52 protein-coding genes (2 of these 52 running past the window's edge) are annotated in these 56631 nt (G+C 71.8%); 29 read left to right on the plus strand and 23 right to left on the minus strand.

From position 1 onward, the window contains the following. On the minus strand, positions 1-778 hold the 5' portion of the coding sequence (locus tag P3G67_RS11965) for a GH1 family beta-glucosidase (RefSeq protein WP_276093437.1). 575 nt of this gene lie to the left of the window's left edge; the window shows 778 of its 1353 coding nt (coding positions 1-778); the start codon lies at positions 776-778; the stop codon falls past the left edge of the window. An 85-nt stretch (positions 779-863) separates the two neighbouring features. Between P3G67_RS11965 and P3G67_RS11970 the strand changes: the two genes are divergently transcribed. Then, a complete protein-coding gene (locus P3G67_RS11970; RefSeq protein WP_276093438.1) occupies positions 864-1472 on the plus strand; it encodes a TetR/AcrR family transcriptional regulator in 609 nt (202 codons plus the stop codon). A gap of 27 nt (positions 1473-1499) precedes the next feature. Here the strand turns inward: P3G67_RS11970 and P3G67_RS11975 are convergent, their stop codons facing one another. The 3 genes from P3G67_RS11975 to P3G67_RS11985 form a co-directional block, all read right to left on the minus strand. Then, on the minus strand, positions 1500-2285 hold the full coding sequence (locus tag P3G67_RS11975) for a COG4705 family protein (protein ID WP_276093439.1): 786 nt from the start codon (positions 2283-2285) through the stop codon (positions 1500-1502). A gap of 81 nt (positions 2286-2366) precedes the next feature. Then, entirely contained in the window at positions 2367-3974 is a 1608-nt protein-coding gene (locus P3G67_RS11980) for an AMP-binding protein (protein WP_276093440.1), read from the minus strand. Positions 3975-4043: 69 nt separating this feature from the next. Then, positions 4044-4655 (minus strand): TetR/AcrR family transcriptional regulator, encoded by a 612-nt coding sequence (locus tag P3G67_RS11985; RefSeq protein WP_276093441.1) that lies wholly within the window; start codon positions 4653-4655, stop codon positions 4044-4046. A gap of 119 nt (positions 4656-4774) precedes the next feature. Here P3G67_RS11985 and P3G67_RS11990 point away from each other — a divergent pair, with 119 nt between their 5' ends. From P3G67_RS11990 to P3G67_RS12000, 3 genes are read left to right on the plus strand one after another with little or no spacing between them, the layout of a single operon-like run. Continuing rightward, positions 4775-5896 (plus strand): FAD-dependent oxidoreductase, encoded by a 1122-nt coding sequence (locus tag P3G67_RS11990; RefSeq protein WP_276093442.1) that lies wholly within the window; start codon positions 4775-4777, stop codon positions 5894-5896. A gap of 39 nt (positions 5897-5935) precedes the next feature. Beyond that, positions 5936-6649: a response regulator transcription factor gene (locus tag P3G67_RS11995; RefSeq protein ID WP_276093443.1), complete on the plus strand. Its 714-nt coding sequence runs from the start codon at positions 5936-5938 to the stop codon at positions 6647-6649. Next, a complete protein-coding gene (locus P3G67_RS12000; protein ID WP_276093444.1) occupies positions 6642-7994 on the plus strand; it encodes a sensor histidine kinase in 1353 nt (450 codons plus the stop codon). Before P3G67_RS11995 ends, P3G67_RS12000 begins: the two co-directional genes overlap by 8 nt. Before the next feature lie 63 nt (positions 7995-8057). Here the strand turns inward: P3G67_RS12000 and P3G67_RS12005 are convergent, their stop codons facing one another. From P3G67_RS12005 to P3G67_RS12025, 5 genes are all read right to left on the minus strand, one after another. Further along, positions 8058-9191 carry an XdhC family protein gene (locus P3G67_RS12005; protein WP_276093445.1) on the minus strand — a complete coding sequence of 378 codons (1134 nt, stop codon included), beginning with the start codon at positions 9189-9191 and terminating at the stop codon, positions 8058-8060. A 13-nt stretch (positions 9192-9204) separates the two neighbouring features. Continuing rightward, complete coding sequence (locus P3G67_RS12010) at positions 9205-10665, minus strand: NCS2 family permease (RefSeq protein WP_276093446.1); 1461 nt, start codon at positions 10663-10665, stop codon at positions 9205-9207. A 182-nt stretch (positions 10666-10847) separates the two neighbouring features. After that, on the minus strand, positions 10848-13229 hold the full coding sequence (locus P3G67_RS12015; RefSeq protein WP_276093447.1) for a xanthine dehydrogenase family protein molybdopterin-binding subunit: 2382 nt from the start codon (positions 13227-13229) through the stop codon (positions 10848-10850). A 2-nt stretch (positions 13230-13231) separates the two neighbouring features. Next, positions 13232-13801, minus strand: a complete 570-nt coding sequence (locus P3G67_RS12020; protein ID WP_276093448.1) for a (2Fe-2S)-binding protein — start codon at positions 13799-13801, stop codon at positions 13232-13234. Next, entirely contained in the window at positions 13792-14679 is an 888-nt protein-coding gene (locus P3G67_RS12025) for an FAD binding domain-containing protein (protein ID WP_269856461.1), read from the minus strand. Before P3G67_RS12025 ends, P3G67_RS12020 begins: the two co-directional genes overlap by 10 nt. A 235-nt stretch (positions 14680-14914) precedes the next feature. Between P3G67_RS12025 and P3G67_RS12030 the strand changes: the two genes are divergently transcribed. Together P3G67_RS12030 and P3G67_RS12035 are read left to right on the plus strand one after the other, a co-directional pair. Next, entirely contained in the window at positions 14915-16558 is a 1644-nt protein-coding gene (locus P3G67_RS12030) for a PucR family transcriptional regulator (protein WP_276093449.1), read from the plus strand. A gap of 139 nt (positions 16559-16697) precedes the next feature. Next, positions 16698-17423 carry a hypothetical protein gene (locus tag P3G67_RS12035; protein WP_269856661.1) on the plus strand — a complete coding sequence of 242 codons (726 nt, stop codon included), beginning with the start codon at positions 16698-16700 and terminating at the stop codon, positions 17421-17423. A 168-nt stretch (positions 17424-17591) separates the two neighbouring features. On the opposite strand, the gene P3G67_RS12040 is transcribed toward P3G67_RS12035, so the two are convergent. Further along, a complete protein-coding gene (locus P3G67_RS12040; RefSeq protein WP_391858243.1) occupies positions 17592-18362 on the minus strand; it encodes a GntR family transcriptional regulator in 771 nt (256 codons plus the stop codon). 225 nt (positions 18363-18587) lie between these two features. On the opposite strand from P3G67_RS12040, the gene P3G67_RS12045 reads away from it, so the two are divergent. Then, positions 18588-19415: a (2Fe-2S)-binding protein gene (locus P3G67_RS12045; protein ID WP_276093451.1), complete on the plus strand. Its 828-nt coding sequence runs from the start codon at positions 18588-18590 to the stop codon at positions 19413-19415. A 197-nt stretch (positions 19416-19612) separates the two neighbouring features. Further along, the gene (locus P3G67_RS12050; RefSeq protein ID WP_276093452.1) at positions 19613-20704 is read left to right on the plus strand and encodes a DUF2637 domain-containing protein; all 1092 of its coding nucleotides are present in this window, start codon (positions 19613-19615) and stop codon (positions 20702-20704) included. A gap of 129 nt (positions 20705-20833) precedes the next feature. Here the strand turns inward: P3G67_RS12050 and P3G67_RS12055 are convergent, their stop codons facing one another. Beyond that, positions 20834-21352: an ATP-binding protein gene (locus P3G67_RS12055; RefSeq protein WP_269856466.1), complete on the minus strand. Its 519-nt coding sequence runs from the start codon at positions 21350-21352 to the stop codon at positions 20834-20836. 215 nt (positions 21353-21567) lie between these two features. On the opposite strand from P3G67_RS12055, the gene P3G67_RS12060 reads away from it, so the two are divergent. Next, positions 21568-24639, plus strand: a complete 3072-nt coding sequence (locus tag P3G67_RS12060) for an alpha-mannosidase (protein ID WP_276093453.1) — start codon at positions 21568-21570, stop codon at positions 24637-24639. Positions 24640-24732: 93 nt separating this feature from the next. Here the strand turns inward: P3G67_RS12060 and P3G67_RS12065 are convergent, their stop codons facing one another. The 4 genes from P3G67_RS12065 to P3G67_RS12080 all read right to left on the minus strand — a co-directional run bounded on the left by P3G67_RS12065 (position 24733) and on the right by P3G67_RS12080 (position 28682). Next, positions 24733-25755 carry a protein phosphatase 2C domain-containing protein gene (locus P3G67_RS12065; RefSeq protein ID WP_276093454.1) on the minus strand — a complete coding sequence of 341 codons (1023 nt, stop codon included), beginning with the start codon at positions 25753-25755 and terminating at the stop codon, positions 24733-24735. Between the two features lie 199 nt (positions 25756-25954). Continuing rightward, positions 25955-26494 (minus strand): hypothetical protein, encoded by a 540-nt coding sequence (locus P3G67_RS12070; RefSeq protein ID WP_276093455.1) that lies wholly within the window; start codon positions 26492-26494, stop codon positions 25955-25957. Next, positions 26494-27981 (minus strand): sensor histidine kinase, encoded by a 1488-nt coding sequence (locus tag P3G67_RS12075; protein ID WP_276093456.1) that lies wholly within the window; start codon positions 27979-27981, stop codon positions 26494-26496. Before P3G67_RS12075 ends, P3G67_RS12070 begins: the two co-directional genes overlap by 1 nt. Beyond that, positions 27978-28682, minus strand: coding sequence for a response regulator transcription factor (locus P3G67_RS12080; protein ID WP_276093457.1), 705 nt, complete (start codon positions 28680-28682; stop codon positions 27978-27980). The genes P3G67_RS12075 and P3G67_RS12080 overlap by 4 nt, the downstream gene beginning before the upstream one ends. Positions 28683-28803: 121 nt before the next feature. Between P3G67_RS12080 and P3G67_RS12085 the strand changes: the two genes are divergently transcribed. Continuing rightward, a complete protein-coding gene (locus tag P3G67_RS12085) occupies positions 28804-29619 on the plus strand; it encodes a polysaccharide deacetylase family protein (RefSeq protein WP_276093458.1) in 816 nt (271 codons plus the stop codon). A gap of 4 nt (positions 29620-29623) precedes the next feature. Here P3G67_RS12085 and P3G67_RS12090 read toward each other — a convergent pair whose 3' ends face one another. Together P3G67_RS12090 and P3G67_RS12095 are read right to left on the minus strand one after the other, a co-directional pair. Beyond that, on the minus strand, positions 29624-30112 hold the full coding sequence (locus P3G67_RS12090; protein WP_276093459.1) for a methylated-DNA--[protein]-cysteine S-methyltransferase: 489 nt from the start codon (positions 30110-30112) through the stop codon (positions 29624-29626). After that, positions 30109-31560 carry an AlkA N-terminal domain-containing protein gene (locus tag P3G67_RS12095; protein ID WP_276093460.1) on the minus strand — a complete coding sequence of 484 codons (1452 nt, stop codon included), beginning with the start codon at positions 31558-31560 and terminating at the stop codon, positions 30109-30111. The genes P3G67_RS12090 and P3G67_RS12095 overlap by 4 nt, the downstream gene beginning before the upstream one ends. Before the next feature lie 204 nt (positions 31561-31764). Here P3G67_RS12095 and P3G67_RS12100 point away from each other — a divergent pair, with 204 nt between their 5' ends. Then, positions 31765-31914 (plus strand): hypothetical protein, encoded by a 150-nt coding sequence (locus tag P3G67_RS12100; RefSeq protein ID WP_276093461.1) that lies wholly within the window; start codon positions 31765-31767, stop codon positions 31912-31914. Between the two features lie 80 nt (positions 31915-31994). On the opposite strand, the gene rsgA is transcribed toward P3G67_RS12100, so the two are convergent. Both rsgA and P3G67_RS12110 read right to left on the minus strand, forming a co-directional pair. Next, positions 31995-33071, minus strand: coding sequence for a ribosome small subunit-dependent GTPase A (gene rsgA / locus P3G67_RS12105; RefSeq protein ID WP_276093462.1), 1077 nt, complete (start codon positions 33069-33071; stop codon positions 31995-31997). A gap of 165 nt (positions 33072-33236) precedes the next feature. Next, positions 33237-34460 carry a YihY/virulence factor BrkB family protein gene (locus P3G67_RS12110; protein ID WP_276093463.1) on the minus strand — a complete coding sequence of 408 codons (1224 nt, stop codon included), beginning with the start codon at positions 34458-34460 and terminating at the stop codon, positions 33237-33239. 18 nt (positions 34461-34478) lie between these two features. Between P3G67_RS12110 and P3G67_RS12115 the strand changes: the two genes are divergently transcribed. From P3G67_RS12115 to P3G67_RS12125, 3 genes are all read left to right on the plus strand, one after another. Beyond that, positions 34479-36131 (plus strand): acyl-CoA dehydrogenase family protein, encoded by a 1653-nt coding sequence (locus P3G67_RS12115; protein ID WP_276093464.1) that lies wholly within the window; start codon positions 34479-34481, stop codon positions 36129-36131. Positions 36132-36506: 375 nt separating this feature from the next. Next, positions 36507-37757, plus strand: a complete 1251-nt coding sequence (locus P3G67_RS12120; protein ID WP_391858244.1) for a GAF domain-containing protein — start codon at positions 36507-36509, stop codon at positions 37755-37757. 31 nt (positions 37758-37788) lie between these two features. Beyond that, on the plus strand, positions 37789-38658 hold the full coding sequence (locus P3G67_RS12125; protein ID WP_276093465.1) for an Fpg/Nei family DNA glycosylase: 870 nt from the start codon (positions 37789-37791) through the stop codon (positions 38656-38658). Between the two features lie 15 nt (positions 38659-38673). Here P3G67_RS12125 and P3G67_RS12130 read toward each other — a convergent pair whose 3' ends face one another. Further along, entirely contained in the window at positions 38674-40110 is a 1437-nt protein-coding gene (locus P3G67_RS12130; RefSeq protein ID WP_276093466.1) for an amino acid permease, read from the minus strand. Positions 40111-40279: 169 nt separating this feature from the next. Further along, positions 40280-40978 (minus strand): hypothetical protein, encoded by a 699-nt coding sequence (locus tag P3G67_RS12135; RefSeq protein ID WP_276093467.1) that lies wholly within the window; start codon positions 40976-40978, stop codon positions 40280-40282. A gap of 321 nt (positions 40979-41299) precedes the next feature. On the opposite strand from P3G67_RS12135, the gene P3G67_RS12140 reads away from it, so the two are divergent. From P3G67_RS12140 to P3G67_RS12200, 14 genes are all read left to right on the plus strand, one after another. Continuing rightward, the gene (locus tag P3G67_RS12140; RefSeq protein WP_276093468.1) at positions 41300-41983 is read left to right on the plus strand and encodes a class F sortase; all 684 of its coding nucleotides are present in this window, start codon (positions 41300-41302) and stop codon (positions 41981-41983) included. 135 nt (positions 41984-42118) lie between these two features. Continuing rightward, on the plus strand, positions 42119-42694 hold the full coding sequence (locus P3G67_RS12145; RefSeq protein ID WP_276093469.1) for a GNAT family N-acetyltransferase: 576 nt from the start codon (positions 42119-42121) through the stop codon (positions 42692-42694). A 92-nt stretch (positions 42695-42786) separates the two neighbouring features. Beyond that, positions 42787-42870, plus strand: a complete 84-nt coding sequence (locus tag P3G67_RS35830; protein ID WP_313880174.1) for a putative leader peptide — start codon at positions 42787-42789, stop codon at positions 42868-42870. Between the two features lie 138 nt (positions 42871-43008). Continuing rightward, a complete protein-coding gene (locus P3G67_RS12150; protein WP_276093470.1) occupies positions 43009-44706 on the plus strand; it encodes a nitrite/sulfite reductase in 1698 nt (565 codons plus the stop codon). Positions 44707-44746: 40 nt separating this feature from the next. Beyond that, positions 44747-44929: a hypothetical protein gene (locus tag P3G67_RS12155; RefSeq protein WP_269856485.1), complete on the plus strand. Its 183-nt coding sequence runs from the start codon at positions 44747-44749 to the stop codon at positions 44927-44929. Further along, positions 44926-45636, plus strand: a complete 711-nt coding sequence (locus P3G67_RS12160; protein ID WP_269856486.1) for a phosphoadenylyl-sulfate reductase — start codon at positions 44926-44928, stop codon at positions 45634-45636. The genes P3G67_RS12155 and P3G67_RS12160 overlap by 4 nt, the downstream gene beginning before the upstream one ends. Continuing rightward, on the plus strand, positions 45633-46196 hold the full coding sequence (cysC, locus tag P3G67_RS12165; protein ID WP_269856487.1) for an adenylyl-sulfate kinase: 564 nt from the start codon (positions 45633-45635) through the stop codon (positions 46194-46196). Before P3G67_RS12160 ends, cysC begins: the two co-directional genes overlap by 4 nt. Next, complete coding sequence (cysD, locus tag P3G67_RS12170) at positions 46193-47128, plus strand: sulfate adenylyltransferase subunit CysD (RefSeq protein ID WP_269856488.1); 936 nt, start codon at positions 46193-46195, stop codon at positions 47126-47128. Before cysC ends, cysD begins: the two co-directional genes overlap by 4 nt. A gap of 2 nt (positions 47129-47130) precedes the next feature. Next, positions 47131-48465, plus strand: coding sequence for a sulfate adenylyltransferase subunit 1 (locus P3G67_RS12175; protein ID WP_276093471.1), 1335 nt, complete (start codon positions 47131-47133; stop codon positions 48463-48465). Between the two features lie 203 nt (positions 48466-48668). Beyond that, on the plus strand, positions 48669-49775 hold the full coding sequence (locus P3G67_RS12180) for an aliphatic sulfonate ABC transporter substrate-binding protein (RefSeq protein ID WP_276093472.1): 1107 nt from the start codon (positions 48669-48671) through the stop codon (positions 49773-49775). Between the two features lie 31 nt (positions 49776-49806). Then, positions 49807-50601 carry an ABC transporter ATP-binding protein gene (locus P3G67_RS12185; RefSeq protein WP_276093473.1) on the plus strand — a complete coding sequence of 265 codons (795 nt, stop codon included), beginning with the start codon at positions 49807-49809 and terminating at the stop codon, positions 50599-50601. Continuing rightward, on the plus strand, positions 50588-51490 hold the full coding sequence (locus P3G67_RS12190; protein WP_276093474.1) for an ABC transporter permease: 903 nt from the start codon (positions 50588-50590) through the stop codon (positions 51488-51490). Before P3G67_RS12185 ends, P3G67_RS12190 begins: the two co-directional genes overlap by 14 nt. Beyond that, the gene (locus P3G67_RS12195; protein ID WP_276093475.1) at positions 51487-52224 is read left to right on the plus strand and encodes a sirohydrochlorin chelatase; all 738 of its coding nucleotides are present in this window, start codon (positions 51487-51489) and stop codon (positions 52222-52224) included. Before P3G67_RS12190 ends, P3G67_RS12195 begins: the two co-directional genes overlap by 4 nt. Positions 52225-52513: 289 nt before the next feature. Further along, entirely contained in the window at positions 52514-53404 is an 891-nt protein-coding gene (locus P3G67_RS12200; protein WP_276093476.1) for a phosphotransferase enzyme family protein, read from the plus strand. A gap of 17 nt (positions 53405-53421) precedes the next feature. Here P3G67_RS12200 and P3G67_RS12205 read toward each other — a convergent pair whose 3' ends face one another. Together P3G67_RS12205 and P3G67_RS12210 are read right to left on the minus strand one after the other, a co-directional pair. Then, entirely contained in the window at positions 53422-54111 is a 690-nt protein-coding gene (locus tag P3G67_RS12205; RefSeq protein ID WP_276093477.1) for a 3'-5' exonuclease, read from the minus strand. A gap of 81 nt (positions 54112-54192) precedes the next feature. Next, complete coding sequence (locus P3G67_RS12210) at positions 54193-55455, minus strand: SAV2148 family HEPN domain-containing protein (RefSeq protein ID WP_276093478.1); 1263 nt, start codon at positions 55453-55455, stop codon at positions 54193-54195. Positions 55456-55715: 260 nt separating this feature from the next. Here P3G67_RS12210 and glgX point away from each other — a divergent pair, with 260 nt between their 5' ends. Continuing rightward, positions 55716-56631, plus strand: partial view of a glycogen debranching protein GlgX gene (gene glgX / locus P3G67_RS12215; RefSeq protein ID WP_276093479.1) — the 5' end (the start) only. Its footprint extends 1229 nt past the window's final position; 916 of the gene's 2145 nt are visible here — the first part of the coding sequence; it begins with the start codon at positions 55716-55718; its stop codon lies beyond the right edge, outside the window.

Genomic DNA, 56631 nt, shown 5'->3' on the forward strand with positions numbered 1-56631 from the left:
CGGGGTATCGCCCGGTCAGCAGCGGGTCGTTGAAGAGGTGGTTGTGCAGGGTGTCGTACGCCTCGGCGGCGGCCAGGTCGGCGGGGGTACCGCTCGCCGGGTGCACCGGGGTGCAGTTGTTGGCGATCAGCACCCGGGCGCCGCGCTCCCGCAGGACGCGGGCGGCCAGCGCGTGGCCGAGCAGTTGGTGGTGTGCGGTGGGCAGGGCGTCGAGCAGCAGCGTACGGCCGGGGGCGTGCCGGCCCAGCGCGTAGCCGAACACCGTGTGCACGAACGGCTCGTTGAGCGTGATCCACTCGGGCACCCGGTCGCCGAGCCGGTCGGCGGTGTGTGCCGCGTACTCGGCGAAGCGGTACGCGGTGTCCCGGGTCAGCCAGCCGCCGCCGTCCTCCAGGGCTTGTGGCAGGTCCCAGTGGAACAGTGTGGGCAGCGGGGTGATGCCGTGGGAGAGGAGTTCGTCGGTGAGCCGGTCGTAGAACGCCAGCCCGGACTCGTTGACCGGTCCGCGCCCGGTGGGCTGGACGCGCGGCCAGGCGATGGAGAACCGGTAGGCGTCCACCCCGAGTTCCCGCATCAGCGCGATGTCCTCGGGCCAGCGGTGGTAGTGGTCGCAGGCGGTACGGGCGTGGTGCGCGTTTCTGATGGCTCCCGGCCGGGCGGTGAACGCGTCCCAGACGCTGGGGCCTCGGCCGTCCTCCTCGGTGGCGCCCTCGATCTGGTAGGCGGCGGTGGACACGCCCCAGCGGAACGTCGGCGGCAGTGCGGGGATGTGCGGCATGGACGCGGCCCCTTCCACGCGAACATGAGGACGGCTCATGATAGTTACTCGCCGCTGGAAGAACAGATCCTGCACAGTGGTTGGTATGAAGTCCGCCCCGCTCCGCCGCCGTCCCGTGCAACAGCGCAGCCTGGAACGGTTCGAGCGGATCCTCGACGCCGGCGCGGAGCTGCTGGACGAGGCCGGGTACGGCGGGCTCACCACCCGTGAGGTGGCGCGGCGCGCCGAGGTGCCGATCGGCACGCTCTACCAGTTCTTCGCCGGCAAGGACGGGCTGGTGGCGGCGCTGGCCGCGCGCAATCTGGAGCGGTACCTGGACCGGCTGGCGCGGCGCGTGGAGGCGCAACCGCCTTCGGGTACCGGGGAGTTGGTCGACCTGGCCGTCGATGAGTTCGTCGCCATGAAGCGGACGGTTCCCGGGTTCGCGGTGGTGGACTTCGGGCTGACCGGGCGGCCCGGCACGGATGCGGAGCAGCACGTGCTGGACGACGTGCTGGACAACAACGCCGCGGTGGCGGAGCGGTTGCGGGCCGCCTGCTCGCTGGAGGACGTGGGTTCGGCACTCGCCCTGCGGGTGGCGGTGGAGTGCGCGGACGCGGTGCTGCAACTCGCCTTCCGGGCGGACCCGGAAGGCGATCCGTCGCTCATCGCCGAGTGCAAGCGGGTGGTGCGGCTCTACCTGGGGGCGGTGTAGTCCCCTTCGAGGGGATGCCCCGCACCTTCAGGCGCGGGAGACGTCCTTGCGGCTGACCGCCATGTAGGCGACGAACAGCCCGATGACCACCGCCAGCCCCAGACTCACCGGCCCCGTGCCCAGGTTGAGGCCACCGCGTCTGGTGGGGACGCCCATCCAGTCGGCGAACGAGGCGCCCAGCGGGCGGGTCACGATGTAGGCGAACCAGAAGGCGAAGATCTCGTTGAGCCCCAGCTTCCAGTAGGCCAGCGCCGGGATGGCGATCAGTACCGCGAACATCACGCCCGAGGAGAAGTAGCCCAGCTTCATGGTGACCGCGGTCATGTCGCCCGCGGCGGTGCCCAGCGCGAACGTCGCCATGACCGTGGCCCAGTAGAAGAGCTCGCGGCGGCGGGTGTGGATGCTGTGGATGGACAGCGTCTTCTCGCTGGCGTACCAGGCGGCGAAGATCCCGGCCAGCACCAGCACGTAGAACGCGGTGGACGCGAAGTACGGGATGCCCAGTCCGACGTGCAGCACATCGGCAGCCATGGTGCCGAACACGCTGACCATGGTGACGGCCAGCCAGTAGACCCAGGAGACATAGCGGCGCGCGGAGAACTGCAGGGCGAGCGCGGCCACCAGGGCCAGGCCCGCGATGCCGACCGCGACCATCGGGTTGAGCACCCGGGCCAGGTAGTCCGAGGTGGTCTCGCCCATGCCGGTGGTCAGCACCTTGATGATCCAGAAGTAGGCGGTCACTTCCGGAACCTTGCTCATCGCGTGCCGCACTGGGGCCGCGGGCCGGTCCAGCCGGAGCTGCTCTGTCGTCATGGCGGCACAGAATGGCACACGAACCCATGAGTTCCCTCTGAACGTCCTCATCCACAGGGCGCTACCGGCATACCACGCGTATCACCCCGCGAAGTTCGCCCGCAGTTCGACCTTGCGCACCTTGCCGCTCACCGTCATCGGGAAGCTGTCCACGATCCGCAGATGGCGCGGAACCTTGAAGTGCGCCAGGCGCCCCCGGCAGAAGGCGGCGATCTCCTCCAGGGTGGGCTCGTCGGCCGCGTCGCGCGGGATGACACAGGCGAGGATCTCCTCGCCGTACCGCTCGTCGGGAACACCGACCACCTGGACGTCGGCGATCTTGGGATGGGTGTAGAGGAACTCCTCGATCTCCCGCGGATAGACGTTCTCACCACCACGGATGATCATGTCCTTGATCCGGCCGACGATCGTGACGTAGCCGTCCTCGCGCATCACCGCCAGGTCCCCGGTGTGCATCCAGCGGGCGGAGTCGATCACCTCGGCGGTGCGCTGCGGCTCCTGCCAGTAGCCGAGCATCACCGAGTAGCCGCGGGTGCACAGCTCGCCCGCCTCGCCGCGCGGTACGGTCCGCCCGGTCACCGGGTCGATGACCTTGACCTCCAGGTGCGGCAGCACCCGGCCGACCGTCCCGGTTCGGCGCTCCAGGTCGTCGTCGGCGCGGGTCTGGGTGGAGACCGGCGAGGTCTCCGTCATCCCGTAGCAGATGGCCACCTGCGCCATGTGCATCTCGGCGACCACCCGTTTCATCACCTCCACCGGGCACGGCGATCCGGCCATGATCCCGGTGCGCAGCGACGACAGGTCGTACGAGGCGAACTCCGGCAGGTTCAGCTCCGCGATGAACATCGTCGGCACCCCGTACAGGGAGGTGCAGCGCTCCGCGGCCACCGCGCGCAGCGTGGCCGAGGGGTCGAACGTCGGTGCCGGGATGACCATGCAGGCGCCGTGGCTGGTGGCGGCCAGGTTGCCCATCACCATGCCGAAGCAGTGGTAGAAGGGCACCGGCAGGCAGATCCGGTCCGCTTCGGTGTAGCCGACCAACTCACCCACGAAGTAGCCGTTGTTGAGGATGTTGTGGTGGGAGAGCGTGGCGCCCTTGGGGAAGCCCGTGGTGCCCGAGGTGTACTGGATGTTGACCGGGTCGTCGCAGCTCAGCCCCGCCTGGGCGGCGGCTGGCTGGTCGGCCGGTACCGTCTCGGCGGCGGCGGTCAGTTCGTCCCAGCTCGGATCGCCGATGTGGACCACGTCCCGGAGCGCCGGGCAGTCACGCCGGGTCTGTTCGACCATCTTCCGGTAGTCACTGGTCTTGTAGGCGGTCGAGGCGACCAGCAGCCGCACCCCGGACTGGTTCAGGGCGTACGCCAACTCATGGGCGCGGTAGGCGGGGTTGACGTTCACCATGATCGCGCCGATCCGCGCGGTGGCGTACTGGACCAGTACCCACTCCGGGCAGTTGACCGCCCAGATGCCGACCCGGTCGCCCTTGCCGACCCCCTTCGCCAGCAGACCGCGCGCCACCGTGTCGACCGCGCGTCCGAACTCCCGGTAGGTCCAACGCCGTCCGCTCGCCATGTCGACCAGCGCCTCGCGGTCCGGGAAGGCGGCGACCGCGCGGTCCAGACTGGCGCCGATCGTGTCACCGAGCAGCGGGGTCGTTCCGGTGCCGCTGCTGTACGAGAGTGTGGTCATCCGTCGCCCTCCCTTGAGCCCGGCCGTTCGCCGGACGCCACGGAGCCCATTACCCCACCGCTGGCGGCGCTATCCGCCGAGCCCCAGCGTCTCCCGGATCGCGGGGGCGAGGGTCTCCACGATCTCGTCCTGGGTCAGCTCGGTGACGGCTGGCAGGCGCAGCAGATGGCGGGTCAGAGCCAGGCCCAGGAGTTGGGAGGCGACCAGTCCGGCCCGGCGGCTGGCCGCCTCAGGGCCGATGACGGCGGCCAGCGCTGGGGCGACCTGCTCGGAGAACAGCCTGCGGGTGCGTTGCGCCGCACGGTCGTTGGTGACCGCGGAGCGCAGCACCATCAGCAGGGCGTCGTCGCTGGGATCGCTCTCCCAGCGGTCGAGGAAGTGCCGCACCAGCGTGGCCGGCACCTCGCCGGGAGCCATGGCGGTCAGGTCGGGGAGCCGCAGGTCGACGGTGAGCGCGGCGTCGAAGAGTTGCTCCTTGGTGCCGAAGTAGCGGATCACCATCGACGGGTCGATCTCCGCGTCTGCGGCGACCGCGCGGATGGTGGTGCGCTCGTAGCCCTGCGCGGCGAAGCGCTGGCGCGCGGCGCGCAGGATCGCGGCGCGGGTGCGATCGGAGCGCTTCTCGGTGTTGGGTTCCGCGGTGGCGGGTTCCGCGGTGGCCGGTTCACGGGGGTCGGACATGCCGCCCAAGGTATGCCAACAACTGTAGGCCCACAAGCGTTGACATGACTCATCGATCAGCGCACGATGTCAACAGACGTTGGCCAACAATCGTTGGCACACTGCTGAAGGGGGTTCCCATGAACGCCGCAGCACTCCCCGCCCGTACCGAGGTCGCCATCGTCGGCGCCGGGCCGACCGGGCTCACCCTCGCCGTCACCCTGGCCCGCGCCGGGATCGACTTCGTCCTGCTCGACCGGCAGGAGCAGGCCGCGCACACCTCGCGCGCCGGTGTCGTACACGCCCGCACCCTGGAGGTGCTGGACGAACTGGGCACCGCCCCGGAACTGCTCGCCCGTGGCCGCCGGGCCGACCAGATCACCGTGCGCGACGGCGCACGGCAGGTGCTGCGCGTGCCGTTCGGCGGTCTGCCCACCCGCTTCCCGTTCGCCCTGGTGGTCCCGCAGTACGAGACGGAGGACGTGCTCGCCTCCCGGCTGCGGCAGCTCGGCGGTACGGTCCACCGGCCGTACGAGGTCACCGCCGTCGCCCAGGACGCCGAGGGTGCCACGCTGACCATGGCGTCCGGCGAGACCCTGCGCGCGGCCTACGTGGTAGGCGCTGACGGCATGCACAGCGTGGTGCGCGAGGCGGCCGGTATCGGTTTCGAGGGCGGCTCGTACCGCGAGTCGTTCGTGCTGGCCGACGTCACCTTGGAGCAGGACCGGCCGGACGAGGGGCTGGCACTGCGGTTCGGTGCGGCTGGAGTCTTCTTCGTCGCACCGTTCCCCGGCGGGCACTACCGGGTGATCGCCACCGTTGACGACGCGCCCGACAAGCCGGAACTGGGCTACGTCCAGGGCCTGTTGGACACACACGACCCGTACCGGGGGAAGATCAGGGAGCTGATCTGGTCCTCGCGGTTCCGCATCCATCACCGGGTCGCCGAACGCTTCCGCGCCGGTCGGGTGCTGGTCGCGGGAGACGCCGCGCATGTGCACAGCCCGGCGGGCGGTCAGGGCATGAACATCGGCATCCAGGACGGGTACGCGCTCGGGCAGGCGCTCGCCGAGGGGCGGCTGGAGACGTACGAGCAGCGGCGCCGTCCGGTGGCCCGGCGGGTGGTGGCGTTCACCGACCGGATGACGCGGATCGTGACGGGTCCGTGGGTGGTGCGCCACACACTGCTGCCCTTGGTGAGCCGGGTTCCGGCCCTTCGGCAGCGCCTGGCCATGGAGCTGGCGGAACTGAACTACCGCTGAAGCCGTCCTTTTGGGCTGAAACCAACCGCAGGAGGACCGATGCCGCAGGTGGCCGAGAGCGCGCTCGCGCTCGTCGTCGAGGACGACACGACCCTGGCCCAGGCCCTCACCACCGCGTTGGAAGTGCACGGCTACCAGGTGGTGGCGGTCGGTGACGGCCTGCTCGGCCTGGAGCGGATCCGTACCACCGCCCCCGATGTCGTACTGCTCGACGTGATGCTGCCGGGGCTCGACGGGCTGACCGTCTGCCGTCGGGTCCGCGCGGACGGGGACCGAACGCCGATCCTGATGCTCACCGCCCGCTCGGCGGTGGCCGACCGGATCGACGGGCTGGACGCGGGCGCGGACGACTACCTGCCCAAGCCGTTCGACCTGGACGAACTCATCGCGCGGGTCAGGGCGTTGCTGCGCCGCGCCAGGCCGGAGCCCGCCGCGGAGCTGCCGGACGAACTGGGCTTCGGCGACCTGGTGCTGGACACCCGCACCCGGCGCGCCCGGCGCGGTGGGCGGACCATCGACTTCACGCGCACCGAAGCGGCGCTGCTTGAGCTGCTGATGACCAACGCCGGACAGGTGCTGACCCGGGATGTGATCACCGACCGGGTGTGGGGATACGACTTCGGGCCGTCGTCCAACTCTCTTGAGGTGTACGTGGGATATCTGCGCCGCAAGCTGGAGGAGGGCGGCGAGCCGCGGATCGTCCATACCGTGCGCGGCGTCGGATATCTGCTGAGCGAGCGCCGCAGTGTCTGAGGCCCGGCGCGGGGAGCGGCGACATGCTCCGCTGCGGCTGAGGTTGGCGGTGGCCACCGCGCTGGCCGTCGCCGCGGTCGCGGCGGGGGTCTGCTGGGCGGCGTACATCGCCGTCGGGCAGCAGCTCGGCCGGGAGCTGAACCTCGGCCTGATCCGCGAGTCCAACCGGGTGGTGCCGCAGATACGGGCCGGGGCCGCGCCGCCGGGCGGTGAGTGCGCATGGCTCGGCTCCCCCGACTGCGTCCAGGTGATCCGCTCCGACGGCACGGTGACGCCCGCGCCCGCCTCCGATCCGTACGTACCGCCGGTGGTGCCCGGCGCGGTGGCGGTGGCCAGGGGCGAGCGCGGTGCGTACTTCTCCGACTCGGCCTTCCACGGTCTGCCGTTCCGCAGCTATCTCGCCCCGGCCGGGCCGGGCCGGGCGGTGCAGGTGTCGATGCGGACCGACTCGATCCAGCACAGTGAGCGGCGGATCGCGGTGGCGCTGGTGGTGATCGGCGCGGCGGGCGCGGTTCTCGCCGCGGTGCTCGGCTACGCGGTGGCCCGCACCGGGCTGCGTCCGGTGGCCCGGCTGACCAGGACCGCGGAGACCATCGCGGCCACCCGTGACCCGCGGCACCGCATCGAGGTGCCGGGGCGGGACGAGTTGTCGCGGTTGGCGGGCAGTTTCAACGTGATGCTGGGCGAGTTGGAGCAGGCGCTGGACGCCCGGCGGCAGATCGTCGCGGACGCCTCGCACGAACTGCGCACCCCGCTCACCGGGTTGCGCACCAACATCGCGCTGCTCTCGCACGAGCTGACGGGTGAGCAGCGGCAGCGGGTGAACGGTGCGCTGTCCGCGCAGATCACCGAGATGAGCGGGCTCGTTGACGATGTGATCGAACTGGCCCGGGGCGATGAGACGTCCGGTGAGCCGGAGGACGTACGGCTGGACGAGATCGTCGGGCACTGTGCCGCGGCGGCCCGCCGCCACTGGCCCGCGACGCCGTTCTCGGCGGAGCTGGAGCCGTGCGTGGTACGCGGGGTTCCGGCGCGGCTGGCGCGGGCGGTCACCAATCTGCTGGGCAACGCGGCCAAGTTCTCCCCGCCGGGAGCCGGGGTCGAAGTCCGGCTCGTGGACGGCGAGTTGACTGTCCGGGACCATGGCCCCGGATTTACCGAAGATGACCTTCCGTATGTCTTCGACCGCTTCTACCGGTCCCAGTCGGCACGCGGCCTGCCCGGCTCGGGCCTTGGCCTGGCCATCGTCCAGCAGGTGGCCCACGCGCACGGCACCACCGCCGAGGCGGGCAACGCCCCTGGCGGCGGGGCGGTGCTGCGGGTTCGGTTTCCGGTGTTGCGGTGAGTCCGGCACCACCGGGTCAGCCGAGTGGGGCCGCCACCGGCGCGGCGGGAGCCGTCCGCGGTCTCACGCCACCGAGTGGACGGTGCGGGGCACGTCGTGGTGGATGGGGGTGTGGGCGCCCGTCAGCGGTACGCCCGTGCCGCCCCTGCGGTGGGCGACGATCTCCGCGGCGATGGACAGCGCGGTCTCCTCGGGCGTACGGGCGCCCAGGTCCAGGCCGATGGGCGAGCACAGCCGGGCCAACTCCCGTTCGGTGACGCCCACTTCGCGCAGCCGGTCGAGCCGGTGCAGATGCGTACGGCGCGAGCCCATCGCGCCGACGTAGGCGACCGGCAGCCGCAACGCCCGTTGCAGCAGTGGTACGTCGAACTTGGCGTCGTGCGTCAGCACGCACATCACCGTGCGCTCGTCCAGCTCCTGCGAGTCCAGATAGCGGTGCGGCCAGTCCACCACGACCTCGTCGGCCTCCGGGAACCGTGCCTCGGTGGCGAACACCGGGCGGGCGTCGCAGACGGTCACCCGGTAGCCCAGGAACTTCCCCATCCGCACCACCGCCGCCGCGAAGTCGATCGCGCCGAACACCAGCATGCGCGGCGGCGGAACGCTGGATTCGATCAGCAGCGTCAGCGGCTCCCCGCAGCGGCTGCCGTCCGCCCCGACCTCCACCGTGGCGGTGCGCCCGGCATCCAGCAGCGCGGCGGTCTCGGCGCGCACGGTGCGGTCCAGTTCCGGATCGCCGAAGCCGCCCTGGTACGAGCCGTCCGGCGCCACCGCCATGGTGCCGCCGAGCAGTTCGGCGGGCCCCTTGACGATCCTGGCCACCGCCGCCGCCCGACCGGCGGCGGCGGTGGCCAGCGCCCCGGCCAGCTCGGGGCTGGCCGCCGGGTCCACCCGCTGGACGAAGATGTCGATCACTCCGCCGCAGGTCAGACCGACCGCGAAGGCGTCCTCGTCGGAGTACCCGAAGCGTTCGAGCACGGCCGCGTCGCCGTCCGCCAGCGCCTGCTGGCACAGCTCGTACACCGCTCCTTCGACACACCCGCCGGACACGCTGCCGATCACGGTGCCGTCAGCGTCCACGGCGAGCGCCGCGCCCGGCTGCCGGGGGGCGCTGCCACCGGTGGCGACCACCGTGGCGACCGCGAACGGGCGCCCGCGCTCGCACCAGCCCAGCAACTCCTCAGCTATGTCCAGCATGGTGTGTCACTCCTCAGTGGACGCCCAGCCACCCTTGGATGGGGTGAAGGGCGAAGTAGACGGTGAAGACGACCGACAGGGCCCACATGAAGGCGCCGGGTTCACGCCATTTGCCCTGCGCGGTCTTGATGACCGTGTACGCGATGACGCCCGCGCCGACACCCGCGGTGATCGAGTACGTGAACGGCATCAGCGCCACGGTCAGGAAGACCGGGATCGCCACCGAGCGGTCGCTCCAGTTCACATGCTTGGCATTACCCATCATCATCGACCCGACCACCACCAGCGCGGCGGCGGCCACCTGGCTGGGCACGATCTGGGCGAGCGGGGTGAAGAACAGCCCGGCGGCGAACAGCAGGCCGGTGACCACGCCGGCCAGGCCGGTCCTGGCCCCTTCGCCCACTCCGGTCGCCGACTCGACGAACACCGTCTGTCCCGAGCCGCCGACGAATCCGCCGACCATCCCACCTGCCCCGTCGATGAGCAACGCCTTGCTCAGCCCGGGCATCCGGCCCCTGGCGTCGGCCAGCCCGGCCTCCGTGCCAACCCCGATGATGGTCGCCATGGCGTCGAAGAACCCGGCCAGCACCAAGGTGAACACGATGATGCCGACGGTCATTCCGCCGATGTGGCCCCAGCCGCCGAACTCCACATGGCCGAGCAGGGAGAAGTCCGGCAGTGAGACGACCTTCCTGGGCAGCTCGGGCACCGCGTAGCCCCACGCCTTGGCCCCCAGGCCCGCCACCGCCTGCACGACCACCGCGATCACGGTGCCGGCCATGATGCCGATGAGGATCGCGCCGGGGACCTTCCTGGCCTGGAGGGCGAAGATCAGCAGCAGCGTCACGGCGAAGATCAGCACCGGCCAGCCGGTGAGATGCCCGCCGGCGCCCAGCGTCACCGGGGCGTCCGCGCTGCCGACGCCGACGAAGCCCGCGTGCACCAGGCCGATCAGCGCGATGAACATGCCGATGCCGATGGTGATCGCGTGCTTGAGCGGCAGCGGGATGGCGTTCATGATCATCTCGCGGAGTCCGGAGACCACCAGCAGGACGATCACCGCCCCGTAGATCACGCACATGCCCATCGCCTGCGGCCAGGTCATGTTGGGCACCACCTGGGTGGACATCACGCCCGAGACGCTCAGCCCGGCGGCGAGGGCGAGCGGGACCTTGCCGACGAAGCCCATCACCAGGGTGGTCACCGCGGCGCCCAGCGCGGTCGCGGTGACCAGCGGTGCCTGGCCGAGCCGGTGGCCGCTGATGTCCGCCCCGGACAGGATCAGCGGGTTGAGCAGCAGGATGTAGGCCATCGCCATGAAGGTCGTCAGACCTCCACGGACCTCTCGGGCCACGGTCGAGTTGCGATCGGAGATGTGGAAGTAGCGATCGAGCCACGAGCGGCCGGAGGGGATGCGCGAGCCGGAGCCCGCCTCCTCCGCGACCGTCGTCGGCTCGACTTGCGACTGGGTCATGAGTCCAACTCCCAAGGTTCACAGGGGCACCCGCGCCAGGCGCGGGATTTGGGAAGGTGCTTTGGCCTGCACGACCCGGGGGACGGCCCGAGACGAACGGGATCACTGCGCCGGTCGGCGGACCGGCCGGATCCGGGCGGTGGCGGGAGGGACGAGAACCGGCCACCGCCCGGAAGCTTCGGTCAGGTACCGGTGAGGTGTTCCGGGCGCACCGGCACCCGCTTGAGGGCCAGGCCGGTGGCCGCGCGGATGGCGGCGACCACGGCCGGGGTGGAGGACAGGGTGGGCGCCTCGCCGATGCCGCGCAGCCCGTACGGGGCGTGCTCGTCGGCGAGTTCGAGGACGTCCACCGGAATGGTGGGCGTGTCCAGGATGGTGGGGATCAGGTAGTCGGTGAAGGACGGGTTGCGGACCTTGGCCTCCGGCGAGACGACGATCTCCTCCATCACGGCCAGGCCCAGGCCCTGGGTGGTGCCGCCCTGGATCTGGCCGACCACGGACAGCGGGTTGAGCGCCTTTCCGACGTCCTGGGCGCACGCCAGCTCGACCACCTTGACCAGGCCGAGTTCGGTGTCCACCTCGACTACCGCGCGGTGGGCGGCGAACGAGTACTGGACGTGTCCGTTGCCCTGGCCGGTCCGCAGGTCGAACGGCTCGGTGGGACGGTGCCGCCACTCCAGCTCCAGGTCGATCGCCTCGCCTTCGAGGACGTCCACCAGATCGGCCAGCACCTCGCCGCCGTCGGTGACCACCTTGCCGCTCTCCAGCAGGAGTTCGGCGGTGGCCCAGGCCGGGTGGTACGAGCCGAACCGGGCGCGGCCCAGCTCCAGGACCTTCTCCCGTACCGCCTCGCAGGTGTGCTTGACCGCGCCGCCGGTGACGTAGGTCTGCCGGGACGCCGAGGTGGAGCCCGCCGAGCCGACCTGGGTGTCGGCCGGGTGGATGGTCACCTGGGTCACGCCGAGTTCGGTGCGGGCGATCTGGGCGTGCACCGTGACGCCGCCCTGTCCGACCTCGGCCATGGCGGTGTGCACGATGGCCACCGGCTCACCGTTGATCACCTCAAGCCGCACCCGCGCGGTGGAGTAGTCGTCGAAGCCCTCGGAGAAGCCGACGTTCTTGATGCCGACCGCGTAGCCGATACCGCGTACCACGCCCTCGCCGTGGGTGGTGTTGGACAGTCCGCCGGGCAGCGCCCGTACGTCCGCCGACTCGCCCGCGGTCTCCCACTGCTTCTCCGGCGGCAGCGGCATCGCCTTGACCCTGCGCAGCAGTTCCGCGACCGGGGCCGGGGAGTCCACCACCTGTCCGGTGGGCATCACGGTGCCCTGGGACATCGCGTTGAGCTGGCGGAACTCCACCGGGTCCAGGCCGAGTTCGGCGGCCAGCTTGTCCATCTGCGCCTCGTAGGCGAAGCACGCCTGCACCGCGCCGAAACCGCGCATCGCGCCGCAGGGCGGGTTGTTGGTGTAGAGCGCGACCGCCTCGATCTCCACGTCGTCGATCACGTAGGGGCCGACGGAGAGCGAGGAGGCGTTGCCGACCACCGCCGGGGAGGCCGAGGCGTAGGCGCCGCCGTCCAGCACGATCCGGCACTTCATGTGGGTGAGCTTGCCGTCCCTGGTGGCGCCGTGTTCGTACCAGAGCTTGGCCGGGTGCCGGTGGACATGCCCGAAGAAGGACTCGAAGCGGTTGTAGACGATCTTGACGGGCTTGTTCGTGCGCAGCGCCAGCAGGCAGGCGTGGATCTGCATCGACAGGTCCTCGCGTCCGCCGAAGGCACCGCCGACGCCGGACAGCGTCATCCGGACCTTCTCCGGCGGCAGGCCGAGCACCGGGGCTATCTGGCGCAGGTCGGAGTGCAGCCACTGGGTGGCGATGTACAGGTCGACCCCGCCGTCCTCGCCGGGCACCGCCAGCCCCGACTCGGGGCCGAGGAAGGCCTGGTCCTGCATGCCGACCTCGTACTCCCCGGAGACGATCACGTCGGCCCTGGCCCGGGCGGCGGCCACGTCGCCGCGGTGGATCGGCTGGCGGTGCACGATGTTCGGGTGCGGGACGTGCCCGGCGTGGTGGTCGTCCCGGCCGGGGTGCAGCAGCGGGGCGTCCTCGGCGAGCGCGCTCGCCTCGTCGTGCACGACGGGCAGCGGGACGTACTCGACCTTGATCTTGGCGGCGGCGCGGCGGGCGGTCTCCGGGTGGTCGGCGGCGACCAGCGCCACCGGCTCGCCGTGGTGCCGTACCCGGCCGTGCGCCAGCACCGGGGTGTCCTGGATCTCCAGGCCGTAGTTCTTCACGTCGGTGGGCAGGTCGTCGTACGTCAGCACGGCGTACACCCCGGCCTGGGCCAGCGCCTGCGAGGTGTCGATCGACTTGATCTCGGCGTGCGCGTGCGGGCTGCGCAGTGTGAAGCCCCACAGCATGTCCTCGTGCCACATGTCGGAGGAGTACGCGAACTCGCCGGTCACCTTCAGGGTGCCGTCCGGGCGCAGCGTGGACTCGCCGATGCCGCCCTTGGCCTTGCTGCCCTGGGTGATGTTGCTGGGAGTGCGGGTCGCGCCCATGGTCAGACCGCCTCTTCGCTCCGGGCCGCCGCGAGGCGGACCGCGTCCAGGATCTTCTCGTAGCCGGTGCAGCGGCACAGGTTGCCGGAGAGGGCCTCGCGGATGTCCTCGTCGGACGGGGAGGCGTTGCGCTCCAGCAGTTCGTCGGCGGCGACCAGCAGGCCCGGGGTGCAAAAGCCGCACTGCACGGCGCCCGCGTCGATGAACGCCCGCTGGATCGGCGCGAGCCGCTGCGCGGCGGTGCCCGCCTCGCCGGGCTTGGACTGCCAGCGCTTGGCCTCGTCCAGTGACGTACCCGAGGCGGATCCTCCCTCGTCGCGCTGCTTGGCGAAGTCGGCCAGCCCCTCAACGGTGACGACCTCGCGGTCCTGCGCCTGGCCCGCGGCCACCAGGCAGGCGCAGACCGGGACACCGTCCAGGCGGACCGTGCACGAGCCGCACTCGCCCTGCTCGCAGGCGTTCTTGGAGCCCGGCAGCCCCATGCGTTCGCGGAGCACGTACAGCAGGCTCTCGCCTTCCCAGACGTCGTCGGCCTCCTGCTTGCGGCCGTTGACGGTGAACGTCAGGCGCATCGTGCGCTCCTCTCGTTTCCGCGGAACTCCTCCCAGGTCCAACCCAGGGTGCGGCGGGCCATCACGCCCAGCGCGTGACGGCGGTACGCGGCCGAACCGCGCACGTCGTCAATGGGGTTGGCGGCGCCGGAGACCAGCTCCGCGAACTGGCGGGCGACGGCGGGCGGGATGATCTGGCCGCTGTCCCACAACCCGGCTTCCTCCAGTGCGGAGTTGAGGAACTCCTCGGCCGCGGTGGCCCGGATCGGGGTGGGCGCGGCCGAGCCGATGCCGGTGCGCACGGTGCGGGTCTCGGGGTGCAGGGCGACGCCGAAGGCGCACACCGCGATCACCATGGCGTTGCGGGTGCCGACCTTGGAGAACTGCTGCGGCCCGTCCGCCTTCCTGATGTGCACCGCGCGGATCAGCTCGTCCGCCTCAAGGCAGTTGCGCTTCACGCCGGTGTAGAACTCCTCGACCGGGATCATCCGGGTGCCGCGCACCGAGACCGCCTCGACCTCGGCACCGGCCGCGAGCAGCGCCGGATGCGAGTCTCCGGCCGGGGAGGCGGCGCCGAGGTTGCCTCCGACACTTCCGCGGTTGCGGATCTGCGGCGATCCGACGGTGTGCGCGGCCAGTGCGAGCCCGGGCAGTTCCGCACGCAGGCTCTCGATGATCCGGGTGTAGGGGACGCAGGCGCCGAGCCGTACCGTCTCCTCGCCCACCTCCCACTCCCGCAGCTCACCGATGCGGTTCAGGTCGAGGAGCGCTTCGGGTCGGCGGTGGTCGAAGTTGATCTCGACCATCACATCGGTGCCGCCCGCGATCGGCACAGCGGTGGGGTGCTCGGCCTTCGCGGCGAGCGCCTCCTCCCAACTGGCGGGGCGCAGGAAGTCCATGGGGGTCTCTTCTCGGATGTCGAAGGAGCCGGGTGGTGCACGGTCGCGAGGGGCTTGTTCATGTGGTGTTCACGTGTTGTGGCCCAGTACACAAAGAACCGACCGGTCGGGTGCAGTCACCGAAAACATGAAGCACTTGGCTGGCCGGACACCGGACCTTGTAGATTCCTCTGAAAGGCGAGGTCCCACCACCTCGCGGGATTACAAGAGCGTCATTCAAGACAAGGCGAGAACGATGCGGCTGCGCACACTGCTGGACACCGAGGCGCTGGGCCTGCGGCTGCTCGGCGGCGAGGACGAGCTGGACCGTACGGTCCGCGGCGTGATGACCACCGACCTGCGGGATCCCAGCCGCTATCTGTCCGGCGGCGAGCTGGTGCTGACCGGCCTGGCCTGGCTGCGCGGCTCCGAGGACTGCGAGCCGTTCGTGCGCCGACTGGCGGCCGCCGGAGTGGCCGCGCTGGCCGCGGGCGAGGCCGAGGTCGGCGGGGTGCCGCAGGAGCTGGTGGCGGCCTGCGCACGGCACCGGCTGCCGCTGTTCGCGGTGCACGAGCGGGTGGCGTTCGCGACCATCACCGAGCATGTGGTGCGGCAGGTCTCCACCGAGCGCGCCGGGGATCTGGCGGCCGTGGTGGACCGGCACCGCAGGCTGATGTCGGCCGGTCCGGCGGGCGGCGGGCCGGACGCGGTGCTCGACCTGCTCGTCACCGACCTGGACCTGCGCGCCTGGGTGCTCTCCTCCACCGGCCGGCGCATCGCGGGCTCGGCGCCACAGCTGCCGGACCAGATCCGCGCCGAAGTGGCCGGAGAACATCTTGCGGCGTCCAGGACCGGGCGTCCCGCACCGCACCGGGTACAGGTCGCCGGGCGGGTCTTTTCGGTCTTCCCGATCAGGGGCGCCGAGACGGACCCGCGCGCCACGGTGCTGTCCGACTGGATGCTGGCGGTCGAGGCGGACGCGGGCGACTGGCCCGGCGAGCGGCTTGACCTGCTGCACGGGGTGACCCAGCTGATCGCCGTCGAGCGGGACCGGCAGGACGCGGCGGGGGCGGTACGCCGCCGCCTGGCGCACGAGGTGCTGGAACTGGTGCAGACCGGCGCGCCGCCCGCCGAGGTGGCGGCCCGGTTGCGGGTGGCCGCGCCGGTGCTGCTGCCCGGTGCGGGCGCGGCACCGCACTGGCAGGTGGTGGTGGCCCGGGTGGACTGGGAGGGCGGCGAGCTGCCCGGCGGCCCGGTGGCCCAGGCGCTGCTGGAGGAGATCCTGGTCGACCCGGCCTCGGCGGGCACCGACCCGGCCGACCGGATCGCCGTGGCGCACAGCGACGAGGAGGCGATGGCGTTGCTGCCGCTGCCCGCCGCGGGTCCGGAGGAGCCGGAGCCCGTGGGGCTGCGCGCGGACGGGCTGCTGCGCACGGTGGCAGCGCCGCTGGCGCGCGGCCTGGACGGCGACGGCCGGCTGACGATCGGGGTGAGCGCCTCCGTCCACTCGGCCGAGGGGCTGCGCGGCGCCCTCGAGGAGGCCCGGCACGCCCGCAGGGTGGCCGCCGCCCGGCCCGGCCGGGTGTGCGTGGCGGGACACGAGGAGCTGGCCTCGCACGTGCTGCTGCTGCCGTTCGTGCCGGACGACGTGCGGCGCGCCTTCACCGCACGGCTGCTGGACCCGCTGCGCGCCTACGACCGGCGGCACCGGGCCGAACTCATCCCCACCCTGGAGGCGTTCTTGGAGTGCGACGGGTCCTGGACCCGCTGCGCGGCCCGGCTACACCTGCATGTCAACACCCTGCGCTACCGCATCGGCAGGATCGAGCAGTTGACCAGCCGCGACCTGTCCCGGCTGGAGGACAAGGTGGACTTCTTCCTTGCGCTGCGCATGAGTTGAGCCGGTAAGGCATACGGGGGACACCGCCGACGTCCCTCTTGCTGGGCGCCGTGTGCCGTGCTGAACTTCGCGTACCGACGGCGCGCGGGAGGGGACTGTGGCAGACGCCTCCAAGGCGGAGACGCACAAGACCGACGGCATCGCGCACGGCGGTCCCCCGGATCCGCCCGCGGTGTGGCGGCTGCGGTCGCGCGGCCGCTGGGCGCAGGCGGCGGCACTGCTGGACGGCGACGGCTCACCGCACTCCGCGCTGCGCCGGGCGGCGCTGCTGATCGAACGGTGCGTGTTCACCGGCGACGGATGGGCCGAGGCGGAGGACGCGCTGCGTACCGCGGAGGCGCTGGCCGGTACCGACGAGGAGCGCGGGCGCGCGGCCTGCGAGCGGGGTCAACTGGCCTACACGGCCACGATGTTCGGGGTGCGGGACCGGTCCGACGAGGCCCGCTCCGCACTGGGCCGCAGCGCCGCGCTGCTGGCGCCGGGGGCGGCGGACCGGGCGCTGCTGGACTTCCGGCGCGGAATGCTCGCGGAGAACCTCACCGGCGACCCGGCGGGCGCGCGGCTCGCCTTCCGGCGCGCGCACGCGGGCGCCACCGCGCACGGTGACCGTCTGCTGGCCTCCTCGACATGGCGCCATCTGGCCGGACTGGCCCTGCAGGACGGGGAGTTGGCCGAGGCGCGCTATGGATTCGCGGAATGCCTGCGGATCCGCGAGGAGCTGGACTTTCTGATCGGCACACCGCCCGCGATGGTTTCCCTGGCGCAGGTGGAGTCCGAGCCGGAATCCACCCGCCTGCGCAAGGAGGCGTCCCGCGTCTTCCACCTCCTCGGCGACCTCCCGATCTGGCTTCGCGACACGCTGTAGGTCTTTCGGGCAGAGCCGACTCGGCGGCTCGCCGCGATTTCCCTCGCTCGCGGGCGTGCGGGCTCGCCCCCGAGAAGCCCCGCCGCGACGGCGAGCGGGCACGACGGCGGAGTCCGGCGGTGCCGAGCCGACCGGAACCGGCCATGAACAGGAGCCGCGCCGGAGGCGTTACGCGAAGTGGCCGCGGACCACGGATTCGGCCGCCGGGATGTCGCCCTCGACGAGGGCGTCCAGCAGGGTCACGTGCTCCAGGGCGTCAGCCATGAGTTCCACGGTATGCGCCCACTGGGCGCGCCTGTGCAACTGGTCGGCGACGACCACGAGTTGGGAGTTCCCGGCGAACCCGAGCACCGCGCCGTGGAAGGCGCGGTCCGCCTCCGCGTAGGCCGCCCGGTCGCCGTCCGCCGCGGCGGCCACCGCCGCCTGGGCGAGCGGCCGAAGCGAGTCCCACCGCTCGCCGGGCACACCGCGCGCCAACCGCAGCATCACCGGCACTTCGAGCAGTGCCCGCACCTCGGCCAGCTCGGCCCGGTCCCGCGCGGTGCGCTCGGCCACCCGGAAGCCGCGGTTCTGGACGACCTCCACAGCCCCTTCCCTGGCCAGTTGCTGCATCGCCTCCCGCACGGGGGTGGCCGACACGTCGAACCGCTCGGCGAGTGCGGGCGCCGAGTAGACCACCCCGGGCCGCAGTTCGCCGGTCACCAGCGCGTCCCGCAGCCCCCGCAGCACCTGGTCGCGCAGCGACAACCGCTCCGGCAGACGGCGCGCCGGGCAGACCGGCCCCGGCTCGTCGTGCGGACGCGCACCACGCGCGCCGCCCAGCGGTTCGAGCCCGGTCTCCGACGGCGTCGCCGGCCGTCCCTGGCCCGGCACCCGTGCCGGCGCCCCGGCGCCGCGCGTGCGCGGCCGCGCGCCCTGGTCCACCGGGGCCTCCTCCATCTGCGTCGATCGATCGTCCAATGAGCCCGTTGACGTGTTGTCGCATGGCGTACCGACATTCATCCGTACGGGCGAATGCCCCCTATTTCACCACTCGACACCGGTGACGCACATCGGCGGCACGCCGGACGCGGTTCAGCTAAGGTAAGGCTTCCCTGCGTGGATCTCTGTAGCTGGTTCTCCGCCGCCGGACGTGTCCGGCCCGCTGGTCAGGACGGTTCGCCCATGCCCTCGGCCATGCTCCGCCGCGGCTCGCCGCTCACCGCGTCCTACGCGCGTCTCGCCGAGGTCCTCGCCGGGCTGCGGGTCACCGAGGAGCCGCCGCGCACCGGTGACGGCTGGCTCGGGGCACACCGACTGGCCGAGTGCGGCAGCACGCTGGATGAGTTCCTGGCCGGTGTGGGGACCGGGATCCTGCGGGAGTACGGCGCGCGGGCGCGTCCCCATGTGGTGGCGAGCCTGGCCTTCCACCGCTATGTCTGGCCCGCGTGCCTGCTGTTCACCGTGCCGTGGTTCCTGCACCGCAGGGTGCCCCGGGTGGGGTTGGCCGACGTGTCGTTCCACCGGACGGCCGGCTGGATGACCGTGCGCTCCGCCGCCCTGGTGTGCCTGCCGGACGATCCGGCGGCCGGATGGCCGGGCGCGGTGACCGTACCGGACGCGGCGGCGCTGCGGGGGGCTCTGCGCGGTGCGATCACCGAGCACGTCGGGCCGCTGCTCGACGCGTTCCGGGCGCGCACCCGGCGCGGGCCGCACGCGCTGTGGGGAATGGTCTGCGACGAGATCACCGAGGGCCTCTGGCATGTCGCCCGGCAGCTCGGCGAGGAGGACCGCGCGGTCGCCGAGTTGGACGCGCTGCTGCCCGGCGGCACTCCCCCGTACCCCGGTGGAGCCGGATTCCGGACGCTGGCGCGCAGGCACACCCGGGACCGGCTGACCTGCTGCCTGTTCTACACGCTGCGCCCCGAGGACCCCTGCGTCACCTGCCCGCGCACCTGCGACGCGCAGCGGATCGAACGCACCGGAGCGAAAGCGGAACGGCAAGCGAAATGATGGCGCGTCACCTGATAGGGTGCGGCCGATTGCCTCAACTCACCTAACTCCGTTCGGTAGTTCGAGCCTTCGCACACCGCCTCCCGGAAACACCCGCTCGTTGGCGTTCTCTTGTCCCGAAACCGCCTCGGGAACGCGGGTCATTCGCCAGGATGGCGCGCAGCGCGAACACAAGCGAAACAAGGGAACCACCACAGATGAGACTTACGGACATATCGCTGGATTGGACGCTGTCGGGCGCCGTAGGACTGGCGATTCTGGCGGCCACGGGGACGGTGGTGGTGCGCGGTCGCCGGGCCAAGGCGGCGCAAGGTGAGCAACTGGACTCCTGGGAGCGCGGGGAGGAGCGGCGGCGGCAGAAGGAGGCGATGTACGGCAGCGCCTCGTATGTGCTGCTGTTCTGCTGCGCCGCGGTCGCGGCGGCGCTGTCGTTCCACGGCCTGGTCGGCTTCGGGCGGCAGAACCTGAGCCTGGACGGCGGCTGGGAGTACCTGGTGCCGTTCGGCCTGGACGGCGCGGCCATGTTCTGCTCGGTGCTCGCGGTGCGCGAGGCCAGCCACGGTGACGCGGCGCTCGGCTCACGCATGCTGGTGTGGACGTTCGCGGCGGCCTCCGCCTGGTTCAACTGGGTGCACGCGCCGCGCGGTCTGGGCCACGCCGGGGCGCCGGAGTTCTTCGCCGGGATGTCGCTGTCGGCCGCCGTGCTGTTCGACCGGGCGCTGAAGCAGACCCGCAGGGCCGCGCTGCGCGAGCAGGGGCTGGTGCCGCGTCCGCTGCCGCAGATCCGTATGGTGCGCTGGATGCGCGCACCACGTGAGACCTACCGCGCCTGGTCGCTGATGCTGCTGGAGAACGTCCGAACTCTGGACGAGGCGGTCGAGGAGGTCCGCGACGACCGCCGGGAGAAGGAGCGCAACCGCAGGCGCCGCCGCGACCACGACCGGCTGGAGCGCGCCCGCATCAAGGCGATCGCCCGCCAGCACCGGGGCTGGGGGCAGCATCGCGGTGGCCGCCAGGTGGAGCTCGCCCCGGCCGCCCAGGGCGCCACCGCGCCCGACACCGGTACCGGGGCCACGGGCGGTACGCCCGCCGCCCAGGTCGAGCTTGCGGAGCCCGTCATAGCCGAGGCGGCAGAGCTACCCGTACGCCCCCGCCCGGCGCTGCAGCCCGTCACCGGTGAATCCGGCCCCGCCGTTGTCGATCTGACCGCCGAGGACGACACCCAGGCGCTGCCGCGGCTGGACTCGCTGGAGGCCAAACTCAAGGACCTTGAACGGCAGTTCGGCTGAGTCCGCACCGCCGAAATCGGTTCCGGCAAACCCCGGGCCGCCCCGCCTCGCGCGGGACACGGTCCGCAGAAACCGTTCCCCTAAGCCCGGTCCCCGTGCCAACCCGGCGCGGGGACCGTCGCGTTCGGCTCAGGCGGACGCCGCCGCCAGCTCGAACCACACCGTCTTGCCCAGCCGCTGCACCCGTACCCCCCAGGCGTCGGCGAGCTCCTTGACCAGCAGCAGCCCGCGCCCGGACGGCGTGTGGTCGGTGGCCTGACGGGGCTTCGGGCGCCGTGCGCTGAAGTCACGCACCTCGACCCGCAACCGGCCCTCGGCACCACCGGTGAGCCTCGCGGTGAACACCGCCCCCTGATCCGTGTGCACCAGCGCGTTGGTCACCAGCTCGCTGGTCAGCAGCTCGGCCGTGTCGACCAGGCCGGGCACCTCCCAGCGGCGTAACTGGTCCCGCAGCAGTGCGCGCACCTCCCCTACGGCGGGCAGGTCGGCGCGCCGTAGCTGACGGCGCAACTCCCGCCGGTGTGTGTTGCGTTGGGGCGTCCGGGCGCCGCGTACCGCGTGCTTTCCCCGGGATATCCGAGACCCCCGTGATCCATGGGACACCACATTGCCGTCCCGTGCCACCCGTTCCCCCGACAGTCGGTCCATTGATTCCGCTCCGGCCCCCGTCACGTGTCCCCCTTCGAACGTGCGTCGCCGAATGCATTCCCAACCGGCCGCGGTCCACTCCCCGAACCGGGATGTCTTGTCGGACCCCTTGGGGGTCGCCTCGCCGGTACGGGGAATGGTCCCCTGGGAATGGTGTGCGATGGCGGACGGCTTTCGGCGGTGGCCGACGGCTTGGCGCAGCGGGAGGAGCCGCGATGCACGACGATCGCTTGCTGGTGGAGGGGCGTCTGGAACGGGCGCTCGCCCAGTTCATCAAAGACGCGGTGTATTCGGCGCGCACCCCGATGACGGTGCGCGCCTGGCACGTCCGGGGCGAGCCGGTGCCCGTGGAGGAGGCGCTGAAGGCCGCCTACGAGCCGTTCTCGCCGGGCACGGAATGGGGCGCTCCGTGGTCCACCAGCTGGTTCCGTATCGAGGGCACCGTGCCGCAGGAGTGGGCGGGGCGCCGGGTGGAGGCGCTGCTCGATCCGGGCTTCACGGGGGTGCATCCGGGCTTCCAGGCGGAGGGGCTGGTCTACGACTGGGAGGGCGTGCCGATCAAGGGCGTCCATCCGCGCAACCGGCAGGTGCCGGTGGGCTCCCCGGTGGCGGGCGGCGAGCCGGTGCGGCTGCTGCTGGAGGCGGCGGCGAACCCACAGGTGCTGCGGGACTTCCGGCCGACCCGGCTGGGCGACATCACCACCGCCGGGGACGCGCCGCTGTACCGGTTCGGGTCCGCGGAACTGGCGGTGCTGGACGAGAACGTGTGGCATCTGGTCTTCGACATCGAGGTGCTGTCGGAGCTGATGCACGAGCTGCCCATGGACGATCCGCGCCGCCACGAGATCCTGCGCGCCCTGGAAAGCGCGCTGGACGCGCTCGACCTGCACGACGTCGCCGGTACCGCGGTGGCCGCCCGGGCCGAGCTGGCCGAGGTGCTGGCCCGTCCCGCACACGCCAGCGCCCACCGGCTCACCGCGACCGGTCATGCGCACATCGACTCCGCATGGCTGTGGCCGCTGCGCGAGACGGTGCGCAAGGCGTCCCGCACCTTCGCCAATGTCACCGATCTCGCCCGGGAATACCCGGAGTTGGTGTTCTCCTGCTCCCAGGCACAGCAGTACGCGTGGGTGAAGGAGAACCAGCCGCACATCTGGGAGCGCATCAAGAAGGCCGTGGCAAGCGGCAACTGGGCCCCGGTGGGGTCCATGTGGGTGGAATCGGACGCCAACATGCCCGGCGGTGAGGCGCTGGCCCGGCAGATCACCCATGGAAAACGGTTCTTCCGCGAGGAACTCGGCGTGGACACCCAGGAGATCTGGCTTCCGGACTCCTTCGGGTACACCGCCGCCTTTCCGCAACTCGCCAGGCTCGCCGGGGTCCGCTGGTTCCTCACCCAGAAGATGTCCTGGAACCAGTCCAACAAGATGCCGCACCACACCTTCTGGTGGGAGGGAATCGACGGCACCCGGGTGTTCACCCATTTCCCGCCGGTCGACACCTACAACTGCGAGATGCGCGCCTCGGAACTCGCACACGCGGTACGGAACTTCGCCGAGAAGGGACTGGCGACCCATTCGCTGGTGCCCTTCGGCTACGGGGACGGGGGCGGCGGGCCGACCCGCGAAATGCTGGAGAAGGCGCGGCGGCTGCGTTCTCTGGAGGGGTCACCGCGGGTGGCCGTCGACCGGCCGTCGGCGTTCTTCACCGCGGCCGAGGCGGAATACGGTGAGCGGGCGCCGGTGTGGTCCGGCGAGATGTACCTGGAACTGCACCGCGCCACGTACACCACCCAGGCCAAGACCAAGCAGGGCAACCGGCGCAGTGAACACCTGCTGCGCGAGGCGGAGTTGTGGGCGGCCACCGCCGCGCTGCGGGTACCGGGGTACGCCTATCCGTACGACGACCTGGACCGGATCTGGAAGACGGTGCTGCTGCACCAGTTCCACGACATCCTGCCGGGCAGCTCCATCGCCTGGGTGCACCGGGAGGCCCGGGACACCTACGAGCGGGTGCGCGCCGAGCTGGAGCGGATCATCGGCGGTGCGGTCGCGGCGCTGGGCGGCACCGCCGCGGGCGGCGAGACGGTGCTGCTCAACGCCGCGCCCTACCCGCGCGCAGAGGCCGTGACGCTGCGCGACGGTCGCACCGTGTGGGCCGAGGTGCCCGCGCTGGGGGCGGCCGGGGCGGCCGAACCGCCGCGCGGGGTACGGGTGGAGGCGCACGCCGATCCCGGCGGGCATGTGCTGGAGAACGACCTGCTGCGGGTGGCCGTCGACTCCGACGGCCTGCTCAACTCGGTGTACGACAAGGTGGCGGACCGCGAGGTACTCGCGCCCGGCAGCCGGGGCAACCTGCTCCAGATCCACCCGGACCACCCCAACAAGTGGGACGCCTGGGACATCGACCGGCACTACCGGCGCAAGCACACCGACCTGGTGACCGCCGAGTCGGTGACGCTCACCGAGTCGGGGCCGCTGCGCGCGGTGGTGCGTGTGGTACGGGAGTTCGGGAGCTCGCGAGTGGTGCAGGACATCGCGCTCCAGGCGGGCAGCAGGCGGCTGGACATCACCACCGAGGTCGACTGGCACGAGTCGGAGAAGGTGCTCAAGGCCGCGTTCGCGCTCGACGTGCACGCCGAACGGGCCGCGTCCGAGATCCAGTTCGGACACGTGTACCGGCCGACGCACACCAACACCAGTTGGGACGCGGCCCGGTTCGAGACCTGTGCGCACCGCTGGACGCACGTGGCCGAGCCGGGCTACGGCGTGGCGGTGCTCAACGACTCGACGTACGGCCATGACACCAGCCGCGGTTCCGGTGTGGCCGGGACGGTCACCACGGTCCGGCTGACGCTGCTGCGGGCGCCGCACAGCCCGGATCCGGAGACCGACCAGGGCACGCACCGGTTCCGCTACGCGCTGCTGCCCGGGGCGGGGATCGGCGATGCGGTGGCCGAAGGGCTGGCGCTCAACCTGCCGTTGCGTCCGGCGGCCAGCAGTGCGCCGGTGGACCCGCTGGTCGCGGTGGACGATCCGGCGGTCACCGTCGAGTCGGTCAAACTGGCCGACGACCGCTCCGGGGACGTGGTGGTCCGGCTCTACGAGTCGCGTGGCGGACGGGCGCGCGCCACACTGTCCGCGGGTTTCCCGGTGGCCCGGGCGGAGGTCACCGATCTCCTGGAGCAGCCACGGGAGCCCGCCGCCGCGGACGGTGACCGGATCGCACTGCGGCTGCGGCCGTTCCAGATCATGACCCTGCGGCTGAGGCCTTCCGACGGATCCTGAGTGCGGGCCGCCGCGGGTGCCCTGGTCGTCGCACGCCGTCGCGCCGGGTCCTCGCGGGGTCAAGCCCCCAACGCCCCTTTTCCGCAGGGAGGTTCAGCCCTCCCACACCGCGACGGCGGTGCGGTCGTCGGCGTAGCCCTTGACCCTGGTCGCGGTGTCGGCGAGGAACGCGGTGAGGCCGGGTGGTTCGTCCGCCCGGCCCCAGCGCCGTGCGAGGTGCTCGGACAACTCCGGTGTCTCGCGCAGCGGGTCGGCGAGCCCGGCGCTGCACAGCAGCAACGTATCTCCGCACTGTGCCACCGAGGCGCGGAACCGGAACCGGGTGCCGGCGTCCTCGGGTTCGGCGTCCGGGTCGAGGTCCTGCCACTGGCCGTCGCGCAGCCGGAACAGGCCGCCGGAGCCGAGACCGAAGAACACCCGGGTCCGGCAGTCGGGGTCCAGCGGCAGCAGCAGGCAGCGCAGCGACGCCACGAACTCGTGCGGCGCCACGGGGGATTCGCCGTCGGTGTGCGGCCTTCCGTAGGCCCGCGCGGTGAGGCGGCGCAGCCCCGCCTTGAGCGCGCCGCGCTGTCCCGACCGTATGTCCTCGGCGAGCCGGGGGATGTTGCGGCCCACCGCGCTGCCGAGGGCGTGGCAAGCGTCGTGGGCGGCGCGCGGCGCGTCGTCGGCGGCCCGGGTGCCGCCCGCGACGGCGAGGAACAGCAGTGCGTCGTCTCCGGTGCCGAACCGGGCGGTGAGCAGGGCGTCGGCGCGCGGTGCGCCACGGTAGCGCGCGGAGTCGCCGCGCCCGGAGACGGCACGCACCGTCAACCGCCCGTACCGCGCGCCGTCGAGCACGGTGTCGGGGAGCAGGTCGTCCAGTCGCTCGGGGTCGGCGCACGGCCAGGCGGTGGGCTCGGCGTCGTAGGTGGGCGGACGGTCCCCCACGTGGATGACCTCCGCCGATGGCCGTGGCGCGGGTACCGGCGGGCCCAGGAAGGCCCGCCGTACGGTGGCGAAGTGCTCGTCCAGCGAACCGTCCGGCGGTGCGCCGGGCAGGTCCGCTGTCCCTTCGTCGTCGTAGAGCCGCCGCCACCATGTGTCGTCGTGGTGGTGCCGCTCCCCCAGATGACTCATGTCCCTATTGTCCGCGGCAACACGGCTGCGGAAACGGTTCTCACCAGAACGCTACGCTTCGCCAGCCCCGTTCGAGGGCCCCGAACGGGGGTACGTTCGAATTTCGCGGTGCCGCCTGGCGGCAGTCGCCCGCGCTCCGGCGGGTCTTCCTTTCGACGAAGACCGAAGAGGCGTCGCGGACTTGCCCCCGACGCCGTCCCTACGGTGCCGTCGTCGCCGGGGCGGGGGTGGGTGGGGCGGAGGGGACCGCGCAGCGGAGGGGGCCCAGGGTGGTGTGGCCGCTGGTCACGCGGACGTCGATGTCGGCGGCGGTGCCGTCGCCCTCCTTGGCGGCGGCGTTGGCCGCCGTACACGTCAACTGGCTGACCGCGTTCGGGGTGAGCCGGGTGACGTCGGTGGACATCACGATCCGCACCTGCTGGTTGCCGGTGACGACCTTGGCCACGCCGATCGGCGGCGCCAGTTCCGTGGTCATACCGCGGGCGGTCTCCGCGCTGTTGGGGCCGCCGAGCAGCAGGTCCAGCGTCTCCTGGGGGCCGACCGGGCCGGACGCGGGCCGGGTCACCGACTGCAGGCCGGTCGGCGAGACGAAGTACAGCCGCACCGTGGCCTGCGGATGGACGCCCGTCGCCGGAATCCCGGCCTCGACGACACCGGTGGGCTGGATGCCGCACCCCGCGAGCGCGCCGAGCGCCACGGCTCCCGACGCGGCGGCCGTCAACCGCCGGTTAACCGCCATCACTGTTCCTCACCGTCCTGGGGGCATGGTTGGTCCGCGTGCGGGTCCCGGGCGCGCAGCGGCAGGTCCACGGTGAACACCGCGCCGCCCTCCGGCCGGTTGGCGGCGCGCAGTTCGCCGCCGTGCAGCCGTACGTTCTCCTCGGCGATGGCCAGACCGAGCCCGCTGCCCTCGGACCGGGCGCGGGCCGCGTCGGCCTTGTAGAACCGCTCGAAGATGTGCGGCAGCACCTCGTCCGGTATGCCGGGACCGTTGTCGGCGACCTCGATCAGCAGGCGCCCTCCCCCGGCCGCAAGCCGGATCCCTACCGGTGCGCCGCCGTGCCGCAGTGCGTTGCCGACCAGGTTGGCGACGACCACGTCGATCCGCCGGGGGTCGAGCAACGCCCTTACCCGGCCCGCGAGTTGGGTTTCCACCTGGTCCTGCCAACCGCGCGCCTGCAGGGACTTGCGCACCGTCTCCGCCGCGTCCACCTCGTCGAGGTGCAAGGCGGCGGCCCCGGCGTCGAACCGGGAGACCTCCATCAGGTCCTCCACCATCCGCACCAGCTTCGCCGTCTCCGCGCTCACCAGCCGTACCGCCGCCGCGGTGTCCGGGTCGAGCGCCGCCGCGTCCTCGTCCAGTACGTCGGTGACCGCGGTCATCGCGGCCAGCGGGGTGCGCAGTTCATGGGAGACGTCGGAGGCGAAGCGCCGGGCGGTGGCCTCCAGGCGGCGCAACTCGATCACGTTCTCCTCCAGCGTCGCCGCCATGTGGTTGAACGTGCGGGAGAGGTCGGCGAGTTCGTCGCCGCCGCGCACGTCGAGCCGGGTGTCGAGGCGGCCCGCCGCGATGTCCCCGGCGGCCTTGCGCAGCCTGCGCACCGGCCGCAGCACGCCCTGCGCGGCGAGCAGCGCGGGCACCAGGGACAGCGCGAGGGCGGGCACCGCGCCGCGCTCCGCGGCCTTGATCAGCGCGCCGGTGTTGGCCTGTTCGGCGGTGAGCGGCAGTTCCGCGTAGACGGCCAGGCCGGACTGGGCGCGCAGGGTGCCCGCGTACGACACCGGCATGCCGATCGCCAGCCACGGGCGGCCGTCCTTCATCACCCGCTGGAAGACCGGAACTCCCTTGCCGGCCACCGCCTCGCGCAGTTCGGGGGTGATGGCGGTGCCGGTGTTGGCCGGGCGCTGCGGCAGCAGCGGGCCGTTCTGGAAACTGGCGTACGCCTGCCAGTTCTGCGCCTGACCGCCGCCGTCGAGCTGGTAGGCGAAGTGCTGGAGGTCGCCGGCGCTGGGCGGGAAGGGCACGTCGGGCGCGAGCGAGTTGACCTGCGAGCGCAGCGCGTTGATCGCGGTGTCCTGGCTGCGCTGCAAGATGGCCTTCCTGGCCTCCTGGAAGGTGAGCGCCGCGGTGGTCAGCGCACTGACCGCGGCGACCAGCAGGAACGCCACGGCGAGCCGCGCGCGCAGGCCGCGCGCGGCCGACCAGCGGATCCGGGGCCGTCTCACAGCGGCCCGAAGCGGTAGCCGAAGCCGCGCAGGGTCTGGATGTACTTCGGGGAGCGCGGGTTGTCCTCCACCTTCGCGCGCAGCCGCATCACACAGGCGTCCACCAGCCGGGAGTCGCCGTGGTAGCTGTGCTCCCAGACGCTCTCCAGCAGTTGCTGGCGGCTGAAGACCTGGCCGGGCGCGGCGGACAGGTACAGCAGCAGCTTCATCTCGGACGGCGGCAGCGCGAGGTCCTCGCCGTCCTTGGTGACGATCAGCCCGACGCGGTCGATGCTCAGGTCCCCGTAGGTCTCGACGGACGGGGGCATCAGCAGTCCGCCCGCCTCGTCGCCGTCGGCGGGGGCGGTGCGGCGCAGTACGGCGCGTATCCGCGCCTCCAGCACCTCGCCGCGGGCGGGCTTGACGATGTAGTCGTCGGCCCCGGCCTCCAGTCCGAGGACCACGTCCATGTCGTCGCCGCGTGCCGTGAGCATGATGATCGGTAGCTGCCGGGTGGCGCGGATGCGCCGGCACACCTCGAAGCCGGAGGCGCCGGGCAGCATCAGGTCGAGCAGCACCAGGTCGGGCCGGAACGTCTCCAGCACGGCCAGCCCGGCCTCACCGGTCGCCGCCGCCTCGATCTCATGGCCACGACGGCGCAGGGCAAGGGTGACCCCGTGCCGCACCGCGGGGTCATCTTCGATCAAAAGCACTCGCGACATGCGTCAAGTATCGACGGGTTTTATGAGCAAACGGTCACAAGCGGATCCATCGCCGCGCTTCGCTCGTCTCCCCACAGGAATTCGCGAACGGAACACCGTAAGTGCAGAAGGGCCGGGGATCATGGTGCGGCAGGCAGTTCGGTCAGCCAACAGGCGTGTGGTGGCGGCAGCGGTGGCGGCTCTGGCCGGGGCGGGACTGCTGGCCGGCTGGTGGAGCGCCCAGGCGGGCGAGCCCACCGGCCCGGCGCCCAAGCCCGTCCGGTCCTCCGCCTCCGCTCCGGCGCCGATCACCGGCCAGACCTCCAGCCCGGACCCCGCACTGCCCGCGCCCAAGGTCAACATGGACATCGCGCACGCCAGCGAGAGCGGCGGCAAGGCGGTCAACATCACCATCGACGACGGCCCCGACCCGACCTGGACCCCCAGGATCCTCAAGGTGCTCAAGGACAACGGCGTCAAGGCGACCTTCTGCATGATCGGCCCGCAGGCCGCGGCCCATCCCGATCTGGTCAAGGAAGTGGTGGCGGACGGCCACCGGCTGTGCGACCACTCGGTCTCGCACAACACGGCGATGGACCACAAGTCCGACGACTACCAGAAGCAGCAGATCCTGGACGCCGCCCAGGACATCGAGAAGGCCTCCGGCGGGGTCAAGCCGATGTACTACCGGGCACCGGGCGGCGCCTTCACCCCGTACAGCAGGCAGATCGCCGCCGCCAACGGGATGCGGCCGCTGGGCTGGAACGTGGACAGCAAGGACTTCGAGAAGCCGGGCACCGGCACCATCGTGCGCACGGTGCTGGGCGAGCTGGGGAACGGCCCGACGATCCTCTTCCACGACGGCGGCGGCAACCGCGCGCAGACAGTAGCCGCGTTGGAGCGGCTACTGCCGCAGCTCAAGCAGGAGGGGTACGGGTTCGGCTTCCCGGTCCGCTAGGCGCTCACAGCACGCCCTCCAGGGTGAGCAGCGCGCGCTTGCGGTCCAGGCCGCCGGCGTAGCCGGTGAGGGAGCCGTCGGAGCCGATCACGCGGTGGCATGGGCGGATGATCATCAGCGGGTTGGCGCCCACGGCGCCTCCGATCGCCCGGACCGCCCCGGGCGAGCCCGCCCTGGCGGACAGCTCGCGGTAGGTGACGGTGCTGCCGTACGGGATGGTGTCCAGCGCCGCCCACACCCGCTCGCGGAACGCGGTGCCGCGCGGCGCGAGGGGCAGGTCGAAGTCCCGCAACTCCCCCGCGAAGTAGGCCTTCAGCTGCCGCTCCGCCTCGACGAACGGAGTCGGGTCGTACCGCCACCGAGGCTGCACCGCCACCTCACCGCGCTGTCCCCGTACGGTGACGGAGGTCAACACGAAGGCGCGGTCCGGGGTTTCCTCGCCGACGAGGGTCAACTCGCCGAGGGGGCTGCCGGTCGTGGTGTAGACGGTCATGGTGTTTCGATCCTGTTCTTGTGGGGGGTCGCGGCCCACAGGTGCCGTAGCGCGTACGACCGCCAGGGGCGCCAGGCGTTCGCGACCCGCTGGGTGGCGTTCGGGGTGGGCAGGAAGACGTCCGGATCGCCGAGTGCGCGCATCCGGATGTATCCGGCCGTCCACTCGTCGACACCGGGCAGCGCGAGCAGTGCGCGGTGCGCCCGTTCGCGGTCCGCCCCGGGGTCGAGGCAGAGCGTGCCGTCGGCCAGCGCGGCCGCCAGCGCGGGCACCGGCTTCGGCAGCTCGGCCTGGTCGGCCGCGGCGAGGGTACGGGCGGCCGGGAAGAGGTGGGTGAGCCCGCCGTCGGGCCCGCCGGGCAACGGCTCACCGTACCCGGCCACCAGCGCGGAGGTGCGCTCAGGCCGGGCGTCGAGCACGGCGCACACCGCCAGTTCGTGCGGGTCCGCCGCCCCCGGCGACCGCAGCCCGGGCGCTCTCCGCAGCAGTGGGGCCAGCAGCGGATCGGCGCCCAGGGTCGCGGCGACCGCCTCCGGGTCGGCGTCGAGGTCGAACAGACGGCGCATCCGCTGCACGGCGGTGGTCAGGTCCCGCAGATCGGCCAGCCGCAGTCGGCACTCCAGCCAGCGGCCGTCGCCGTCCTTCGCGCCGGGCTCGTCGACCTCCGCGATCCCCACGCCGTACGGCAGCCGCAGGGTGCGGCGGTAGGTGCGCGCGCCGGGCTCGCCGGTGACCTCCTCGACGCCGGGTACCGCCTGTCGGGCGAGCAGGGCGAAGACGGTCGGGTCGTACGGTCCGCGGTGTGCGAGCCGCAGCGGCACCCCGGCGGCGGGCACCGCGGGGGCGCCGGGCGCCGCACCGGGCGGCCGAGCGGCCGCGGCGCGCTGGCCGCGGGTCACGGCGCGCAGCTGGGTGGGCGTGCGGGCGTAGATCTCCCGCATCGAGTCGTTGAACTGCCGTACGCTCGCGAACCCGGCCGCGAAGGCGACCTGGGTCACCGGCAGGTCGGTGGTCTGCAGCAGCACCCGCGCGGCCTGCGCGCGCTGGGCGCGGGCCAGCGCCACCGGTCCGGCGCCGACCTCGGCGGTGAGCTGCCGGTGCACCTGGCGGGCGCTGTAGCCGAGCCGGGCGGCCAGTCCCGCGACGCCGTCCCGGTCCACGATTCCGTCCCGGATCAGCCGCATCGCCCTGCCGACCAGGTCCGCCCTGACGTCCCACTCCGGCGAGCCGGGTACCGCGTCCGGACGGCAGCGGCGGCAGGCGCGGTAGCCGGCGCCCTGCGCGGCGGCGGCCGTCGGATAGAAGGTGACGTTCTCCTGCTTGGGGGTCACCGCGGGGCAGCTCGGGCGGCAGTAGATGCCGGTGGTGCGTACGGCGGTGAAGAACACCCCGTCGAACCGGCTGTCCCGGCTGCGTACCGCTTGGTATCCGGTCTCCACGTCGATCACATGACCCAGTCTGCGGCACCGCGGGCACCTCGACTGGCGGAAATCGGACGTCGCCGTCCGGCGGCGGACCTGACGGACTCCACCGCAGACGACGGCCGGGAACAGACTCGCGACGGAGAACGGGTGTGAAATCGCGGTGCGGGGGAAAGTCACGAGCACGCAGAAACCGTGAAGCTCGCGTGAAGCCAGGGCCAACTGCCAGCCATGATCCACCCGTTGGAGGAACGCATGGTGTACAGCGTCGTACTCGGCATCGTGATCGTCGCACTCGGCGTGGGCAGCGTGGTCTACACGTTCTGGCACGAGGGCAGCCCCCTCACAGCCCGTCGCCGCCGCCACAACGGCGCGGGCTGAGGGGATCCGGGGCCTGGCGGCCGCGGGCGCCACTGGTCACACGACCGCCGCGTCCCACGGCACCCCGCCGGGCGTGACTGCTAGCGCGCAGCGCGCCCCCGCTTGGCCTCTGCCGAGGCCCGGCCGAGGGCCGACCGCCGCTTCCACTCCCGCCGCTGCTCGGCGCGCAGCCGGGCATCGCCGCGCGCCGCGATCCACGCGTTCTCCCTGAGCAGCTTGCGGTAGCTCTCCCAACGCCGGTGCGTCAGCGTGCCGTCCGCCAGCGCGTCGAGCACCGCGCAGCCCGGTTCCGCCTTATGCGCGCAGTCGTGGAACCGGCAGCCGCGGGCCAACTCCGCGATCTCCGCGAAGACTTGGGACACGCCGGACTCCGCGTCCCACATGCCGACGCCACGCAGCCCTGGTGTGTCGATCAGCGCCCCGCCGCCGGGCAGCGGCAGCAGATCGCGGGTGGTCGTGGTGTGCCTGCCCTTGCCGTCCGCGTCGCGGATCGCCCGGACCTGCTGCTTCCGCGTCCCCAACAGGGCGTTGGCCAGCGTGGACTTGCCCGCGCCTGACTGGCCGAGCAGCACGCAGGTGCCGCCGGACACGATCGCGGTGAGGACGTCGAGACCCGCGCCGGTGTGCGCGCTCACCGCGAGCACCTGCACACCCGGCGCCGCGGCCTCGGTGTCGGCGCGCAGATGGGCGAGGTCCGGATCCGCGACCAGATCGCACTTGGTGAGCACCACGAGCGGTTGCGCGCCGCTCTCCCAGGCGAGGGCGAGGAAGCGTTCGACCCGGCCGAGGTCGAGTTCCGCGGCGAGCGATACGGCGATCACCACGTGGTCGACGTTGACCGCGAGCACCTGCCCCTCGGAGCGGCGGGTCGAGGTGTTGCGGACGACGGCGTTGGCGCGCGGCAGCAGGGCCCGCACCAGTGCGGGGTCACCGCCGGGTTCGAGCGCCGCCCAGTCGCCGGTGCACACCCACTTCAGCGGGTCGGACGAGGAGAGGGGCGCGATGGAGGCCGTGACCAGGCCGTGCGGTGTGGCCGCGGTGCACCGGTCGCCGTACACCCGCGCGATGCGGGCCGGGACCAGGCCTTCGGCCGCGTAGCGAGCGAACGCGGTGTCAAGCGCGCTGTGCCAACCGTATTCGGAAAGCGGGGAGTTCACGATGGTCAACCTTCGACAAGAGCGGAGTGGATGCGGTGACTCGGCGTGCCGCCCGAACGCGGGCAGCGTGCGACGCGGTGACGGTCATCGGTCCTCACCTCCCCCTCTCGTCAATCAGGGCCGCGCCGACAGCGCGCCCCTCTCCAGCAGTTGACGTCGGCGACGTTACGCATCGTCCGATCCGTCGTCCAACGGTTTTTGCTCCGTGCCCTCCGCCGAGGACGTGCCGTTCGCGGAAGACGTGCCGTTCGCCGGGGAGCGGCCCTTGTGCCTGGCCCGCAGCCGGGCGCGCAGGTTGCGGTGCGGGAGGAAGTGCGCCCAGCGCTCGGGGAATTCGGCGGGCGGCTCGTCCGCGGGCCCGATCTCGTCGTCGGGGCTCTCGTGGTTGGCGGCGCGCCGGGCCTCGGCGCGGGCCACCATCTCCTCGGCGGCCCGCTCGTTCTCCTGTTCCCGTTCGGCACGGGCCGCCGCGGTGGCCACCGAGGGCCAGATCCGGTCGATGGCCGCGTTGACGGCCGCGCCGACCAGTACCGCGAACGCCGACACGCCGAACCACAACAGCACCGCGACCGGCGCGGCGAGCGATCCGTAGATCGTCGGACCCTCGACGGTGTGGGTGAGGTAGATGCGCAGCAGGAAGCTGCCCAGCACCCACATCAGCAGCGCGACCAGCGCGCCCGGGATGTCCTCGATCCACCGCGAGCGCACCGGCACGGACACGTGGTAGAGGGTGGTCAGGAAGGCGATGGAGAGCACCAGCACCACCGGCCAGTACAGGGCGTCCACGATCGCCGCGCTGTGCGGGACCAGGCTGACCACCGCCTCGGGACCGGCGACCAGCAGCGGCAGCACGATGGCGCCGACGACCAGGGCGACGACGTAGAGCAGGAAGGCCAGCAGCCGGGTGTGGATGATGCCGCGGCGTCCCTCAAGCCCGTACATGATCGTGATGGTGTCGACGAACACGTTCACCGCGCGGGAGCCGGACCACAGGGCGATGATGAAGCCGAGCGAGACCACGTCCGCGCGGCCGGTCCGGAAGACACTGTCGACCAGCGGCCGGACCAGTTGGTTGACCCCCTTGTCGGACAGCACGGTCGCGGAGGCGGTGAGGATGTTCTTCCGGATGTGTCCGACGGTGTCGGCGCCCATGGCGAAGTCGAGGTAGCCGATGGCACCGACCAGGCCGAGCAGCAGCGGCGGCAGTGAGAGCAGCACGAAGAACGCGGCTTCCGCGGCGAGGCCGGTGACCCGGTACTCCATACAGGAGTTGAACGTGTCCTTGACCAGCAGCCAGACCAGTTTCCGCTTCGAGACGTTCCGGTACAGGGCTCGCGCTCTGTGCAACCGCCCCGGTCTCGGCGGTGGTGTTCCCTCTGCTGCCTCCACCTGCCTACCGTAGCTGCCATGGCTGCCCCTACACACACGGTGACCAACCAGGCTCCGCCGCTGGTCGCCTACGATGTCTACGCCTGCGACCCGGCCCTCACCGAGGGCGTCGCACGGCACGCCGCGCCGGAGCGGTTCGATGAGATCACGGCCGAGCTGAGCGAGCTGGGCCGCGCGGCGGGCTCGGCCCAGGCCCAGCGCTGGGGCGAGGAGGCGAACGCCTATCCGCCCGTGCTGCGCACCCATGACCGGTACGGGAACCGTGTTGACGAGGTCGAGTTCCATCCCAGCTGGCACCGGCTGCTGGGCCATGCCGTCTCCGCGGGGCTGACGGACGCCTGGTCGCGTCCCGACGGGCACCTGCGGCGGACCGCCGGTTTCATCACCTGGACGCAGATCGAGGCGGGGCACGGCTGCCCGCTGTCGATGACGCACGCGGCGGTGCCCACGCTCCGCCACGAGCCGTCGCTGGCCGCCGAGTGGGAGCCCCGGCTGGCCTCCCGGGTCTACGAACCGCAGCTGCTCGCGCCGGGTGAGAAGCCCGGTGCGCTGTGCGGCATGGGCATGACCGAGAAGCAGGGCGGTTCCGACGTACGGGCGAACACCACGCGGGCCGAACCGCTGGCCGAAGAGGGAACGTATCTGCTGACCGGGCACAAGTGGTTCTGCTCGGCGCCGATGTCCGACGCCTTCCTGGTGCTGGCCCAGGCGCCCGGCGGCCTGACCTGCTTCCTGCTGCCCCGGGTGCTGCCCGACGGGACCCGCAACGCCTTCGCCATCCAGCGGCTGAAGGACAAGCTCGGCAACCGATCCAACGCCTCCAGCGAAGTGGAGTTCTCCGGCACCTGGGCGCGCCGGGTCGGCGAGGAGGGACGCGGGGTCGCGACGATCATCGAGATGGTGGCGGCCACCCGGCTGGACTGCGTCTCCGGCTCGGCGGCGATCATGCGGCAGGCGGTGGCCCAGGCCATCCACCACACGGCGTACCGGGAGGCGTTCGGCGGGCGGCTGATCGACAAGCCGCTGATGCGCAACGTGCTGGCCGACCTCGCCCTGGAGTCGGAGGCGGCCACCACCACGGCGCTGCGGCTGGCCGCCAGCTACGACGGCGACAGCGAGCATGAGCGGAACCTGCGGCGGGTGGCCGTTCCGGTGGCCAAGTACTGGGTGACCAAGCGGTGCCCCGCGGTCGCGGGCGAGGCGCTGGAGTGCCTTGGCGGCAACGGGTACGTGGAGGAGTCCGGCATGCCCCGGCTGTTCCGTGAGTCGCCGCTCAACTCCATCTGGGAGGGCTCGGGGAACGTGCAGGCGCTCGACGTGCTGCGCGCGCTGCAACGCGAGCCCGACGCGCTGGGCGCGTTCCTCGGCGAACTCGGGCTGGCCCGCGGCGCCGACCACCGGCTGGACGCCGCGATCAAGGACCTGTTGACCGAACTGGCCGACCTGACGGGCATCGAGGCCCGCGCGCGCCGGGTGGTGGAACGGATGGCGCTGGTCCTCCAGGGCTCGCTGCTGGTGCGTTTCGCGCCCCCGCAGGTCTCCGACGCGTTCTGCGCGTCCCGCCTGGGCGGCGACTGGGGCACGGCCTTCGGCACGTTGCCGCACACGCTGGACCTGGCGTCAATCGTCAACCGTGCCCGCCCGGTTCCGGACTGCCCCGCCGGGAGCTAGCGCCCGGCCCGCGGCGCTCTCGGGGGCGAGGACCCGTGCCCCGGCCCCGGAAGCGCGGTTCGCCCCGGACCCCCGTTCGGGGGTCCGGGGGCTCGCCGCCGTGCGTCCCCCAGCCGGAAGCGATGGCGGGGGGCGGAAATGGCGGGGGTGGTGCCGCGCCGACTCGGCACCACCCTGGGCGTCGACCGTTGGCCCCAGGGGGGAGGGGGCGGCAGGATCGACTCCGCGTCACTCTCCGGCAGAACGTCCCCGGGCGGCAACCGTTGCAGAACGTTGCACTTCTTTCGCGCATACCCGGCGCGGGCCACCGCCGGAGCGGCACCATAAGGGGCAACTCGGAAGGGCACGGGGGACGACAGCTCGGAGAGACCGCACGTGAACCAGCAGCCTGCAGACCCGGTGGTACTCACTCAGCCGCCTGACGCGGCACTGACCACACGTCACCCCATAGCCGCGCCAAGGCCGTTGATCGGCGACTCGTGGCAGCGGATGCTGCACACCGCGGTCGACCCCGACCGGATGAACCACACGGGTTTCCTGCCACTGGACGAGATCGAGCAGCGCCGCAGGACCTCTCCGCTCGGCGAGGTCCTGCCGACGCTGCGCGAGTCGCTGCGGTCGATCGCCGAGTCCGGCTGCCACATCGTCGTGGTCACCGACGCCGACGGCCGGGTGCTGTGGCGGGCCGGGAGCCCGGCGATGCGGCGCAGCGCGGACCGCTTCGAGCTGGTCGAGGGCGCCGCGTGGACGGAGGACGTGGCGGGGACGAACGGCATCGGCACCGCGCTGGTGACCGGGCACCCGGTGCAGGTGCACTCCACCGAGCACTACGTGCGCGCCCTGCACCAGCTGACCTGCGCCGCCGCGCCGCTGCACGATCCGCGCGACGGCCGGCTGCTCGGCGTGGTGGACGTGACCTGTCCCGCCGCCACCACGCACCCCACCACCCTCGCCCTGGTCAGCGCGGTCGCCCGGGTCGCCGAAGGGGAACTGCGCATCCGGCACTGGGAGTCGGTGGAACGGCTGCGGACGGCCGCCGCACCGCTGCTGGCACGGCTGGACGGCCAGGCGGTGGCCGTGGACCGGGACGGCTGGACGGCGGCGATCACCGGTCTGCCGCCGATGGACCGGGTGGCACTGCCCGAGGCGCCCATGGCAGGCGAGGCGTGGTTGCCGTCGCTGGGGCGGTGCGTGCTGGAGCCGCTGCCGGGCGGCTGGCTGGTACGGGTCGGCCCGGCACGCAGGCGGGATGCCGCCGCGCCGAGCCGGGTCATCCTGAACCTGACCTGCGCCCGGTCCTGGACGGTCACCGTCAGCGGCCCGTCCGGCAGTTGGTCGCAGCGGCTGAGCCCGCGCCACGCCGAGCTGCTGTTCGCCCTCGCGATGCGCCGGGAGGGCAGCAGCGCCGCCCAGCTGGCGGCCGACCTGTTCGGCGACGCCACCCGCGAGGTGACCGTTCGGGCCGAACTGTCCCGGCTGCGGCGGAACTTGGCGGGCGTACTGGCCCACCGGCCGTACCGATTCGCCGACGAGATCGCGGTGGAACTGCTGCGCCCCGAGGACCGGTTGGACCTGTTGCCGTTCTCCACCGCCCCGGTGGTCCGCGCCGCCCGCACCTCGCCCTGAGGAACCGCCCGGCCGGTGGCAGACTGGCGTTATGCCCGAGTTGCCGGAGGTTGAGGCGCTCGCCGGGTTCCTCGGCGAGCGGCTGAGCGGGCGCGCGGTCGAGCGCGTGTACCCGTTGTCCGTACAGGTCCTCAAGACCTACGACCCGCCGCTGACCAGCCTGGAGGGCCGTACCCTCACCGGCGTCGCACGGCACGGGAAGTTCCTGGACATCGCGACCGGCGACGGCACGCACCTGGTCGTCCATCTGGCCCGGGCGGGCTGGCTGCGGTGGTCGGACAAGCTGCCGGAGGCGCCGCCGCGCCCGGGCAAGGGGCCGCTGGCGCTGCGGCTGCGGCTGGCCGAACCGGCGGGCTCGGGCTTCGACCTGACCGAGGCGGGTACGCACAAGCGGCTCGCCGTGTACTGCGTACGCGATCCGGCTGAGGTACCGGGCATCGCCCGGCTGGGGCCCGATCCGCTGGACGCGGCGTTCACCCTGGACGTCTTCGCGGGACTGCTGGCGGGTGAGCGCCGTCAGATCAAGGGCGTGCTACGGGACCAGTCGGTGATCGCCGGGGTCGGCAACGCGTACTCGGACGAGGTGCTGCACGCCGCCCGGATGTCCCCGTTCAAGATCGCCGCGACGTTGGACGAGGAGACGGTCGGCGCGCTGTACGAGGCGCTGCGCGGTACGTTGCGCGATGCCGTGGAGCGGTCGCGGGGGCTGGTGGCGGGCGAGTTGAAGGCCGAGAAGAAGACCGGCCTGAGGGTGCACGGCCGCACCGGCCAGCCCTGCCCGGTCTGCGGTGACACGGTGCGGGAGGTGTCGTACCGGGACTCCTCGCTCCAGTACTGCCCCACCTGCCAGACCGGCGGCAGGCCGCTGGCCGACCGGCGGCTGTCCCGGCTGCTGAAGTGACGGCCCCGGTCGCGGCTAGGTGGCCTCCGGCATCCGGGCCAGCTCCGAGCGCCGGTAGGAGTACCCGAAGTAGACCACCATCCCGACCAGGAACCAGATGGCGAACCGCGCCCAGGTCTCCCAGTGCAGGAAGGTGATCAGCCACACCGAGAACAGCGCGCCGATCCCGGGCACCACCGGCATCGCGGGGCAGCGGAAGGCGCGCGGCAGTTCGGGCCGCCGGTAGCGCAGCACGATCACGGCCACGCAGACCACCACGAACGCCAGCAGGATGCCGATGTTGGTCAACTCCGCCGCCGTACCGATGGGCACGAACCCGGCGATGGCCGCCGAGGCCGCGCCCACGATCCAGGTCACCCGGATCGGCACGTGCCGGGTCGGGTGGGTGTGCGCGAACCACTTGGGCAGCAGCCCGTCCCGGCTCATCGAGTACCACACCCGGGTGACTCCGAGCATGAAGGTGAACATCACCGTCAGGATGCCGATGATCGCGCCCACCGCGACCACGTTCGCGATGCCGTTCAGGCCCACCGACTTGAACGCCGTGGAGAAGCCGCTGGTCTTGTCGATGTCCGTGTAGCGCTGCATCCCGGTCAGCACCAGGCAGGCCAGTACGTACAGCACCATCGAGGCGGCGAGCGAGTAGACGATCGCCCTGGGCATGTGGCGCTGGGCGTCCCGCGACTCCTCCGCCGCGGTGCTCATCGCGTCATACCCGAAGACGGCGAAGAAGACGGTGGCGGCGCCGGTGAACGTACCGGCCAGGCCGTAGGGGAAGAACGGGTGGTAGTGGGCGGCGCTGATGTGGAGGAACCCGACCGCGATGACCAGCAGCACCACCACGACCTTGATGCCGACGACCGTGGTCTCGAAACGGGCCGCGCTGCGGATGCCGAGGGTGAGCAGATAGGCGATCAGCAGGCAGAGCACGGCGGCGAACAGGTCGACCCGGTGACCGGGGCCGGTGCCGGGGGCGCCGAGCATCCACACCGGCAGCTTGATCCCGGCCTGGCTGAGCAGGAAGTCGAAGTACCCGGAGATGCCGATGGCCACCACCGCGACGATCGCGGTGTACTCAAGCAGCAGGTCCCAGCCGATGAACCAGCCCACGATCTCCCCGAGCACCGCGTACCCGTAGGTGTAGGCGGAGCCCGCCCGGGGGATGAGCCCGGCGAACTCGGCGTAGCTGAACGCCGCGGCGGCGCTGGCGACGCCCGCGATCAGGAAGGACACCATGACCGACGGCCCCGCGACGCCGTTGGCCACGGTGCCCGCCAGGGTGAAGATCCCGGCGCCGATGATGCCGCCGATGCCGATGGCGGTGAGCTGCCACAGGCCCAGGCTGCGGGTGAGCTGTCCCCCGGTGGCCGCGGCCTCGCCGTCCTCGATCTCCTCGATCGCCTCGACCGGCTTGCGGCGCAGTACGCCCTGCCCGGCCCGGAGCACGGCCATGGTGTGTCCTCTCCGCCGACAGTTGACGGCGGCCCATCATCGCTGACCCCCCGCAGCCGTGGAAGACGCCGCTCCGCTTGATGCCCCGTCGGATCCCATCCGGCGGACACGCGTGTCCGCCCCCGCGCGGCTACCGGTTGCGGGGGCGGACCGTGCTGGGCGCGGTACGTCAGTACTTCGAGCCCGCGCGGCGGCGGAGGAGGTAGACCCCGCCACCGGTGACGGCCGCCGCCAGCAGCGTGGCGCCGAGCGCGGCCTGGATCGTGTTGATGCCGCCGTGGCTGCCGCCGAGGCCGGTCTTGGCGCCCTTGGTCAGCGCACCGCCGCCCTTGGTCGTCGCGCTGCCCTCGCCGCCCTTGGTCAGCGCACCGCTCTTGGCGCCCCGGACCAGCGTGCCGAGCTTGTGTACCGCGCCCTTCGGCGGGTCGCCCTTGACGGCGGTGTCGCCCACGGTGAAGTCCCCACCGGTGATGGACTTGCCGCCGCAGGTGGCGGTGACCTTGTACGCGCCGTTCTTGGCGGTGGAGAAGATCTTCGCGGTGGCGACCGAGGAGCCCTGGTTGACGATCCCCTTGAGCGGGGTGCGCGAGAAGACGCTGGACTCGACGATGGCGTCGTAGGTCTTGCCGCTGCCACGGCACGAGCTGCCGTCCACCGTGACGGTGAGCGTCCCGCCGGGCTTCACGTCCTTGGGCGTGACGATGATGTTGTTCGGGGTGGAGTTGGAGCCGTAGCTCGGGGCGGAGCTGGAGGCGGACGGGTTCGCGGACGGGTTCGCGGGACCGGACGCCGCCGCCGCGAGGGGCGCGGACAGGCCGAGGGCGGCACCGGCGACGACGGTGACTGCGAGGGCACGAGTGACGGTCATGGTGATCCTCCGTTGGACGTGCCTGGGGCGAGGCGCCCCGGGATCGGCTGGAGCACGTCCACGTCCGAGACTCACCCGGCCTTTATGCCCCCGCATCCGCAAACCCGTCCGGGCCAGCGCCGCGGGCCCCGCCGGGAAGGGAGTTGGGCCGGTAACACCGCAGGTCACACGGGATCGAAACCGAATTCCCGACGTTCACTCGGACGGCGGTGGCCCCATCGGGCGACCGGCGGCACTGCCCGCCACCCGTTCGCCCGTCAGATCTCGCCGACCGCGCGGACCACGACTAGCGTTCCGCACAGCGAGGCTTCAGGAGGAGGCATGGCGCACATACCCCGGACACCGGAGCCGACGCCGCGTCAGACCGGCACGGACCCCCGCCCCCGACGGCGCGGCGGTCCGATACCCCCGGTCGCGATAGCCCTGGCGGCGGTGCTCGGCGGATACCTGGTCCACGACGGCACCATGGCCCATGGCGGCCCACCGCGCCCCGCCTCGGTGGACTCACCCACCGACCCGCTCCCGTCCGCCGACGCCCCGGCACCGCTGCCGTTCGCCGCGCCCTCCCGGATCAGGATCCCGGCCATCCGGGTGAACGCCCCGGTGATGCGCGTCGGCCAGGACAACGAGGGCGGGGTCGGCGTGCCGCCCCCGCAGAACAAGAACCTCGCCGCCTGGTACGGCGCGGGACCCGCGCCAGGGCAGAGCGGCACCGCGGTGATGGACGGCCATGTGGACAACAAGGCGGGCCCCGCCGTCTTCTACAACCTCGGCACCCTGCACCGCGGTGACCGCATCGAGGTGGCCCGTACCGACGGCCGGACGGCGGTGTTCACCGTCTACGGCATAGAGCTGTTCGCCAAGAGCGCCTTCCCCGCCAAGCGGGTCTACGGCGACGCCGGCCGGCCGGAGCTGCGGGTGATCACCTGCGGCGGCGCGTTCTCCCGGCGGACCGGGTACGCCGGGAACGTGGTCGTGTTCGCCCGGCTGACCGCCGAGCGGTAGACCGCGCGGGGTGGCCGGTTTCGGTCGGCTCGGCACCACCGGTCCGCCTCGTCGCGGTTGCTCGCCGTCGCGGCGCGATCTCGTCGCCGCCCCCGGCCGGGCGGCACGCCCGTCGACCGTGGTTGGCTGTGCCGCATGCGCATCACCGTGACCACCTGGTCCCTGGAGCAGACCTCCGCCGCCGACCTCAGCCCCGCCGCGGAACCGGATCCGCTGGCCGGGATCCGCGTGGTGCGGGCCGAGGTGCCGTGCCCGGCGTTCAGCCGGTTCCTGTACACCGCGGTCGGCGCGGACGTCTCCTGGACCGACCGGCTGGGGTGGGACCGCGCACGGTGGCGGGAGCATCTGGAACGGCCGGGGGTGGAGACCTGGGTCGCCTATGAACGCGGTACGCCCGCGGGCTACCTGGAGTTGGAGGGGCAGGACGAGGGCCGGGTGGAGATCGTCTACTTCGGCCTGCTGCCCGACTTCCGGGGGCGGCGGATCGGCGGCCATCTGCTGTCGTACGGCACCGCGCGGGCCTGGGACCTCGCGGAGCGCTGGCCGCGCCGGGCGCCGACCAAGCGGGTGTGGCTGCACACGTGCAGTCTGGACGGGCCGCACGCGTTGGCCAATTACGAGCGGCGCGGCTTCCGCGTCTTCGAGACGGTGACCGGCGAGGAGGACAAGCCAGCCATCACGGGCGGCCCATGGCCCGACGCGGCACGGTGACACGCAACACACCGTCTCACCATTCAAGAAAAGCGCGTCCACATTCTGGATAATGGTGGACTCCCCCAACGGCGGCGTGCCACGCTTCCGTCATGTCTCGCGCTGGAATCGCCTTGGTAGGTCGACTGCACGTCGACCTCGGCCGCATGTCCAGCGCCATCTGTCCGGTGAGCTGATCCCTCCAGCGCCGATCCGTCCACGCTCTTCGCCGTCGCGGCCACCCGGGTCCCCACCGCATCAGTAATCGAAGGTCAGGTGGGGGGCCAGTGGGTCCGCACCGCGTACCTTGTCCCCGCCTGAAGGACCGTATCGCCATGGCCACCACACCGCGTCCCGAACCCGCCGCACCGTCCCGCCGCAAGGCTGGCCGCCACCGCGGCGAGGGGCAGTGGGCCGTCGGCCACTTCACCCCGCTGAACGCCAACGAGCAGTTCAAGAAGGATGACGACGGTCTCAATGTGCGGACACGCATTGAGACGATCTACGCCCACCGCGGCTTCGACTCCATCGACCCGGCCGACCTGCGCGGACGGATGCGCTGGTGGGGTCTGTACACCCAGCGCAAGCCCGGTATCGACGGCGGGAAGACCGCGATCCTCGAACCGGAGGAGCTGGACGACAAGTACTTCATGATGCGGGTGCGCATCGACGGCGGACGGCTCACCGTCGCCCAACTGCGCGCCATCGGCGAGGTGTCCGAGCAGTACGCCCGCGGCACCGCCGACATCACCGACCGGCAGAACATCCAGCTGCACTGGGTGCGGATCGAGGACGTACCGGCGATCTGGCAGAAGCTGGAGGCGGTCGGCCTGTCCACCACCGAGGCGTGCGGCGACTGCCCCCGGGTGATCATCGGTTCCCCGGTCGCGGGCATCGCCGCCGACGAGATCATCGACGGCACGCCCGCGGTCGACGAGATCCACCGGCGGTACATCGGCAGCAAGGAGTTCTCCAATCTGCCGCGGAAGTTCAAGACCGCCGTCTCCGGCTCGCCGGTGCAGGACGTGGTGCACGAGATCAACGACATCGCGTTCGTCGGCGTCGTGCACCCCGAGCACGGCCCCGGCTTCGACCTGTGGGTCGGCGGCGGACTGTCCACCAACCCGCGGCTGGCCGAACGCCTGGGCACCTGGGTGCCGTTGGAGGAGGTGGCCGATGTGTGGGCGGGCGTGGTCGGCATCTTCCGCGACTACGGCTACCGGCGGCTGCGCACCCGGGCCCGGCTGAAGTTCCTGATGGCCGACTGGGGTCCGCGGAAGTTCCGCCAGGTGCTGGAGGACGAGTACCTCAAGCGCAGGCTCGTCGACGGCCCGGCGCCGCGACAGCCCAGCAACCGCTGGCGGGACCACGTCGGCGTGCACGAGCAGAAGGACGGCCGCTACTACGTCGGCTTCGCACCGCGCGTCGGCCGGGTGGACGGCGCCACCCTGACGAAGATCGCCGAACTGGCCGCCGTCCACGGCTCGGACCGGCTGCGCACCACCGTCGAGCAGAAGATGATCATCCTCGATGTGGCGCCCGACCAGGTCGACTCGCTGGTCGCCGGGCTTGAGGCACTGGACTTCCAGGTCAAGCCGACGCCGTTCCGGCGCGGCACCATGGCCTGCACCGGCATCGAGTTCTGCAAGCTGGCCATCGTGGAGACCAAGGCGCGCGGTGCCTCCCTCATCGACGAACTGGAGCGCCGCCTACCGGACTTCACCGAGCCCATCACCATCAATGTCAACGGCTGCCCCAACGCCTGCGCCCGCATCCAGACCGCGGACATCGGGCTCAAGGGCCAGCTGGTGCTCAACGACAAGGGCGAGCAGGTGGAGGGCTTCCAGGTGCACCTGGGCGGCGCGCTCGGCCTGGACCCCGGCTTCGGCCGCAAGGTGCGCGGCCTGAAGGTCGCCGCCGAGGAACTGCCCGACTACGTCGAGCGGGTGCTGCGCCGCTTCCAGGCCGAGCGCCAGGACGGCGAGCGGTTCGCCGACTGGGCGGCGAGGGCGAGCGAGGAGGCGCTGTCGTGAGCGAGGCAGTGGCTACGAGCGAACGCGGAGAGGAAGGGCCATGAGCGAGCGTGCGGCGCCGTTCTACTGCCCGTACTGCGGCGACGAGGACCTGCGCCCCTCCGAGGAGGGCCACGGCGCATGGGAGTGCGGTGCGTGCAACCGGGCCTTCCGGCTGTCCTTCATCGGACTGCTGGCGAAGGGGCTCGGCCGAGCCAACGCCCAAGGGGGCAGCGGGACATGACGGAGACCCACATACCGGATGACGAAGGGGAACTCCAGGCGCTGGCCGAGCGGGCGGGCCGGGAACTGGAGGACGCCGACGCGCTGGACATCCTGCGCTGGACGGCGGACACCTTCGGCCCGCGCTGGTGCGTCACCTCCTCGATGGAGGACGCGGTGGTGGCCCATCTGGCCTCCCGGGTCTCCCCCGGCGTGGACGTGGTCTTCCTCGACACCGGCTACCACTTCCCGGAGACCATCGGCACCCGTGACGCGGTGGAGGCGGTGCTGGACGTCAACGTCATCACCCTCACACCGCGCCAGACCGTCGCCGAGCAGGACGCCGAGTACGGCCCGGGACTGCACGACCGGGACCCCGACCTGTGCTGTGCGCTGCGCAAGGTCAGGCCGCTGGAGGAGGGTCTGCGCGGCTACCAGGCATGGGCCACCGGGCTGCGTCGCGACGAGTCGCCGACCCGGGCCAACACCCCGGTCGTCGGCTGGGATCCCAAGCGCCGCAAGGTCAAAGTCTCCCCCATCGCCCGCTGGACGCAGCGGGAGGTCGACTCGTACATCGCCGAACACGGCGTGCTGACCAACCCGTTGCTGACCGACGGCTACGCCTCCATCGGCTGCGCGCCGTGCACCCGGCGGGTGCTGGCGGGCGAGGACGCGCGGGCGGGGCGCTGGGCGGGCCGGGCGAAGACGGAATGCGGGCTGCACGGATGACGGACCACGAGGAGAAGACCGTGACGGACCAGGGCGCCACGATCTGGCTCACCGGTCTGCCGAGCGCGGGCAAGACCACCATCGCCCGGGCGTTGGCGGACACGCTGCGTGGTGGTGGGCATCGGGTGGAGGTGCTGGACGGTGATGAGATCCGGGAGTTCCTGTCCGCCGGGCTGGGGTTCAGCCGTGAGGACCGGCACACCAACGTGCAGCGCATCGGTTTCGTCGCCGAGTTGCTGGCGTCGCATGGTGTGAAGGTGCTGGTTCCGGTGATCGCGCCGTACGCGGACAGCCGGGAGGCGGTGCGCAAGCGGCACGAGGCCAACGGCACCGCGTATCTGGAGGTGCATGTGGCGACTCCGGTCGAGGTGTGCTCGGTGCGTGATGTGAAGGGCCTGTACGCCAGGCAGGCGGCGGGTGAGATCTCCGGTCTGACCGGGGTGGACGACCCGTACGAGCCGCCCGCCGCTCCGGACCTGCGGATCGAGGCGCATCAGCAGAGTGTCGCGGAGTCCGCAGCCGCGCTGGAAGCACTGTTGGTGGAGAGGGAGTTGGCGTGACGACGGTGACCGTGACCGCTGAGGGGACCGACAACCCGTACGCGCTCAGCCACTTGGACGCTTTGGAGTCCGAGGCGGTGCACATCTTCCGTGAGGTGGCGGGGGAGTTCGAGCGGCCGGTGATCCTGTTCTCCGGTGGCAAGGACTCGATCGTGATGCTGCACCTTGCGCTGAAGGCGTTCGCTCCGGCGGCGGTGCCGTTCGGGCTGCTGCATGTGGACACCGGGCACAACTTCCCCGAGGTGCTGGCGTATCGGGACCGCACCGTGGCCGCGCACGGTCTGCGGTTGCATGTGGCCAGCGTGCAGGACTACATCGACGACGGCAGGCTGCGCGAGCGCCCCGACGGCACCCGTAACCCGTTGCAGACCGTTCCGCTGCTGGACGCGATCGGCGAGGGCCGCTACGACGCGGTGTTCGGCGGGGGGCGCCGGGACGAGGAGAAGGCGCGGGCCAAGGAGCGGGTGTTCAGTCTGCGGGATGAGTTCGGTGCGTGGGATCCGCGGCGTCAGCGGCCGGAGTTGTGGCAGTTGTACAACGGCCGTCACGCGCCCGGTGAGCATGTGCGGGTCTTCCCGCTGTCGAACTGGACGGAGCTGGATGTGTGGCAGTACATCGCCCGTGAGGGCATCGAGCTGCCGGACATCTACTACGCGCATGAGCGTGAGGTGTTCTCCCGAGATGGGATGTGGCTGACCGCCGGGGAGTGGGGCGGCCCGAAGCCGGGTGAGCCGGTGCAGCGGCGGATGATCCGCTACCGCACGGTGGGTGACATGTCGTGCACGGGCGCGGTGGATTCGGACGCGGTCACGATCGAGCAGGTCATCGCCGAGATCGCCGCCTCCCGGTTGACCGAGCGGGGCGCGACGCGCGCCGACGACAAGCTGTCCGAGGCGGCGATGGAAGACCGCAAGCGCGAGGGGTACTTCTGACCATGAGCACCACCACCGAGGAGTTGGCGGCCACCTCGCTGCTGCGGTTCGCCACCGCCGGATCCGTGGACGACGGGAAGTCCACGCTGGTCGGCAGGTTGCTGCACGACTCGAAGTCCGTACTGGCCGACCAGTTGGAGGCGGTCGAGCACGCCTCCAGGCGACGCGGCCAGCAGGCCCCGGATCTGGCCTTGTTGACCGACGGGTTGCGGGCGGAGCGGGAGCAGGGCATCACCATCGATGTCGCCTACCGCTACTTCGCCACGCCGCGGCGGCGTTTCATTCTGGCCGACACACCCGGACACGTGCAGTACACCCGCAACATGGTCACCGGCGCCTCCACCGCCGAGTTGACGGTGGTGCTGGTCGACGCGCGCAACGGCGTGGTCGAGCAGACCCGTCGGCATGCGGCCGTGGCCGCGCTGCTGCGGGTGCCGCATGTGGTGCTGGCCGTCAACAAGATGGACCTGGTCGAGTACGCCGAGCCGGTCTTCGCGAAGATCGCCGAGGAGTTCACCGCCTACGCCGCGGCGCTGGGGGTGCCGCAGGTCACCGCGATCCCGATCTCGGCGCTGGGCGGCGACAACGTGGTGACGCCTTCCGCGCACATGGACTGGTACGGCGGCCCGACCATCCTGGAACACCTGGAGACCGTCCCCGTCGGCACCGACCCCACCGGCGCACCGGCCCGCTTCCCGGTCCAGTACGTCATCCGCCCGCAGACCGCCGAGCACCCCGACTACCGCGGCTACGCGGGGCAGATCGCCTCCGGAGTGCTGCGCGTCGGCGACCGGGTGACGGTGCTGCCGTCCGGCGCGACCAGCACCATCACCGGTATCGACGTCCTCGGCGAGCCGGTGGACGTGGCCTGGGCGCCGCAGTCGGTGACCGTGCTGCTCGCCGACGACCTCGACATCTCCCGCGGCGACCTGCTCGCCCCCGCAGCCACCGCGCCCGCGGTGACGCAGGACATCACGGCCACCGCCTGCCACCTGCACGAACGCCCACTGAAGGTGGGCGACAGGGTGCTGCTCAAGCACGGCACCCGTACCGTCAAGGCGATCGTGAAGGGCCTGCCCTACCGGATCAACCTCACCGCCGGACTCAGCCACGAAACCGAACCCGGTGAACTGTCCGCCAACGACATCGGCGCCGTCGTGCTGCGCACCGCGCAGCCACTGCCGGTCGACGCCTACGCCGACTCCCGGCTGACCGGTTCGTTCCTGCTCATCGACCCGGCCGACGGCACCACACTCACCGCGGGCATGGTCGGCGAGGCCTTCGCCGCCGACGACGACACCAACCCCACGGTGGATGACGATGGTTGGGACTTCTGATGACCACGGAGACTTACTCCGGCTTCGCCAAGGAGGGCGGCCGCATCGGCAGCGGCACGCTGGGCAGCGGCCAGGGCGGAGTGTCGCGATGTGCGCGGTGAGCCCCGCGTACCCGCGTCCCACCGCACATCCCCATGCCCCCATCGCCCCGGGCGCGCCGTAACGGCGTGTGACTGTCCGGGCCTACGAGAGGAATACCTCCCGTGACAGCCGACCGCCTCCCGCGTAACCCCAGAAGCCGGACCGTAGCCGCCGCCGTTGTCTGCCTGACGCTGTTGGGCCTGTCGGCCTGCGGCTACGGTTCCCAGAAGGCCGACACCGCGGCCCCGGCCGCGAGCGCGGGCGGCAAGAAGCTGTCCGCGAGCTCGGTGACGATCGGCTACTTCGCGAACATCACCCACGCCACCCCTTTGGTCGGTCTGCAACGGGGGCTGTTCCAGAAGGCGTTGGGCGGTACCCAGATCAAGTCCCAGGTGTTCAACGCCGGCCCGTCGGAGATCGAGGCGCTGAACGCGGGCGCGATCGACATCGGCTGGATCGGGCCGTCCCCGGCGATCAACGGCTATGTGAAGTCCCACGGCCAGGACCTGAAGATCATCGCGGGTTCCGCCTCCGGTGGTGTCTCCCTGGTGGTCAACCCGAACAAGGTCAAGAGCCTGGACGATCTGAAGGGCAAGCGGATCGCCACCCCGCAGCTGGGCAACACCCAGGACGTGGCGCTGCTGAACTACCTGGCCTCCAAGGGGTTCAAGGAGGACCCGACCACCGGCAAGGGTGACGTCACCGTCGAGCGGATCGACAACAAGACCACCCCGATCGCCTTCCAGCAGGGTCAGATCGACGGCGCCTGGGTACCCGAGCCCACCGCCTCGCAGTTGGTCACCGAGGGCGCCAAGAAGCTGCTGGACGAGAAGACGCTGTGGAACAACGGCCAGTTCGTGATCACCAACGTGGTCGTCTCCCAGAAGTTCCTCACCGAGCACCCCGACGTGGTCGAGGCCGTGCTGCGCGGCTCGGTGGACACCAACGCCTGGATCAAGGCCAACCCCGCCCAGGCCGCCCAGGCCGCCAACGCCCAGTTGCAGAGGCTGTCCGGAAAGCCGCTGCCCGCGGCCGTGCTCGACCCGGCGTTCAGGAACGTCGAGGTCACCAACGACCCGCTGGCCTCCACCCTGCGCGAGGAGGCAGCCCACGCCGTACAGGCCGGACTGCTCAAGTCGCCCGACCTGAACGGCATCTACGACCTCAGGCTGCTCAACAAGGTCCTCAGGGCCGAAGGCAGGCCGTCGGTCTCCGACGCCGGTCTGTAGCCGCTACCCCTACCGCCAGGAGGTGACACCCATGGCGACTGAAGTCACCGAGCAGCCCGTCCAGCAGGACTCCGGCCACCCCTACGCGGCCCGTCTCGACCAGGTCTCCAAGTCGTTCGGCCGTCCCGGCGCCCAGCAGCTCGTGCTGGACGGCATCACGCTGGACGTCGCGCCCGGAGAGTTCGTCTGCCTGCTGGGCGCCTCCGGCTGCGGCAAGTCCACCCTGCTCAACCTGGTCGCCGGACTCGACCAGCCGTCCGCCGGGAGCATCGAGGTGCCCGGCGGGCGGCCCGCGTTGATGTTCCAGGAACACGCCCTGTTCCCCTGGCTCACCGCCGGCCGCAACATCGAACTCGCGCTACGGCTGCGCGGAGTGCCCCGCACCGAGCGGCGCGAACACGCCGAACGACTGCTGGAACTCGTCCGCCTCCAGGGCGCCCACGGCAAGCGGGTGCACGAGTTGTCCGGGGGCATGCGCCAGCGCGTGGCGATGGCCCGCGCGCTCGCCCAGGACAGCCAACTGCTGCTGATGGACGAGCCGTTCGCCGCCCTCGACGCCATCACCCGCGACGTGCTGCACGAGGAGCTGACCCGGATCTGGGCCGAGACCAAGGTCTCGGTGCTGTTCGTCACCCACAACGTGCGCGAGGCGGTACGACTCGGCCAGCGCGTCATCCTGCTGTCCTCCCGTCCCGGCCGCATAGCCCGCCAGTGGACGGTCGACATACCGCAGCCGCGCCGCATCGAGGACTCCGCGGTCGCCGACCTGTCCGTTCAGATCACCGAACAACTACGGGGGGAGATCCGCCGCCATGGCCAGCACTGAAGCCAGGCCCGATAGCAGGCCCGACGCCAAGCCGGACCTCGCCGGTCTGGAAGCGGGCCTGGACGCACTGGAGACCCCGACCACCGCCAAGACGCCGGTCGGACAGATCCTGCGCGACAAGGCACTGCCGCCCCTCGCCGCCGTCGCACTGGTACTGGTGCTGTGGCAACTCGCCTACCACTTCCAGCTCAAGCCGCACTACCAACTGCCCAGCCCCGGCGACGTATGGGGCTCACTGCACACCATGTGGCTGCAGGGCACACTGCTCGGCTACGTGTGGACCTCCGTCTCCCGCGGCGCGCTGGGCTTCCTCGCCTCGGTGGTGATCGGCACACCCCTGGGACTGCTGGTGGCCCGCGCCGCCCCGGTGCGGGCCGCCATCGGCCCGATCCTGTCCGGGCTGCAGTCCATGCCCTCGGTCGCCTGGGTACCGGCCGCGATCATCTGGTTCGGCCTGAACAACTCCACCATCTACGCCGTCGTCCTGCTCGGCGCGGTACCGTCCATCGCCAACGGACTGGTCTCCGGCATCGACCAGGTCCCCCCGCTGTTCCTGCGCGCCGGCCGCACCATCGGCGCCACCGGACTGCACGGCGTACGGCACGTACTGCTGCCCGCCGCACTCCCCGGCTACCTCGCCGGACTCAAGCAGGGCTGGGCGTTCTCCTGGCGCTCCCTGATGGCCGCCGAGATCATCGCCACCTCACCCGACCTCGGCGCCGGACTCGGCCAACTCCTGGAAAACGCCCGCACCAACGCCGACATGCCCGGAGTACTCGCCGCCATCGCGCTCATCCTCGTCGTCGGCATCGGCATCGAACTCCTCATCTTCCGACCCGCCGAACGCCGCGTGCTGCGCGGCCGCGGCCTGCTGGCGGGAGCACGATGACGGCCCCTGCCCTCCTCGTCATCGCCCACGGCAGCCGGGACCCCCGGCACGCCGCGACGGTGCACGCGCTCTGCGAGCGGGTGCGGGCGGCGCGGCCGGACGTCCGCGTGGAGACCGGATTCCTGGACCACTGTGCGCCTCGCGTTCCCCAGGCCATCGACCGGTTGGCGGCCGAGGGAGTGCGGGAGCTCGTGGCGCTGCCACTGCTGCTGACTCGGGCGTTCCACGCCAAGACCGACATTCCGTCCGTGCTGCGGGAGGCTGCCGGGCGGCATCGGGGCGTGACGGTTCGGCAGGCCGCCGTGCTGGGGCCGTCAGCCTTGCTGACGGCCGCCATGGAGCGGCGGCTGGCCGAGGCCGGGGTTCAGGCCGCCGAACGGGGCACGACCGGGGTCGTGTTGGCTTCCGCCGGGTCGTCGGATCCGGAGGCGGTCGCGGTGATCGCCTCCCTTGCGCGGGAGTGGCAGCGCACGGGGTGGGCCGCTGTGCGCCCCGCCGATCCCTCTTCGACCTCGGACGCGGTGGCGGCGCTGCGGGCCGAGGGGGTACGACGGGTCGCCGTGGTGCCGTACGTCCTCGCCCCCGGGGTGCTGCCGGATCGGATCGCCCGGGGCGCGGCGGGGGCGGACTTCCTGGCGCCCGTTCTCGGGGACGCGGCCGAGGTGGCGCGGCTGGTTCTGTCGCGGTACGCCGCTTGTGCGCGCGGTTTCCTCCCCGTGCGGCGGGCGGCCTGAGCCCCCGGGGCGGGCTGCGCCCCGGTGATCGCGGCAACGGGTGGGCGGGGAGGTGGAAGAGACCTACCGCAACCACGAAACAGGCCGCATCCTCCGGAGGAAGGAGCACGCCCTCCCCTCACCAGGGGGCGTGCACACTGCCCGGGTAGGACCCCACACCGCCCAAGGATCACCGGCCAGCCGGATGGGGGCGCCCCATCGGCCCCGTACTGTCTGTGAACGAACTCCGTTACGGGGGTACGGAGAAACACAGGGCCGCCGGATGGATCCGGCGGCCCTGTCGTCAGCGATGCGAAACCCCCGGAGGGAAGACGTGGCGTTCACCGAACAGCGGGCCAGAGCCGTGCTGGCGGCAGCGGGGCAGCCCCACGCACCAGCAGCCGCCGAACTGCTGGCGCTCGGCGAGAACGCCGTGTTCGCCGTGGGCGACATGGTCGTCAAGATCGGCCGGGAGGCCGACCTGCTGGCGCGCGCGGAGCGCGAAGTACACACCGCGCGGTGGCTGGCCGAGCACCGCGTCCCCGCCGTACGCCCCGCGCGGCCGCACGCCGAAGTGGTGGACGGCCACCCGCTCACCTACTGGCACCGGCTGCCCGAAGCCGTCCGCCCTCCCGACTCCGCCGACCTGGCCGCACTGCTGCGCGCCGTACACGCCCTCCCGCCGCCGGAACTGCCGCTGCCGCGGCGCGAGTTGCTGGGCGGAGTGGAGCGCTGGCTACGGCTGGCGGGCGACGCCATCGACCCGGCGGACGCGGCGTTCCTACGCCACCTCCGCGATGAACTCGCCGCCCGCGTCGCCGAGTTGCGGCCGCACCTGACGCCGGGCCCGATCCACGGGGACGCGCTGCCGCGCAACGTACTCGTCGGCCCGGACGGGCCGGTACTGGTCGACCTGGAGACCTTCTCCAGCGATCTGCGCGAGCACGACCTGGTGGTGATGGCCCTGCACCGGGACCGCTACGGCCTCACCCCCGCGCAGTACGCACGGTTCACCGAACGGTACGGCTGGGACGTACGGGAGTGGGACGGCTGCGCGGTACTGCGCGGCGCCCGGGAGACGGCGAGTTGCGCATGGGTGGCCCAGCACGCGCCCGGCAACCCCGCCGCCCTCGCGGAGTTCCGCCGCCGGGTGGCATCGCTGCGGGAGAGCGACGAGACGGTGCGCTGGCACCCGTTCTGATCCGTCCGGTACCCCTGCTAGTCGGCCCGTAGCGGCCAGCGGCCGTCCACGACCGCGCCCGGGTCGCGCCGCCGCAGCCAGCCCTGGTAGCCCTCGGCCCACTCGCCGTACCAGACCACCTGGCGTCGGTGGAGATCCCAGGGCTCGGCGGCGGCTATTCGCGGATGCCGCTCGGCGAGCGCGCACGCGACCCGCACCGCCGCCAGCGCGTCCGCGCCCGCCTCGTGAGCGCCGTCGAGCAGGACGCCGTACTCCTGGCAGGCGGCCTGAAGCGTACGGGAGCCCTTGCGGTAGGGGTCGACCGCGCGGTCCACGGTGAGCGGATCGAGGACCGGCCCCACTTCGGCGCCGAGCGGCGGCAGCCCGTACCGGGCCAACTCGGCGGCCAGCACGCTGAGGTCGTAACTGGCGTTGTACGCCACCACCGGCACCCCGTCCGCCCAGTACCCGGCGAGTGCCTCGGCTATCTCGGCCACCGCCTCCCGGGCCGGGCGCCCGGCGGAGCGGGCCCGCTCGGTGGTGATGCCGTGGATCCGGGCGGCGTCCGCGGGTATCGGCACCCCGGGGTCGACCAGCCAGGCGAGGCGCGTCACCGGCTCGCCCGCCTTGGCCTCCGTCACCGCGGCCGTGACGATCCGCGCCGTCGCCGGATCAGTGCCCGTGGTCTCCAGGTCGAACCCCACAAGCGGTTCCGTGTGCCACCCCATGCCGAGCACCCCTCCCGCAGTCTTTCGCCGGTGCGGTCACATCATCTCGTGCACCACTGACAGTCCGGGCGGCGGTGGTCGCTAGGACACTGGGCGCGAATCCCCCCAAACGCCCTCGAACTCCTCGCGGTAGATCTCGAACAGCCCGTGCTCACCGTGCCGTTCGAGCGGCTCGCCGCCTTCTTCCCGCACCAGCTTCCGGCTACCGCCGCGCAGCACCAGCACCGGGGACTCCATGCCGCGCGCCCTGCGCAGGTAAGACTGGACGACGGCGAGGCCGTCCGCGCCGTCACCGTCGACCAGGTACGCGGTGAAGCGCGGTGTCTCGTCGAAGACCCGGATCTCGAAGGCGTCCGGGTCCCGCAGCCGGGCGCGGACCCGCCGCATGTGCATGATGTTCATCTCCACCGAACGGCTGATCTCCCCGCGCCCCAGGCCCAGTTCGCGCTCACGGCGGCGGACCGCGCTGCTGGCGGGATTGAGGAACAGCAGCCGCACCCGGCACCCGGTCTCGGCGAGCCGCACCAGTCGGCGGCCGGAGAAGTTCTGCACCAGCACGTTCAACCCGATGCCGGTGGCGTCCAGCCGCCGGGCGCCGCTGAACAGGTCCTCGGCGGGCATCTTGCGCAACAGCCGGACCCGGTCCGGGTAGACGCCCACCACATCGGCGAAGCGGTCCCCGACGATCTCCTCCACGGCGTCCACCGGCAGCCGTCGGCCGGAGCCCGCCCAGGCGTCGCCGCCGAGCATGTCGATCAGCCGGGCCGCCGCGCGTTCGGCCTGCGCCAGCACCGTCTCGGACAGTGCCCGGTTGCGGTTGACGACGTGCCGGGCGACCTCCAACTCGTCCAGCACCAGTTCCAGTTCGCGCCGCTCGTCCAGGTACGGCTCGAAGCACGGCCAGTGCTGGACGATCAACTCCCGCAGTTGCGGCAGGGTCAGGAAGCTGAGCACGTTGTCGTCGGCCGGGTCGAGCAGATAGCCCTTGCGGCGGCTCACCTCCCGTACCGCGGCGGCCCGCTGCACCCACTCGTGTCCGGCCGGACCCGCCGCGGCCACGACCCACTCCTCGCCGTGCACCGGCTCGTAGATCGGCCGCAGCACCGCGCCGACCACGGCCCGCAGCCGCTGTTCGACGAGATTCAGCCATACGTAGGCCCGTCCCGCGCGCCGGGCGCGGGTGCGCACCTCGGCCCAGGCTTCGGCGCCCCAGTCCAGTTCTGGTCCGATGTCCAGTTTCACGCCCGCCTGTGCCAGGGAGACCGCGCCGGTCGTCCCGTCCGTGGTGCCGCCTTGGTTCTCCTGGTCACCGCCACCCGGCAGCACCAGACCTCCAGACGCCACCACCACACCGCCTTTCCCTCCCCCGTCCACGATCAAGGAAGGGTACTGCGGGCGCGGGACACGTCGCAGCGTTACGGACGCGACTTCACGACATTCACGGCTTCGTAATCCAGCCATGGCCCGTTCGGCGGGCCGCCGTTCGGCCACCCGTTCAGGGGAAGATCTTGCGAAAACGGACATCCAGGCGGTCATGTGAGCGAGGATGCTCGGGGTACGGCGCCCTCTTGGTGCCCGCCAACTTGAGTGGAAGAGTCGACGACATGCAGGTCTGGCCGGGACAGACGTACCCCCTCGGCGCCACCTACGACGGTGCCGGGACCAACTTCGCGGTCTTCTCCGAGGTGGCGGACCGCATCGAGCTGTGCCTGCTGCACGACGACGGCTCGGAGACGGCCGTCGAACTGCGGGAGAGCGACGCGTTCGTCCGCCACGCCTACATCCCGGGGGTGATGCCGGGCCAGCGGTACGGCTTCCGGGTGCACGGGCCTTACGACCCGGCGCGCGGCCACCGCTGCAACTCCGCCAAATTGCTGCTCGACCCCTACGCCAAGGCGATGAGCGGCACCATCGACTGGCACGAGGCGGTCTACGGCTACCGGTTCGACCGGCCGGACGCGCGCAACGACCTGGACTCGGCGCCGCACACGATGACGTCGGTGGTCATCAATCCGTTCTTCGACTGGTCCGACGACCGGCCGCCGCGCATCGACTACCACCGCACCGTGCTCTACGAGGCGCATGTCAAGGGCCTGACGATGCTGCACCCCGGTCTGCCGGAGGAGGTGCGCGGCACCTACGCGGCGCTGGCCCACCCGGCGGTGATCGAGCACCTCGTGGAACTCGGCGTCACCGCCCTGGAGCTGATGCCGATCCAGCAGTTCGTCACCGACAACCGGCTGGTGGACGAGGGGCTCACCAACTACTGGGGCTACAACACCATCGGCTTCTTCGCACCGCACAACGCCTACGCCTCGATGGGCGACCGCGGCCAGCAGGTGCTGGAGTTCAAGACGGCGGTCCGCGCCCTGCACGCCGCCGGGATCGAGGTGATCCTGGACGTCGTCTACAACCACACGGCGGAGGGCAACCACCTCGGCCCCACGCTGTCGCTGCGCGGCCTGGACAACGCCTCGTACTACCGGCTGGAGCCGGACAAGAGGTACTACACCGACACCA

The organism is Streptomyces silvisoli, from assembly GCF_029269905.1.
Lineage (GTDB): Bacteria > Actinomycetota > Actinomycetes > Streptomycetales > Streptomycetaceae > Streptantibioticus_A > Streptantibioticus_A silvisoli_A.

Excerpts from the sequence above, each read along its gene's own strand:
- P3G67_RS11970 (WP_276093438.1), top strand. The coding sequence starts at position 864 with ATGAAGTCCGCCCCGCTCCGCCGCCGTCCCGTGCAACAGCGCAGCCTG.
- P3G67_RS11975 (WP_276093439.1), bottom strand. The coding sequence starts at position 2,285 with ATGACGACAGAGCAGCTCCGGCTGGACCGGCCCGCGGCCCCAGTGCGG.
- P3G67_RS11980 (WP_276093440.1), bottom strand. The coding sequence starts at position 3,974 with ATGACCACACTCTCGTACAGCAGCGGCACCGGAACGACCCCGCTGCTC.
- P3G67_RS11985 (WP_276093441.1), bottom strand. The coding sequence starts at position 4,655 with ATGTCCGACCCCCGTGAACCGGCCACCGCGGAACCCGCCACCGCGGAA.
- P3G67_RS11990 (WP_276093442.1), top strand. The coding sequence starts at position 4,775 with ATGAACGCCGCAGCACTCCCCGCCCGTACCGAGGTCGCCATCGTCGGC.
- P3G67_RS11995 (WP_276093443.1), top strand. The coding sequence starts at position 5,936 with ATGCCGCAGGTGGCCGAGAGCGCGCTCGCGCTCGTCGTCGAGGACGAC.
- P3G67_RS12005 (WP_276093445.1), bottom strand. The coding sequence starts at position 9,191 with ATGCTGGACATAGCTGAGGAGTTGCTGGGCTGGTGCGAGCGCGGGCGC.
- P3G67_RS12010 (WP_276093446.1), bottom strand. The coding sequence starts at position 10,665 with ATGACCCAGTCGCAAGTCGAGCCGACGACGGTCGCGGAGGAGGCGGGC.
- P3G67_RS12015 (WP_276093447.1), bottom strand. The coding sequence starts at position 13,229 with ATGGGCGCGACCCGCACTCCCAGCAACATCACCCAGGGCAGCAAGGCC.
- P3G67_RS12020 (WP_276093448.1), bottom strand. The coding sequence starts at position 13,801 with ATGCGCCTGACGTTCACCGTCAACGGCCGCAAGCAGGAGGCCGACGAC.
- P3G67_RS12025 (WP_269856461.1), bottom strand. The coding sequence starts at position 14,679 with ATGGACTTCCTGCGCCCCGCCAGTTGGGAGGAGGCGCTCGCCGCGAAG.
- P3G67_RS12030 (WP_276093449.1), top strand. The coding sequence starts at position 14,915 with ATGCGGCTGCGCACACTGCTGGACACCGAGGCGCTGGGCCTGCGGCTG.
- P3G67_RS12040 (WP_391858243.1), bottom strand. The coding sequence starts at position 18,362 with ATGGAGGAGGCCCCGGTGGACCAGGGCGCGCGGCCGCGCACGCGCGGC.
- P3G67_RS12045 (WP_276093451.1), top strand. The coding sequence starts at position 18,588 with ATGCCCTCGGCCATGCTCCGCCGCGGCTCGCCGCTCACCGCGTCCTAC.
- P3G67_RS12050 (WP_276093452.1), top strand. The coding sequence starts at position 19,613 with ATGAGACTTACGGACATATCGCTGGATTGGACGCTGTCGGGCGCCGTA.
- P3G67_RS12055 (WP_269856466.1), bottom strand. The coding sequence starts at position 21,352 with ATGGACCGACTGTCGGGGGAACGGGTGGCACGGGACGGCAATGTGGTG.
- P3G67_RS12060 (WP_276093453.1), top strand. The coding sequence starts at position 21,568 with ATGCACGACGATCGCTTGCTGGTGGAGGGGCGTCTGGAACGGGCGCTC.
- P3G67_RS12065 (WP_276093454.1), bottom strand. The coding sequence starts at position 25,755 with ATGAGTCATCTGGGGGAGCGGCACCACCACGACGACACATGGTGGCGG.
- P3G67_RS12070 (WP_276093455.1), bottom strand. The coding sequence starts at position 26,494 with ATGGCGGTTAACCGGCGGTTGACGGCCGCCGCGTCGGGAGCCGTGGCG.
- P3G67_RS12080 (WP_276093457.1), bottom strand. The coding sequence starts at position 28,682 with ATGTCGCGAGTGCTTTTGATCGAAGATGACCCCGCGGTGCGGCACGGG.
- P3G67_RS12085 (WP_276093458.1), top strand. The coding sequence starts at position 28,804 with ATGGTGCGGCAGGCAGTTCGGTCAGCCAACAGGCGTGTGGTGGCGGCA.
- P3G67_RS12090 (WP_276093459.1), bottom strand. The coding sequence starts at position 30,112 with ATGACCGTCTACACCACGACCGGCAGCCCCCTCGGCGAGTTGACCCTC.
- P3G67_RS12100 (WP_276093461.1), top strand. The coding sequence starts at position 31,765 with ATGATCCACCCGTTGGAGGAACGCATGGTGTACAGCGTCGTACTCGGC.
- P3G67_RS12115 (WP_276093464.1), top strand. The coding sequence starts at position 34,479 with ATGGCTGCCCCTACACACACGGTGACCAACCAGGCTCCGCCGCTGGTC.
- P3G67_RS12125 (WP_276093465.1), top strand. The coding sequence starts at position 37,789 with ATGCCCGAGTTGCCGGAGGTTGAGGCGCTCGCCGGGTTCCTCGGCGAG.
- P3G67_RS12130 (WP_276093466.1), bottom strand. The coding sequence starts at position 40,110 with ATGGCCGTGCTCCGGGCCGGGCAGGGCGTACTGCGCCGCAAGCCGGTC.
- P3G67_RS12135 (WP_276093467.1), bottom strand. The coding sequence starts at position 40,978 with ATGACCGTCACTCGTGCCCTCGCAGTCACCGTCGTCGCCGGTGCCGCC.
- P3G67_RS12140 (WP_276093468.1), top strand. The coding sequence starts at position 41,300 with ATGGCGCACATACCCCGGACACCGGAGCCGACGCCGCGTCAGACCGGC.
- P3G67_RS12145 (WP_276093469.1), top strand. The coding sequence starts at position 42,119 with ATGCGCATCACCGTGACCACCTGGTCCCTGGAGCAGACCTCCGCCGCC.
- P3G67_RS35830 (WP_313880174.1), top strand. The coding sequence starts at position 42,787 with ATGTCTCGCGCTGGAATCGCCTTGGTAGGTCGACTGCACGTCGACCTC.
- P3G67_RS12150 (WP_276093470.1), top strand. The coding sequence starts at position 43,009 with ATGGCCACCACACCGCGTCCCGAACCCGCCGCACCGTCCCGCCGCAAG.
- P3G67_RS12155 (WP_269856485.1), top strand. The coding sequence starts at position 44,747 with ATGAGCGAGCGTGCGGCGCCGTTCTACTGCCCGTACTGCGGCGACGAG.
- P3G67_RS12160 (WP_269856486.1), top strand. The coding sequence starts at position 44,926 with ATGACGGAGACCCACATACCGGATGACGAAGGGGAACTCCAGGCGCTG.
- cysC (WP_269856487.1), top strand. The coding sequence starts at position 45,633 with ATGACGGACCACGAGGAGAAGACCGTGACGGACCAGGGCGCCACGATC.
- P3G67_RS12175 (WP_276093471.1), top strand. The coding sequence starts at position 47,131 with ATGAGCACCACCACCGAGGAGTTGGCGGCCACCTCGCTGCTGCGGTTC.
- P3G67_RS12185 (WP_276093473.1), top strand. The coding sequence starts at position 49,807 with ATGGCGACTGAAGTCACCGAGCAGCCCGTCCAGCAGGACTCCGGCCAC.
- P3G67_RS12190 (WP_276093474.1), top strand. The coding sequence starts at position 50,588 with ATGGCCAGCACTGAAGCCAGGCCCGATAGCAGGCCCGACGCCAAGCCG.
- P3G67_RS12195 (WP_276093475.1), top strand. The coding sequence starts at position 51,487 with ATGACGGCCCCTGCCCTCCTCGTCATCGCCCACGGCAGCCGGGACCCC.
- P3G67_RS12200 (WP_276093476.1), top strand. The coding sequence starts at position 52,514 with ATGCGAAACCCCCGGAGGGAAGACGTGGCGTTCACCGAACAGCGGGCC.
- P3G67_RS12205 (WP_276093477.1), bottom strand. The coding sequence starts at position 54,111 with ATGGGGTGGCACACGGAACCGCTTGTGGGGTTCGACCTGGAGACCACG.